Annotated in this window: 64 protein-coding genes and 5 tRNA genes (1 of these 69 cut by a window edge); 61 read left to right on the forward strand and 8 right to left on the reverse strand. The window is 51.7% G+C overall.

Features of this window, described 5'->3' with window-relative positions:
- The first annotated feature begins 169 nt into the window (after positions 1-169).
- From AC3DKE_RS06415 to rplQ, 49 genes are all read left to right on the forward strand, one after another.
- Positions 170-1132: a biotin--[acetyl-CoA-carboxylase] ligase gene (locus tag AC3DKE_RS06415; protein WP_487990246.1), complete on the forward strand. Its 963-nt coding sequence runs from the start codon at positions 170-172 to the stop codon at positions 1130-1132.
- The gene (locus AC3DKE_RS06420) at positions 1129-1851 is read left to right on the forward strand and encodes a type III pantothenate kinase (protein WP_487990247.1); all 723 of its coding nucleotides are present in this window, start codon (positions 1129-1131) and stop codon (positions 1849-1851) included. The genes AC3DKE_RS06415 and AC3DKE_RS06420 overlap by 4 nt, the downstream gene beginning before the upstream one ends.
- The gene (locus AC3DKE_RS06425; RefSeq protein WP_379072211.1) at positions 1848-2003 is read left to right on the forward strand and encodes a hypothetical protein; all 156 of its coding nucleotides are present in this window, start codon (positions 1848-1850) and stop codon (positions 2001-2003) included. The genes AC3DKE_RS06420 and AC3DKE_RS06425 overlap by 4 nt, the downstream gene beginning before the upstream one ends.
- A gap of 106 nt (positions 2004-2109) precedes the next feature.
- Positions 2110-2185: transfer RNA gene (locus tag AC3DKE_RS06430), tRNA-Thr, on the forward strand.
- A 58-nt stretch (positions 2186-2243) separates the two neighbouring features.
- Positions 2244-2327 (forward strand) — tRNA-Tyr (locus AC3DKE_RS06435).
- A 23-nt stretch (positions 2328-2350) separates the two neighbouring features.
- Positions 2351-2424: transfer RNA gene (locus tag AC3DKE_RS06440), tRNA-Gly, on the forward strand.
- Positions 2425-2450: 26 nt separating this feature from the next.
- Positions 2451-2526, forward strand: a tRNA-Thr gene (locus AC3DKE_RS06445).
- An 82-nt stretch (positions 2527-2608) separates the two neighbouring features.
- On the forward strand, positions 2609-3799 hold the full coding sequence (gene tuf / locus AC3DKE_RS06450) for an elongation factor Tu (protein WP_340675025.1): 1191 nt from the start codon (positions 2609-2611) through the stop codon (positions 3797-3799).
- Positions 3800-3848: 49 nt separating this feature from the next.
- Positions 3849-3924: transfer RNA gene (locus tag AC3DKE_RS06455), tRNA-Trp, on the forward strand.
- 49 nt (positions 3925-3973) lie between these two features.
- Positions 3974-4342: a preprotein translocase subunit SecE gene (gene secE, locus AC3DKE_RS06460; protein ID WP_379072217.1), complete on the forward strand. Its 369-nt coding sequence runs from the start codon at positions 3974-3976 to the stop codon at positions 4340-4342.
- Positions 4343-4355: 13 nt separating this feature from the next.
- Positions 4356-4889, forward strand: coding sequence for a transcription termination/antitermination protein NusG (nusG, locus tag AC3DKE_RS06465; RefSeq protein WP_379072219.1), 534 nt, complete (start codon positions 4356-4358; stop codon positions 4887-4889).
- Between the two features lie 94 nt (positions 4890-4983).
- A complete protein-coding gene (gene rplK, locus AC3DKE_RS06470) occupies positions 4984-5415 on the forward strand; it encodes a 50S ribosomal protein L11 (protein WP_379072222.1) in 432 nt (143 codons plus the stop codon).
- Between the two features lie 2 nt (positions 5416-5417).
- Positions 5418-6113 (forward strand): 50S ribosomal protein L1, encoded by a 696-nt coding sequence (gene rplA, locus AC3DKE_RS06475; RefSeq protein WP_487990248.1) that lies wholly within the window; start codon positions 5418-5420, stop codon positions 6111-6113.
- A gap of 241 nt (positions 6114-6354) precedes the next feature.
- Positions 6355-6861, forward strand: a complete 507-nt coding sequence (rplJ, locus tag AC3DKE_RS06480; protein ID WP_379072228.1) for a 50S ribosomal protein L10 — start codon at positions 6355-6357, stop codon at positions 6859-6861.
- 48 nt (positions 6862-6909) lie between these two features.
- A complete protein-coding gene (gene rplL / locus AC3DKE_RS06485; RefSeq protein ID WP_379072231.1) occupies positions 6910-7278 on the forward strand; it encodes a 50S ribosomal protein L7/L12 in 369 nt (122 codons plus the stop codon).
- A 219-nt stretch (positions 7279-7497) separates the two neighbouring features.
- On the forward strand, positions 7498-11568 hold the full coding sequence (rpoB, locus tag AC3DKE_RS06490) for a DNA-directed RNA polymerase subunit beta (protein WP_487990249.1): 4071 nt from the start codon (positions 7498-7500) through the stop codon (positions 11566-11568).
- A 63-nt stretch (positions 11569-11631) separates the two neighbouring features.
- Positions 11632-15840, forward strand: coding sequence for a DNA-directed RNA polymerase subunit beta' (gene rpoC, locus AC3DKE_RS06495; protein ID WP_379072237.1), 4209 nt, complete (start codon positions 11632-11634; stop codon positions 15838-15840).
- A 125-nt stretch (positions 15841-15965) separates the two neighbouring features.
- Positions 15966-16340 carry a 30S ribosomal protein S12 gene (gene rpsL, locus AC3DKE_RS06500; RefSeq protein WP_379072239.1) on the forward strand — a complete coding sequence of 125 codons (375 nt, stop codon included), beginning with the start codon at positions 15966-15968 and terminating at the stop codon, positions 16338-16340.
- Between the two features lie 76 nt (positions 16341-16416).
- Entirely contained in the window at positions 16417-16887 is a 471-nt protein-coding gene (gene rpsG / locus AC3DKE_RS06505; protein WP_379072242.1) for a 30S ribosomal protein S7, read from the forward strand.
- A 21-nt stretch (positions 16888-16908) separates the two neighbouring features.
- On the forward strand, positions 16909-19041 hold the full coding sequence (gene fusA / locus AC3DKE_RS06510) for an elongation factor G (RefSeq protein WP_487990250.1): 2133 nt from the start codon (positions 16909-16911) through the stop codon (positions 19039-19041).
- A 65-nt stretch (positions 19042-19106) separates the two neighbouring features.
- A complete protein-coding gene (gene tuf, locus AC3DKE_RS06515) occupies positions 19107-20297 on the forward strand; it encodes an elongation factor Tu (protein WP_340675025.1) in 1191 nt (396 codons plus the stop codon).
- Between the two features lie 248 nt (positions 20298-20545).
- Positions 20546-20857, forward strand: coding sequence for a 30S ribosomal protein S10 (gene rpsJ, locus AC3DKE_RS06520; protein ID WP_340675024.1), 312 nt, complete (start codon positions 20546-20548; stop codon positions 20855-20857).
- A gap of 52 nt (positions 20858-20909) precedes the next feature.
- Positions 20910-21548, forward strand: a complete 639-nt coding sequence (gene rplC / locus AC3DKE_RS06525; RefSeq protein ID WP_340675023.1) for a 50S ribosomal protein L3 — start codon at positions 20910-20912, stop codon at positions 21546-21548.
- Between the two features lie 10 nt (positions 21549-21558).
- A complete protein-coding gene (rplD, locus tag AC3DKE_RS06530) occupies positions 21559-22161 on the forward strand; it encodes a 50S ribosomal protein L4 (RefSeq protein WP_340675022.1) in 603 nt (200 codons plus the stop codon).
- Positions 22158-22463, forward strand: a complete 306-nt coding sequence (rplW, locus tag AC3DKE_RS06535; RefSeq protein ID WP_340675021.1) for a 50S ribosomal protein L23 — start codon at positions 22158-22160, stop codon at positions 22461-22463. The genes rplD and rplW overlap by 4 nt, the downstream gene beginning before the upstream one ends.
- Before the next feature lie 17 nt (positions 22464-22480).
- Complete coding sequence (gene rplB, locus AC3DKE_RS06540; RefSeq protein ID WP_340675020.1) at positions 22481-23305, forward strand: 50S ribosomal protein L2; 825 nt, start codon at positions 22481-22483, stop codon at positions 23303-23305.
- A gap of 19 nt (positions 23306-23324) precedes the next feature.
- Positions 23325-23600, forward strand: a complete 276-nt coding sequence (gene rpsS / locus AC3DKE_RS06545) for a 30S ribosomal protein S19 (RefSeq protein WP_340675019.1) — start codon at positions 23325-23327, stop codon at positions 23598-23600.
- A gap of 10 nt (positions 23601-23610) precedes the next feature.
- The gene (rplV, locus tag AC3DKE_RS06550) at positions 23611-23946 is read left to right on the forward strand and encodes a 50S ribosomal protein L22 (RefSeq protein ID WP_340675018.1); all 336 of its coding nucleotides are present in this window, start codon (positions 23611-23613) and stop codon (positions 23944-23946) included.
- 12 nt (positions 23947-23958) lie between these two features.
- A complete protein-coding gene (gene rpsC, locus AC3DKE_RS06555) occupies positions 23959-24660 on the forward strand; it encodes a 30S ribosomal protein S3 (protein ID WP_340675017.1) in 702 nt (233 codons plus the stop codon).
- Between the two features lie 11 nt (positions 24661-24671).
- The gene (rplP, locus tag AC3DKE_RS06560) at positions 24672-25085 is read left to right on the forward strand and encodes a 50S ribosomal protein L16 (RefSeq protein WP_340675016.1); all 414 of its coding nucleotides are present in this window, start codon (positions 24672-24674) and stop codon (positions 25083-25085) included.
- On the forward strand, positions 25085-25276 hold the full coding sequence (gene rpmC, locus AC3DKE_RS06565) for a 50S ribosomal protein L29 (protein ID WP_340675015.1): 192 nt from the start codon (positions 25085-25087) through the stop codon (positions 25274-25276). Before rplP ends, rpmC begins: the two co-directional genes overlap by 1 nt.
- Positions 25277-25278: 2 nt before the next feature.
- Positions 25279-25542: a 30S ribosomal protein S17 gene (gene rpsQ / locus AC3DKE_RS06570; protein ID WP_340675014.1), complete on the forward strand. Its 264-nt coding sequence runs from the start codon at positions 25279-25281 to the stop codon at positions 25540-25542.
- A gap of 89 nt (positions 25543-25631) precedes the next feature.
- Positions 25632-26000: a 50S ribosomal protein L14 gene (rplN, locus tag AC3DKE_RS06575; protein WP_340675013.1), complete on the forward strand. Its 369-nt coding sequence runs from the start codon at positions 25632-25634 to the stop codon at positions 25998-26000.
- A gap of 11 nt (positions 26001-26011) precedes the next feature.
- Positions 26012-26329 (forward strand): 50S ribosomal protein L24, encoded by a 318-nt coding sequence (gene rplX / locus AC3DKE_RS06580; protein ID WP_340675012.1) that lies wholly within the window; start codon positions 26012-26014, stop codon positions 26327-26329.
- A gap of 15 nt (positions 26330-26344) precedes the next feature.
- The gene (gene rplE, locus AC3DKE_RS06585) at positions 26345-26881 is read left to right on the forward strand and encodes a 50S ribosomal protein L5 (protein ID WP_340675011.1); all 537 of its coding nucleotides are present in this window, start codon (positions 26345-26347) and stop codon (positions 26879-26881) included.
- Positions 26882-26890: 9 nt separating this feature from the next.
- Positions 26891-27196 (forward strand): 30S ribosomal protein S14, encoded by a 306-nt coding sequence (gene rpsN, locus AC3DKE_RS06590; protein ID WP_340675010.1) that lies wholly within the window; start codon positions 26891-26893, stop codon positions 27194-27196.
- A 12-nt stretch (positions 27197-27208) separates the two neighbouring features.
- The gene (rpsH, locus tag AC3DKE_RS06595) at positions 27209-27601 is read left to right on the forward strand and encodes a 30S ribosomal protein S8 (RefSeq protein ID WP_340675009.1); all 393 of its coding nucleotides are present in this window, start codon (positions 27209-27211) and stop codon (positions 27599-27601) included.
- Between the two features lie 12 nt (positions 27602-27613).
- Positions 27614-28147, forward strand: coding sequence for a 50S ribosomal protein L6 (rplF, locus tag AC3DKE_RS06600; RefSeq protein ID WP_340675008.1), 534 nt, complete (start codon positions 27614-27616; stop codon positions 28145-28147).
- A 17-nt stretch (positions 28148-28164) separates the two neighbouring features.
- Positions 28165-28515 carry a 50S ribosomal protein L18 gene (gene rplR / locus AC3DKE_RS06605; protein WP_340675007.1) on the forward strand — a complete coding sequence of 117 codons (351 nt, stop codon included), beginning with the start codon at positions 28165-28167 and terminating at the stop codon, positions 28513-28515.
- 10 nt (positions 28516-28525) lie between these two features.
- On the forward strand, positions 28526-29023 hold the full coding sequence (gene rpsE, locus AC3DKE_RS06610; RefSeq protein ID WP_340675006.1) for a 30S ribosomal protein S5: 498 nt from the start codon (positions 28526-28528) through the stop codon (positions 29021-29023).
- A 4-nt stretch (positions 29024-29027) separates the two neighbouring features.
- A complete protein-coding gene (gene rpmD, locus AC3DKE_RS06615) occupies positions 29028-29204 on the forward strand; it encodes a 50S ribosomal protein L30 (protein ID WP_340675005.1) in 177 nt (58 codons plus the stop codon).
- A gap of 2 nt (positions 29205-29206) precedes the next feature.
- Positions 29207-29641 (forward strand): 50S ribosomal protein L15, encoded by a 435-nt coding sequence (gene rplO, locus AC3DKE_RS06620; protein WP_379072259.1) that lies wholly within the window; start codon positions 29207-29209, stop codon positions 29639-29641.
- A gap of 38 nt (positions 29642-29679) precedes the next feature.
- Positions 29680-31011 carry a preprotein translocase subunit SecY gene (secY, locus tag AC3DKE_RS06625; protein WP_340675026.1) on the forward strand — a complete coding sequence of 444 codons (1332 nt, stop codon included), beginning with the start codon at positions 29680-29682 and terminating at the stop codon, positions 31009-31011.
- 37 nt (positions 31012-31048) lie between these two features.
- Entirely contained in the window at positions 31049-31165 is a 117-nt protein-coding gene (gene rpmJ, locus AC3DKE_RS06630; RefSeq protein WP_082968850.1) for a 50S ribosomal protein L36, read from the forward strand.
- Positions 31166-31269: 104 nt separating this feature from the next.
- Positions 31270-31626, forward strand: coding sequence for a 30S ribosomal protein S13 (rpsM, locus tag AC3DKE_RS06635; protein ID WP_340675003.1), 357 nt, complete (start codon positions 31270-31272; stop codon positions 31624-31626).
- Positions 31627-31661: 35 nt separating this feature from the next.
- Positions 31662-32051, forward strand: a complete 390-nt coding sequence (gene rpsK / locus AC3DKE_RS06640; protein ID WP_340675002.1) for a 30S ribosomal protein S11 — start codon at positions 31662-31664, stop codon at positions 32049-32051.
- Positions 32052-32066: 15 nt separating this feature from the next.
- Complete coding sequence (gene rpsD / locus AC3DKE_RS06645; RefSeq protein ID WP_340675001.1) at positions 32067-32690, forward strand: 30S ribosomal protein S4; 624 nt, start codon at positions 32067-32069, stop codon at positions 32688-32690.
- Between the two features lie 24 nt (positions 32691-32714).
- The gene (locus AC3DKE_RS06650; RefSeq protein ID WP_340675000.1) at positions 32715-33719 is read left to right on the forward strand and encodes a DNA-directed RNA polymerase subunit alpha; all 1005 of its coding nucleotides are present in this window, start codon (positions 32715-32717) and stop codon (positions 33717-33719) included.
- A gap of 31 nt (positions 33720-33750) precedes the next feature.
- Positions 33751-34137, forward strand: a complete 387-nt coding sequence (gene rplQ / locus AC3DKE_RS06655) for a 50S ribosomal protein L17 (RefSeq protein ID WP_340674999.1) — start codon at positions 33751-33753, stop codon at positions 34135-34137.
- An 87-nt stretch (positions 34138-34224) separates the two neighbouring features.
- Here rplQ and uvrA read toward each other — a convergent pair whose 3' ends face one another.
- Entirely contained in the window at positions 34225-37050 is a 2826-nt protein-coding gene (gene uvrA, locus AC3DKE_RS06660) for an excinuclease ABC subunit UvrA (RefSeq protein WP_379072270.1), read from the reverse strand.
- A gap of 162 nt (positions 37051-37212) precedes the next feature.
- Between uvrA and AC3DKE_RS06665 the strand changes: the two genes are divergently transcribed.
- From AC3DKE_RS06665 to gspD, 5 genes are all read left to right on the forward strand, one after another.
- Positions 37213-38616 carry an MFS transporter gene (locus AC3DKE_RS06665; RefSeq protein ID WP_379072273.1) on the forward strand — a complete coding sequence of 468 codons (1404 nt, stop codon included), beginning with the start codon at positions 37213-37215 and terminating at the stop codon, positions 38614-38616.
- A gap of 63 nt (positions 38617-38679) precedes the next feature.
- Entirely contained in the window at positions 38680-39201 is a 522-nt protein-coding gene (gene ssb / locus AC3DKE_RS06670; RefSeq protein WP_340674996.1) for a single-stranded DNA-binding protein, read from the forward strand.
- A gap of 187 nt (positions 39202-39388) precedes the next feature.
- Entirely contained in the window at positions 39389-40096 is a 708-nt protein-coding gene (locus tag AC3DKE_RS06675) for a hypothetical protein (RefSeq protein ID WP_340674995.1), read from the forward strand.
- A 66-nt stretch (positions 40097-40162) separates the two neighbouring features.
- The gene (locus AC3DKE_RS06680) at positions 40163-40987 is read left to right on the forward strand and encodes a type II secretion system protein N (protein WP_340674994.1); all 825 of its coding nucleotides are present in this window, start codon (positions 40163-40165) and stop codon (positions 40985-40987) included.
- A 5-nt stretch (positions 40988-40992) separates the two neighbouring features.
- The gene (gene gspD / locus AC3DKE_RS06685) at positions 40993-43650 is read left to right on the forward strand and encodes a type II secretion system secretin GspD (RefSeq protein WP_487990251.1); all 2658 of its coding nucleotides are present in this window, start codon (positions 40993-40995) and stop codon (positions 43648-43650) included.
- Between the two features lie 59 nt (positions 43651-43709).
- Here gspD and AC3DKE_RS06690 read toward each other — a convergent pair whose 3' ends face one another.
- The 4 genes from AC3DKE_RS06690 to AC3DKE_RS06705 form a co-directional block, all read right to left on the reverse strand.
- Positions 43710-45047, reverse strand: coding sequence for an ABC1 kinase family protein (locus AC3DKE_RS06690; protein WP_379072287.1), 1338 nt, complete (start codon positions 45045-45047; stop codon positions 43710-43712).
- Between the two features lie 85 nt (positions 45048-45132).
- Positions 45133-46257 carry a 5-(carboxyamino)imidazole ribonucleotide synthase gene (locus AC3DKE_RS06695; protein WP_340674494.1) on the reverse strand — a complete coding sequence of 375 codons (1125 nt, stop codon included), beginning with the start codon at positions 46255-46257 and terminating at the stop codon, positions 45133-45135.
- Positions 46254-46772 carry a 5-(carboxyamino)imidazole ribonucleotide mutase gene (purE, locus tag AC3DKE_RS06700; RefSeq protein ID WP_379072290.1) on the reverse strand — a complete coding sequence of 173 codons (519 nt, stop codon included), beginning with the start codon at positions 46770-46772 and terminating at the stop codon, positions 46254-46256. Before purE ends, AC3DKE_RS06695 begins: the two co-directional genes overlap by 4 nt.
- Positions 46773-46805: 33 nt before the next feature.
- Positions 46806-46991 (reverse strand): hypothetical protein, encoded by a 186-nt coding sequence (locus AC3DKE_RS06705; protein ID WP_340674492.1) that lies wholly within the window; start codon positions 46989-46991, stop codon positions 46806-46808.
- Between the two features lie 130 nt (positions 46992-47121).
- Between AC3DKE_RS06705 and AC3DKE_RS06710 the strand changes: the two genes are divergently transcribed.
- Genes AC3DKE_RS06710 through crcB form a run of 3 tightly spaced genes read left to right on the forward strand, consistent with a single transcriptional unit; the run spans position 47122 to position 49496 of the window.
- The gene (locus tag AC3DKE_RS06710) at positions 47122-47694 is read left to right on the forward strand and encodes a hypothetical protein (RefSeq protein WP_340674491.1); all 573 of its coding nucleotides are present in this window, start codon (positions 47122-47124) and stop codon (positions 47692-47694) included.
- A 3-nt stretch (positions 47695-47697) separates the two neighbouring features.
- Positions 47698-49116, forward strand: coding sequence for a UDP-N-acetylmuramate:L-alanyl-gamma-D-glutamyl-meso-diaminopimelate ligase (mpl, locus tag AC3DKE_RS06715; protein ID WP_487990253.1), 1419 nt, complete (start codon positions 47698-47700; stop codon positions 49114-49116).
- Complete coding sequence (gene crcB, locus AC3DKE_RS06720) at positions 49113-49496, forward strand: fluoride efflux transporter CrcB (RefSeq protein WP_340674489.1); 384 nt, start codon at positions 49113-49115, stop codon at positions 49494-49496. The genes mpl and crcB overlap by 4 nt, the downstream gene beginning before the upstream one ends.
- Positions 49497-49499: 3 nt before the next feature.
- Here crcB and AC3DKE_RS06725 read toward each other — a convergent pair whose 3' ends face one another.
- Together AC3DKE_RS06725 and ppnP are read right to left on the reverse strand one after the other, a co-directional pair.
- On the reverse strand, positions 49500-50240 hold the full coding sequence (locus tag AC3DKE_RS06725; protein WP_379072302.1) for a TerC family protein: 741 nt from the start codon (positions 50238-50240) through the stop codon (positions 49500-49502).
- Between the two features lie 8 nt (positions 50241-50248).
- Positions 50249-50560 (reverse strand): pyrimidine/purine nucleoside phosphorylase, encoded by a 312-nt coding sequence (gene ppnP / locus AC3DKE_RS06730; protein WP_411729927.1) that lies wholly within the window; start codon positions 50558-50560, stop codon positions 50249-50251.
- A gap of 150 nt (positions 50561-50710) precedes the next feature.
- Here ppnP and AC3DKE_RS06735 point away from each other — a divergent pair, with 150 nt between their 5' ends.
- Positions 50711-51382, forward strand: a complete 672-nt coding sequence (locus tag AC3DKE_RS06735; RefSeq protein WP_340674486.1) for a C40 family peptidase — start codon at positions 50711-50713, stop codon at positions 51380-51382.
- A 255-nt stretch (positions 51383-51637) separates the two neighbouring features.
- Positions 51638-52810, forward strand: a complete 1173-nt coding sequence (locus tag AC3DKE_RS06740; RefSeq protein ID WP_340674485.1) for a type III PLP-dependent enzyme — start codon at positions 51638-51640, stop codon at positions 52808-52810.
- Here AC3DKE_RS06740 and AC3DKE_RS06745 read toward each other — a convergent pair.
- Positions 52803-54608, reverse strand: coding sequence for a monovalent cation:proton antiporter-2 (CPA2) family protein (locus AC3DKE_RS06745; RefSeq protein ID WP_487990254.1), 1806 nt, complete (start codon positions 54606-54608; stop codon positions 52803-52805). The two genes, AC3DKE_RS06740 and AC3DKE_RS06745, sit on opposite strands and share 8 nt — an antisense overlap.
- A 150-nt stretch (positions 54609-54758) precedes the next feature.
- Between AC3DKE_RS06745 and ppa the strand changes: the two genes are divergently transcribed.
- Both ppa and AC3DKE_RS06755 read left to right on the forward strand, forming a co-directional pair.
- The gene (gene ppa / locus AC3DKE_RS06750; protein ID WP_340674483.1) at positions 54759-55283 is read left to right on the forward strand and encodes an inorganic diphosphatase; all 525 of its coding nucleotides are present in this window, start codon (positions 54759-54761) and stop codon (positions 55281-55283) included.
- A 245-nt stretch (positions 55284-55528) separates the two neighbouring features.
- A protein-coding gene (locus AC3DKE_RS06755; protein ID WP_340674482.1) for a hypothetical protein crosses the window boundary here: on the forward strand, positions 55529-55558 show its 5' portion. 372 nt of this gene lie beyond the right edge of the window; the window shows 30 of its 402 coding nt (coding positions 1-30); its start codon is at positions 55529-55531; the stop codon falls past the right edge of the window.

Here is a 55558-nt window from a genome sequence, read left to right on the forward strand (position 1 = left end):
TAATGCAACAGCCCTCGTCAGAAATGACGGGGGCTTTTTGCTGCCTGAAATTTGAGAAAGGGCACGCAACTCACACCCGCTGGGACTCGTATACGACTGTAAGTTGCTTTTACGGGGCATGCTTTCAACGCTATGATCAGCCACCATTGTTTAGTTTTCTGGCGAACCCATGCCGTTATCGTTATTGCTTGCGCTATCTGCCGACGAACCCACATCTGGTGAGCGCCTTGCCGAACGGTTTGGCTGTACGCGCGCAGCGATTGCAAAGCGCATTAATACCCTTAGAGAGTCCGGAGTGCTGATCGAGGCATTGCCGCGAGTGGGCTACAAACTTGCTTATCGCTACGCATGGTGGGATGAATCGATATTAAAGGTTCACTTAAACGGCCTAACAGCCTTAACAAGTTGCCTTGTACTTAATCGTGTTGACTCAACAAATATTTGGATGCGCGAGCACATTTCTCAAGCAGCACTTGGAGAGATGCATATTGCAGTGACTGATTTTCAGCAGAAAGGTCAGGGGCGTCGTGGGCGGGAATGGATGAGCCTACCGGGTCGGCAAATTACGGCAAGCATCGGCCTTGTGTCTGCTCAGGGTCCAATTGCGTGGGTAGGTGTGGCTATTGCTGTAGGTCTAAGCCTGGCATCTAGCTTGCGTCAGCTGGGATGGCCCGTTGAGTTGAAGTGGCCAAATGACTTGTGGCTGCATGGAGAGAAGCTGGGTGGTATTTTGGTTGAAATGGATGCCATGGCGGAGGGCCCTAGCCGCTTAATTATTGGCTTCGGTATAAATGAGCTGCTGTTAGATTCTGAAAAGCAACTTCTGGCAAGGCCTGTAGCATCGTTACAAGACATGAGTATTGACTACGATCGCCATGCGTTATTAGCCGTACTTTGCAGCAACTTAATCCAGATGCTGACAGATTTTAGTCGTTTTGGGCTGGTATCGTGGCGCCAGCTCTGGCCCAGTTACGATGCACTTTTTGGGCTATTAGTTAGCTTCGAGCATCAAGGTGAATGGCGTGAGGGTATCGCTCATGGAATTGATGAGCAGGGCGCCTTACTAATTGAATGCAACTCTGAAATAGTGCGTTGCCATTCTGGCGAAGTAAGTGTGCGAATAAATACATGAAGCTATTAATAGATCTCGGCAATACGCGTTTAAAAGCATGTGCTCACGGCGAATCGCTGCAGTTGGTGGGTGAGGTCGTCGATAATCATACGCTTGCAGTGTGGTTAGAGCGTAATGCCACCTCTATTACAGTAGTGGCTATTGCCTCTGTTGCCGCTCGAGAAAGCTATCAGCTAGTTAGTTCGACGCTCAAAAGTTATTTGCCTTCTATTCAGGTTTTCCGGCTTCAATACGATGCAGGCCTACTGGCGACTTCATATGAGTTTCCCGAGCAGCTGGGGATTGATCGTTGGCTTGCGTTACTGCCTTTTGCCAAGCGCGGCGAAGCGGTCGTAATCGATGCTGGTACAGCCTGCACGATTGATGTGCTGAGAAATGGTAAGCATCAGGGGGGATATATCCTTCCTGGCTTGAGATTGCAGCGTGATGTTTTGGCGCAACAAACAGCCGCAGTGAGTTTTCCCCGATCTCAGCTCGGCGAAGTACGTCTTGGGCTGTCAACGGGTGAGTGCGTGAGTCATGGCAGTTTGCGTGCGCTAGTGGCGCTTGCCAATGATGTCGGTGAAGAGTTTGGCCAAACTGTTGAGCGCGCCTCGCAATATATAACGGGGGGAGATGCGCCTTATTTCGAAGGCCATCTCGAAGCTGAAAAACGCCCACTATTAGTGTTTGAAGGTATGCTCATCGCACTAGGCCACCTTATTGAGGGAAATAAATGAAGTCCACTGCTTTGGCGTTAAGTGCTGTTGCACTGCTCCTTGCTGCGATGATTTATTGGCAGGCAGGAGCTAGCGTACAAACAGCCGATCGTGTTACGCGCGATGCTCCTTTGTCACTTTGGAGCCCAGCTAAGTCCGCAACTGAGCGCTAGATATGTGCAACTGCTGAAATAAAGAGCGGTTGTACATACGAAAAGCGTAAAACGGTGTTGTTTACCGTCGCAGTATTCATTAAACTTCTGCGCCTCGTATGAAGAAGCCGGTATAGCTCAGCTGGTAGAGCAACTGACTTGTAATCAGTAGGTCCCGGGTTCGACTCCTGGTGCCGGCACCAAGCGAGAGCGTGTAAATGGAGTACTGCTTAGGCTGTATAGAGCTTAAGTACTTGTAAAGGTGGGATTCCCGAGCGGTCAAAGGGATCAGACTGTAAATCTGACGCGAAAGCTTCGAAGGTTCGAATCCTTCTCCCACCACCATTGCAGCAGCTCAGCAGAAATATGCGGGTATAGTTTAGTGGTAGAACCTTAGCCTTCCAAGCTAATGGTGCGGGTTCGATTCCCGCTACCCGCTCCAGCATTGCTGGAGAATTGGAATTAAAGGCTCATATAGCTCAGTAGGTAGAGCACTTCCTTGGTAAGGAAGAGGTCACCGGTTCGAATCCGGTTATGAGCTCCATTTAAAATAGGCAGTCGTCTAACGGGCGGTTGTCTTTTGTTGTTTTTTACTTGTGCGCACGAGCGCGTGTTCGGAGTAGGTCATGGCAAAGTCAAAGTTTGAACGTAATAAACCGCACGTCAACGTCGGCACTATTGGTCACGTCGACCATGGCAAAACCACGCTGACAGCTGCTATCGCTACATCGTGCGCTAAGCTTTATGGCGGCGACGCTAAAGGCTACGACCAAATCGATTCGAGCCCTGAAGAAAAGGCTCGTGGTATTACGATTAATACATCGCACGTTGAATACGACAGCCCGATTCGCCACTACGCGCACGTCGACTGCCCAGGTCACGCTGACTATGTGAAAAACATGATCACCGGTGCTGCTCAAATGGACGGCGCTATCCTCGTGATCGCGGCAACTGACGGCCCTATGGCGCAAACACGTGAGCACATCCTGCTATCACGTCAAGTTGGCGTTCCATACATCGTTGTGTTCTTGAACAAATGCGACCTCGTCGATGACGAAGAGCTGCTGGAATTGGTGGAAATGGAAGTTCGCGAACTTCTAACCATGTACAAATTCCCAGGCGATGACACGCCAGTCATCCGTGGTTCAGCGCTGCAAGCATTGAACGGCGAAACAACCGAGTTCGGCATGCCTGCGATTGCTAAACTAGTTGAAACACTGGATAGCTATATCCCAGAGCCACTACGTGCAATCGACAAGCCATTCCTGATGCCTATCGAAGACGTATTCTCCATCTCTGGTCGCGGTACTGTTGTGACTGGTCGTGTTGAGCGTGGCATCGTTAAAGTCGGCGAAGAAATCGAAATCGTTGGTTTGAAAGACACTGTTAAAACGACCTGTACTGGCGTTGAAATGTTCCGCAAATTGCTCGACGAAGGTCGTGCAGGCGAGAACTGCGGCGTGTTGCTGCGTGGTACTAAGCGTGAAGACGTGCAGCGTGGTCAGGTTCTGGCTAAGCCAGGCACGATCAAGCCACACACCCAGTTTGAATCGGAAATCTATGTGCTGAGCAAAGAAGAAGGTGGTCGTCACACGCCATTCTTCAAAGGCTACCGCCCACAGTTCTACTTCCGTACAACAGACGTGACAGGCGCTATTGAGTTGGCCGAAGGCGTAGAGATGGTTATGCCTGGCGACAACATCAACGTGAACGTCACGCTGATCGCACCAATTGCTATGGAAGAAGGCTTGCGCTTCGCCATCCGTGAAGGCGGTCGTACCGTCGGCGCTGGTGTTGTTGCTAAAATCTTCGCCTAAGCAGATGTAACTTGGCTCGCCGCTTTCGGGTAGCGAGCCTTTGTTTTACAGGCCAGTAGTTCAATTGGTAGAGCACCGGTCTCCAAAACCGGGTGTTGGGGGTTCGAGTCCCTCCTGGCCTGCCATTTTCAAGGCGCGGTAACGCGTTTTTGTCGTGTCTGAGAGTTTAGATATATGACGACACCGGTCGAAACCGTTCGTGATCCGCTCAACAAAGTAAAGTGGCTGTTGGCCATGGTGCTTCTAGCATCAGCTACTGTGTTGAGTCGCTACCTGCCAGAATTATCCTCCATCATGCGTCTTTTGATGATGTTGGGTCTCGGTGCTGTTGCGCTAGCTCTGGTTTTCACTACCAGCCAAGGTCGTAGCTTTATTGACTTGTTGCGCCAGGCGCAGGTGGAAGTTCGTAAGGTGGTTTGGCCTACTCGTTCCGAGACGACACAAACAACACTAATCGTTTTGGTCGTTGTTTTGATTATGTCGCTGCTGTTATGGGGCATGGACTCGTTGTTTGGCTTGGCCATTTCAGCGGTTATTGGCTAATTAGGAGGCATCGATGAGTAAGCGTTGGTTTGTAGTGCACGCCTATTCAGGCTTCGAAAAGCAAGTAATGCGCTCGCTCATTGAACGTGTGCGCTTGGCTGAAATGGAAGATTTGTTTGGCGATATTCTTGTTCCGACAGAAGAAGTCGTTGAAATGAAAAATGGCGTCAAGCGTAAGACTGAGCGGAAGTTCTTCCCCGGCTACGTTTTGGTGAATATGGAAATGAATGACGCCAGCTGGCACTTGGTTAAAGAGTGCCCGAAGGTCATGGGCTTTATCGGTGGCAAGGCAGATAAGCCGGCGCCGATTAGTGATCGCGAAGCGGATGTGATTTTGAATCGCATTAAAACAAACGTTGATGCGCCGCGTCCAAAAACATTGTTTGAGCCGGGTGAAGTGGTTCGTGTGGCCGATGGCCCATTCGCCGACTTCAACGGCACAGTTGAAGAAGTGAACTACGAGAAGAGCCGTTTGCGTGTGGCTGTGATGATCTTTGGTCGCGCTACGCCAGTTGAGCTTGAGTTCACCCAAGTAGAAAAAGTTTAATTTTTGCAGCGTTTAGGCGCTGCAACCTCGGGCAGATAGTCTGTTTGAGTAGATACGGGGAGCCGCAAGGCGCTTGCACCCACGGAGTAGTAGCATGGCAAAGAAGATTGATGCCTATATCAAACTGCAGGTTCCTGCAGGCAAGGCAAACCCATCGCCACCCATTGGTCCAGCTCTGGGTCAGAAAGGCGTAAACATCATGGAATTCTGTAAGGCATTTAACGCTGCCACACAGAAAATGGAAGTTGGTCAGCCGATCCCCGTCGTCATCACGGTGTATTCAGATCGCTCCTTCACATTTGTGATGAAAACACCTCCAGCAACTTACTTGCTGAAAAAAGCTGTTGGCCTGAAAAGTGGCTCACCGCGTCCAAATACTCAAAAAGTTGGCAAGGTTACTCGTGCTCAGCTGGAAGAGATTGCCACTATCAAGAAGCCAGATCTAACTGCTTCTAATATGGACGCCGCTGTGCGTACATTGGCTGGCTCTGCCCGTTCCATGGGCCTTGATGTTGAGGGAGTCTAATCATGGCTAAGTTAAGCAAGCGTCAAGCCGCTATCAAAGCTCAGTTGGTTCCAGGCAAGCTCTATAGCATCGAAGAGGCTGTAAGCCTTTTAGCTGCATTGCCAGCACCAAAGTTTAAAGAATCAATCGACGTGGCCGTGAACTTGGGTATTGACCCACGTAAATCCGACCAGGTCGTTCGTGGTGCTACCGTGCTGCCAGCCGGCACAGGTAAAACAGTGCGCGTTGCTGTTTTTGCGCAGGGTGCAAATGCCGAGGCCGCTAAGGCAGCTGGTGCTGACATTGTTGGTTTTGATGATCTGGCTGAATCAATTCAGGCCGGCAATCTAGACTTCGACGTAGTTATTGCCTCACCAGATGCTATGCGTGTCGTTGGTAAGCTCGGTACAGTTTTGGGTCCACGTGGCTTGATGCCTAACCCCAAAGTCGGCACCGTGACCCCAGATGTCGCAACAGCCGTTAAAAATGCCAAAGCTGGTCAAGCTCGCTACCGTGTAGACAAAGGTGGCATTATCCACGCAGCCGTTGGTCAAACTGGCTTCAGCAGCGATGCTATCCGCCAAAACGTAGAAGCTTTGGTTGCTGACTTGAAGAAAGCAAAGCCAGCTACTAGCAAGGGCATTTACCTGCAGAAAGTAACCTTGTCGACAACGATGGGTCCAGGCCTAACGATCGACCTGTCGAACTTAGCAGTTTAAGACTAAAAATTTTCGACTTTAGGCAGGTGCCTAGAGTTGTGAAGGTACTTTGAAAGTCGCCTGCTTGCAGGCGAGCGTCAAAGACCACAGGTGCCCTTGATGTTAAGGGGCTTAATCCAACAGCCTGGGTAGACGCGGTGTGGTTTCAAGCTGAAGAGCTCTGTAACCCCCCCGCGTGCAGCATTGCTGCAAATGGGGTCGGCGGATTCTCCGCCGATAGACTGAAGTTAAGGAGGTTACAGTGACTCTGCGACTAGAAGATAAGAAAGAAATCGTTGTTGCCGTCAATAAAGCGGCCAGCGAGGCCTTTGCTGCAGTCGTCGCCGACTATCGCGGCCTAACCGTTGGGCAGTTAACTCAGCTCCGCGCTCAAGCTCGTGATAAGTCAGTGTATTTACGTGTAGTGCGTAACACATTGGCTCGTCGTGCCATTGCTGGCACCGCTTTTGAGGTTTTAGATGCCTCGTTAGTGGGTCCGACGATCATTGCATTGTCTATGGATGAAAATGATATGGGCGCTGCCGCTCGTATTTTCCAAGACTTCCGCAAGGATTTCCCGAAGTCACCGCTAGCGGTTAAAGCCTTGTCAATTGACGGCAAACTCTACGGTGCAGAAGACATTGATGTTGTGGCTAAGCTGCCGAATCGCGAGCAAGCCCTCACTATGTTTGCTTCGGTACTGCAAGCGCCAATTTCGAAGTTCGCCCGACTGATGACGTCGGTCAAAGAACAGAAAGAAGCCGCTTAATCGCTGCTTGAAATACACACCTATATAAACCCTATTGGGAGATTGAACATGGCTCTGTCCAAAGACGATATTCTAAACGCCGTTGCTGAAATGACAGTGATGGAATTAGTTGAACTGATTTCAGCTGTTGAAGAAAAGTTCGGCGTTTCTGCTGCTGCTGTTGCCGTTGCTGCCGTTGCTGGTGGTGCTGCTGTTGAAGAAGAGCAAACAGAATTCAACGTTGTTATGACCAGCTTCGGTGCTAACAAAGTTGCTGTTATTAAAGCTGTTCGTGCGATCACCGGTCTGGGCTTGAAAGAAGCCAAAGATTTGGTTGAAGCAGCTCCAAAAGCAGTGAAAGAAGCTGTGTCGAAAGACGAAGCTGAAGATGTGAAAAAGCAACTGGAAGAAGCTGGCGCAACTGTCGAAGTCAAGTAATTTGGCAACAGACGGGGTGCGGGCTTAGCCCAGTACGCTGCACGGCTGGAGGCTCGCCGAGCCTCCGGCCTTTTTCCGTTTAAGTATGCTTTGGCATATTTATGCGGGCACAGGTCGCCGAGTGCCGGCCTGAGCGGTTGCCCAAGCAACCTTTCAGGCCGTCACTTTGCCGTATGAAAGTGACGCCTTTTCGAGGCTCAAGCATAGTTGAGGACCCAGATGGCATACTCTTACACCGAGAAGAAACGCATCCGAAAGAACTTCGGTAAGCTCCCGGCACTGATGGACGTGCCCTATCTTCTGGCTATTCAGGTCGACTCGTATCGAGCCTTCCTGCAGGATGGCAAGACTCCGAAATCGCGCGAAGACGTTGGTCTTCAAGCGGCCTTTCGGTCAGTTTTTCCTATCGCCAGCTATTCCGGTAATGCGGCACTAGAATTTGTCGAGTACGCTCTCGGCACGCCAATGTTTGACGTGCGCGAGTGCGTTAGCCGTGGCGTCACTTACGCAGCTCCATTGCGCGTAAAAATTCGCCTGATTATTTATGATCGCGAAGCTTCTGTTAAAACCATCAAAGATATCCGTGAGCAAGAAGTCTATATGGGCGAAATGCCTTTAATGACCGAAAACGGTACCTTCGTGATCAATGGTACTGAGCGCGTTATCGTGTCTCAGTTGCATCGTTCGCCAGGCGTATTCTTTGACCATGACAAAGGTAAAACGCACTCATCGGGCAAGCTGCTCTATAACGCGCGCATTATTCCTTACCGTGGCTCGTGGCTAGACTTCGAGTTCGATCCTAAAGATTTGGTATTCGCACGTATCGATCGTCGCCGCAAATTGCCAGCGACTATTTTGCTGCGCGCTTTAGGCTATAACTCCGAAGAAATGCTCGACATGTTCTTCGACTCGAGCAATGTTGCCGTCACCGCAGAGGGCTTCAAGTTAGACTTGATCGCCGAACGTCTGCGCGGTGAAACAGCACTGTTTGATATCGTTGTCAAAGGCAAAACCATTGTTGAGTCCGGCCGCCGCATCACTGCGCGTCACATTCGCGACATCGAGAAAGCCGGTCTGACTCAGCTCGACGTTCCTGCTGAATACTTATTCGGTAAAGTGCTGGCGAAAAATCTTGTCGACACAAAAACTGGCGAAGTTTTAGCGGACTGCAACAGCATCATCACCGATGAATCGTTGAAGAAAATCGTGCAAGGCGGCGTTAAAGCTTTCAGCATTATTTACACCAACGATCTAGACCACGGCCCATTCCTCGCGGATACCTTACGAGCAGATCCTGCACGCTCTGAGCTGGAAGCGCTGGTCGAAATTTATCGCATGATGCGCCCAGGCGAGCCGCCCACTAAAGAAGCGGCTGAGAACTTGTTTAAAAACCTGTTCTTCTCACCTGAGCGTTATGACCTATCAAACGTCGGTCGTATGAAATTCAACCGTCGCTTAAATCGTGATAGCGATTTCGGCGAAGGCGTCTTGTCGCGTGAAGATATTGTTGATGTCGTTCGCGGCATGATTGATATCCGTAACGGCAAAGGCGAAGTCGACGACATCGACCATTTGGGTAACCGTCGTATTCGCTCTGTTGGCGAGATGACCGAAAACCAATTCCGCGTTGGTTTGGTTCGTGTTGAGCGCGCTGTTAAAGAGCGCTTGTCGATGGCCGAATCCGACAACTTGATGCCGCAAGACTTAATTAATGCCAAGCCAGTTTCGGCTGCCATTAAAGAGTTCTTCGGCTCATCGCAGCTGTCGCAGTTCATGGACCAAAACAACCCGCTATCTGAAATTACGCACAAGCGTCGTGTTTCAGCGTTAGGCCCGGGCGGTTTAACTCGTGAGCGCGCAGGCTTCGAAGTCCGCGACGTTCACCCAACGCATTATGGTCGTGTTTGTCCAATCGAGACGCCAGAAGGTCCAAACATTGGTTTGATCAACTCGTTGGCGAGTTTTGCTCGTACCAACCACTACGGCTTCCTTGAATCACCTTACCGTAAAGTGATCGATGGTTTGGTTACTGATGACTATGTGTATTTGTCTGCCATTGAAGAAGCTGAGGAAGTTATTGCTCAGGCGGACTCGCAGGTAGACAAAAAAGGCTCATTAGTTGACGACCTAGTTGCTGTGCGTCACAAAAACGAATTTACCGTGATGGCGCCTGAGAAGGTCACCTACATGGACGTGTCGCCACGTCAGGTGGTTTCGGTTGCAGCTTCGTTGATTCCATTCTTGGAACACGATGACGCCAACCGCGCACTCATGGGTTCGAACATGCAACGTCAAGCCGTGCCAACATTGCGCGCTGACAAACCACTCGTGGGTACCGGCATGGAGCGCTATGTCGCCCGTGACTCTGGCGTCTGTGTGGTGGCGAAACGTGGTGGTGTTATCGATTATGTCGATGCCGCACGTATCGTTGTGCGTGTTCGTAACGAAGAAGTGGTGATGGGTGAGGCTGGTGCCGACATCTATAACCTGACCAAGTACACTCGCTCGAACCAAAATACCTGTATCAACCAGCGTGCATTAGTAAACGTCGGCGATGCGGTTGAAATTGGTGACATCCTAGCCGATGGTCCTTCTGTCGATATGGGTGAGTTGGCGCTTGGCCAAAATATGCGCGTCGCCTTTATGCCGTGGAATGGCTACAACTTCGAAGATTCGATCTTGTTGTCTGAGCGCGTTGTAAAAGATGATCGCTTCACTTCAATTCACATCCAAGAATTGTCGTGTATTGCGCGTGATACCAAGTTGGGCTCTGAAGAAATTTCAGCAGATATCCCCAATGTTGGCGAAGCCGCTCTGTCGAAACTCGATGAGTCCGGCATTGTCTACATCGGTGCAGAAGTGAATGCTGGTGATATTTTGGTTGGTAAAGTCACGCCTAAAGGCGAGACGCAACTATCACCAGAAGAGAAACTACTGCGCGCCATCTTTGGTGAAAAAGCCAGTGACGTAAAAGATTCATCTTTACGTGTTCCATCGGGCACCAAGGGCACCGTGATTGACGTTCAAGTCTTCACGCGCGACGGCATCGAGAAAGATGAGCGTGCGAAAGCCATTGAGAAAGAACAGCTCAATGACTACCGCAAAGACTTGAAAGAAGAATATCGAATCTTTGAAGAAGCGACCTCTGCACGTTTGCATGAAGTCCTGCTTGGTCAAAAAGTCAACGGTGGTGCTGGCCTGAAAAAAGGTTCGGCGATCACTGAAACTGACTTGGCTGAGCTAGATCTGGCGCAATGGTTTGAGATTCGCCCAGCCGATGAAAGTATTGCCGAGCAGCTTGAGCGTGCACAAACGTTCTTGGCTGAGCGTCAAGCCGACATCGAAGCGAAATTCGAAGACAAGAAACGCAAAATCATGACTGGCGATGACCTAGCTCATGGCGTGTTGAAAGTCGTCAAAGTTTACTTGGCTGTGAAGCGTCGCATTCAGCCTGGTGACAAAATGGCCGGCCGTCACGGTAACAAAGGTGTCGTCTCCATCATCATGCCTGTCGAAGACATGCCGCATGATGAGCATGGCGAACCAGTTGATATCGTGCTCAACCCGCTTGGCGTTCCATCACGTATGAACGTTGGCCAGATTCTTGAAACTCACTTAGGCTGGGCTGCTAAAGGCTTGGGTGAGCGCATCGGCGAAATGCTCGATGAGCAGCGCAAGATTGCTGATCTACGTAAGTACTTGGATCAAATCTACAACGGCGTCGGCGGTCAGCAAGAAGACTTGAACTCGATGACGGATGATGAAGTGTTCGCTATGTCGAAAAACTTGCGCGGTGGTGTGCCTATCGCTACGCCTGTATTCGACGGCGCTCATGAAAACGAAATCAAGTCACTGTTGAAGCTAGCAGGCCTGAACGAGAATGGTCAGCAATGGCTGTACGACGGTCGTACCGGCGAGCGTTTCGATCGCCAAGTCACGGTTGGTTACATGTACATGCTCAAGCTCAACCACTTGGTCGATGACAAGATGCACGCGCGTTCAACGGGTTCATACTCGCTGGTCACGCAGCAACCATTGGGCGGTAAAGCACAGTTCGGTGGTCAGCGTTTCGGGGAGATGGAGTGCTGGGCGTTGCAAGCCTACGGCGCCGCCTACACCCTGCAAGAAATGCTCACCGTGAAGTCCGACGATGTGAATGGTCGTACGCGCGTCTACAAAAATATTGTCGATGGCGATCACCGCATGGACCCAGGTATGCCGGAATCTTTCAACGTATTGGTGAAAGAGATTCGCTCGCTGGGTATCAATATGGAATTGGACAACGAATAAGCCTGACGTGTGGTGGCGGCCAGTTTGGTCGCCACCTTCACATGTTGCTTTGGGAGAATTGCCTTGAAAGATCTGCTCAGCCAACTACGCAACCAAGGTCAGGTGGTCGAAGAATTCGATCGCATCCGCATTGGTCTGGCGTCGCCAGAATTAATTCGTTCATGGTCTTTTGGTGAAGTTAAAAAGCCAGAAACCATTAACTACCGTACGTTCAAACCAGAGCGTGATGGCCTGTTCTGCGCCAAAATCTTTGGCCCAATCAAAGACTTCGAATGCTTGTGCGGTAAGTACAAACGCATGAAGTTCCGCGGTGTTATCTGCGAGAAGTGCGGCGTCGAAGTCACCATGGCGAAAGTGCGCCGCGAGCGCATGGGCCACATTGAACTAGCTTCACCAACTGCACACATTTGGTTCTTGAAATCACTGCCATCGCGTATCGGCCTGCTGCTTGATATGACGCTGCGTGATATCGAACGCGTGCTGTATTTCGAAAGCTTTATCGTTATTGATCCAGGTATGACCACGCTTGAAAAAGGTCAGCTGCTCAACGATGAAGAGTATTACACCGCTCTTGAAGAGCATGGTGATGAGTTCGACGCGCGCATGGGCGCTGAAGCAATTCAGCTGCTCTTAGCCGACATCGACTTAGAATCAGAAATTACGCGTCTGCGTGAAGAGATTCCTGCAACAAACTCTGAGACTAAGCTGAAGAAGCTGTCGAAGCGTTTGAAGCTAGTTGAGTCCTTCCAAAGCTCGGGCAACAAGCCTGAGTGGATGGTGCTGACGGTTCTGCCTGTGCTGCCACCGGACTTGCGTCCTTTGGTGCCACTCGATGGCGGCCGCTTTGCAACCTCAGACTTGAACGATCTCTATCGTCGTGTCATCAACCGTAACAACCGCCTCAAGCGCCTGCTCGATCTGAGCGCGCCTGACATCATCGTGCGCAACGAAAAGCGCATGTTGCAGGAAGCGGTTGATGCCTTGCTTGACAACGGTCGTCGCGGTCGCGCCATTACTGGCACCAACAAGCGTCCGCTGAAATCTTTGGCCGATATGATCAAGGGTAAGCAAGGTCGTTTCCGCCAGAATTTGCTCGGCAAGCGCGTTGACTACTCCGGTCGTTCGGTTATTACCGTTGGCCCTACTCTGCGTCTGCACCAGTGCGGCCTGCCGAAGAAAATGGCTTTGGAACTATTCAAGCCTTTCATTTTCGGCAAGCTCCAAGCCCAAGGCTTGGCGACAACGATTAAAGCCGCGAAGAAAATGGTTGAGCGTGAAACTCCAGAAGTTTGGGATATTCTCGCCGACGTGATTCGCGAACATCCCGTCATGCTTAACCGCGCACCGACACTTCACCGTCTCGGCCTGCAAGCGTTTGAGCCGGTCCTGATTGAAGGTAAAGCCATCCAGCTGCATCCGCTGGTATGTACGGCATTCAACGCCGACTTCGACGGTGACCAAATGGCTGTGCACGTGCCGCTGACTATTGAAGCTCAGCTTGAAGCGCGCGCACTGATGATGTCGACAAACAACATTCTGTCGCCTGCCAACGGTGAGCCGATCATTGTGCCGTCGCAAGACGTGGTGCTCGGTCTTTACTACATCACGCGTGATCGTGTGAATGGTAAAGGCGAAGGCATGATTTTCGCCGACTACAACGAAGTGACACGTGCTTTGGCTAACAAGGCAGTGGAGATCCACGCTCGCATTAAAGTGCGCGTGCTGGAAATCACTATCGATGAAGATGGCAACAAAATTGAGCGCAAATTCTTGGCTGATACCACGCCAGGTCGTTGCATGCTCTGGAACATCGTTCCGAAAGGTCTGCCGTTTGATCTGATCAACCAGCCGATGACGAAAAAGAACATTTCGCGCTTGCTCAACAGCTGCTACCGCGTGCTGGGCTTGAAAGACACTGTTATTTTTGCTGACCAACTGATGTACTTGGGCTTTGCTCAAGCCACATACTCAGGCGTTTCGGTCGGCATGGAAGACATGGTCATTCCAGCTGAGAAAGAAACCATCATCAATGGTGCTGAAGAAGAAGTGCGCGAAATTGAAGCGCAGTTTGGTTCAGGCTTGGTGACCAAAGGCGAACGCTATAACAAAGTTGTCGACATTTGGTCGCGTACCAATGAATTGGTCGCTAAAGCCATGATGGACAACTTGTCGACTGAAACCGTACAAGCCAAAGATGGCAGCATGGAAGAACAGAAATCGTTCAACTCCATCTACATCATGGCCGACTCTGGTGCTCGTGGTTCCGCCGCCCAGATTCGTCAGCTTGCCGGTATGCGTGGTCTGATGGCCAAGCCAGACGGCTCGATTATTGAAACACCAATTAAAGCCAACTTCCGTGAAGGTTTGACGGTTCTTCAGTACTTCATCTCGACTCACGGTGCTCGTAAAGGCCTCGCCGATACCGCGTTGAAAACCGCTAACTCCGGTTATCTAACGCGTCGTTTGGTCGACGTTGCGCAAGATTTGGTTGTTACTGAAATTGATTGCGGCACCAGCAATGGTGTGGTGATGACGCCGCTAATTGAAGGTGGTGACATCGTTGAGCCATTGCGCGAACGCGTATTGGGTCGTGTCACTGCTAGCGATGTCTTGCTGCCAGGCAGCGATGAAATTTTCGCACCAAAAGGCACGCTGCTCGATGAGCGTTGGGTTGACCGTTTAGAAGCCGCAGGCATCGATGAAGTCTATGCGCGCTCGGTTATTTCCTGTAACACGCGCTTCGGCGTTTGCTCGATGTGCTATGGCCGTGACTTGGCGCGTGGTCATCGCGTTAACATCGGTGAAGCTATCGGCGTTATGGCCGCTCAGTCGATCGGTGAGCCAGGCACGCAGTTGACCATGCGTACCTTCCACATCGGTGGTGCGGCAAGCCGTGCTTCTGCTGTGTCGAGCGTGCAAGTTCGCAACGACGGTAAAGTGCGCTTCCACAACATTAAGTTGGTGCAGCACGCTGGTGGTAACTTAGTGGCCGTATCGCGTTCCGGTGAAATCGGCATTGCCGACTCACGTGGTCGCGAGCGCGAGCGCTATAAACTGCCATACGGTGCAGTTATTACTGTAGCCGATGCCGAGGAAGTGAAGGGCGGACAGGTTGTTGCAACCTGGGATCCACACACCCACCCCATCGTGACTGAGCTTGCCGGTAATGTGAAATTCGTCGACATGGAAGACGGCTTGACCGTTCGCCATCAAACTGACGAACTCACAGGTCTGACTAACATCGAAATTATGGATCCGAAAGACCGTCCAGCCGCTGGTAAAGAGCTGCGTCCGGCGATTCGTTTGCTCGATGCCAAAGGCAACATTATTAATATCGAAGGCAGTGATCAGCCTGCGCAGTACTTCCTGCCATCAGAGTCGATCACAACCTTGCAAGATGGCGCGACAATCGGTATTGGCGATGTTATCGGCCGTATTCCACAAGAATCGTCGAAAACCCGTGACATCACCGGTGGTTTGCCACGTGTTGCTGACTTGTTCGAAGCGCGTAAGCCGAAAGAACCAGCAATCTTGGCGGAAATTAGCGGCATCGTCAGCTACGGCAAAGAGACCAAAGGTAAGCACCGTTTGGTTATCACGCCAGATGACGGCGCTGAAGTTTACGAAGAGCTGATTCCAAAATGGCGCCAGCTCAACGTTTTCGAAGGCGAACGTGTGTCACGTGGTGAGGTCGTTTCTGATGGCCCGCAAAATCCACACGACATTCTTCGCTTGAAAGGTGAGACTGCGTTGGCGACGTATATCGTTAATGAAGTCCAAGACGTTTACCGCTTACAAGGCGTTAAAATTAACGATAAGCACATCGAAGTTATTATTCGCCAGATGTTGCGTAAAGTTGAAATCACTGAAAACGGTGACAGCACCTTTATTCAAGGCGAGCAGGTCGAGTTGGCTCGTGTGCTAGACGAAAACGAAGTGCTTAACGGCATGGATAAGTTCGGCGCCAAGTTCCAACGTGTCCTGATGGGTATTACCAAGGCTTCGTTGTCGACAGAGTCGTTTATTTCGGCTGCGTCATTCCAGGAAACTACACGAGTCCTGACCGAAGCTGCTGTAACTGGTAAAGAAGATGACCTGCGCGGTCTGAAAGAAAACGTCGTTGTTGGTCGTTTGATTCCAGCTGGCACAGGCTTCGCTTATCACGCACAGCGTCGTCAGCAGCGCCTAGAGGCCAAGGTTGTAGACCAAGGCCCAAGCGCAGCAGATGTAGAACAAGCACTCTCGGAAGCGCTGAATTCGGCTGAAGAGTAAGCTAGATACGGGTAGGCGGCCGTCTTGACGGGCGGCCGAACTGCTCATAGAATGCGCAACCCTGAAAAGGAGCCTCTCGGCTCTTTTTTCGGTTGTGTAAAATTAACGGGAGAGAACAGGCTGCTATGGCAACTACTAACCAATTGATCCGCAAGGGTCGGCAAGCACTGGTCGAAAAGTCCGGTGTTCCAGCACTTAAAGGCAGCCCGCAACGTCGCGGTGTTTGCACACGTGTCTACACAACGACACCTAAAAAGCCAAACTCGGCTCTGCGTAAAGTTTGCCGTGTGCGCTTAACGTCAGGTTTCGAAGTTAGCTCTTACATCGGTGGTGAAGGCCACAACTTGCAAGAGCACAGCGTGGTTCTAATCCGTGGCGGTCGTGTTAAAGATTTGCCCGGTGTGCGTTATCACACTGTTCGTGGTTCGCTCGATTGCGCAGGCGTTAAAGGCCGCATGCAGTCGCGTTCCAAGTACGGTACCAAGCGTCCTAAGAAGTAAGACTTAGGCGCAGTAAGGCCGGGCAGATGTAATCGTCCCGGACACCCCTGAAGCTTCATAAAAGGTTTAATGAGTCATGCCAAGAAGAAGAGTTGTAGCAGTCCGCGAAATCCTACCAGATCCAAAATTTGGTAGCCAAACCCTCGCCAAGTTCATGAACCAGGTGATGGAATCCGGAAAGAAATCCACCGCAGAGTCGATTGTTTACGGCGCGCTTGCACGCGTTGCTGAGAAAAACAAAGGCAATCCCGTTGAGATTTTTGAATCGGTTCTAGAAAAACTGCGTCCAATGGTTGAGGTCAAGGCTCGTCGCGTCGGTGGCGCCACCTACCAGGTGCCAATGGAAGTACGCCCCTCCCGTCGTACTGCATTGGCTATGCGCTGGTTGGTTGATTCCGCACGTAAGCGTTCGGAAAAAACCATGGCTCTGCGTTTGGCTGGTGAGTTGCTCGATGCCAACGAAGGCAAAGGCGCTGCTATCAAGAAACGTGAAGACGTTCACCGTATGGCCGAAGCTAACAAAGCTTTCGCGCACTACCGCTTCTAATCTTGGTCTCAGGAGACTCACGTGGCTAGAGCTACCCCGTTAAACCTATACCGTAATATTGGTATTTCGGCGCACATTGACGCCGGTAAAACAACCACCACTGAGCGCGTGCTTTTTTACACAGGTAAAAATCACAAGCTCGGTGAAGTTCATGATGGCGCAGCCACTATGGACTGGATGGAGCAAGAACAAGAGCGCGGGATTACTATTACCTCCGCGGCAACGACATGCTTCTGGTCTGGCATGGCGAAACAGTTCGATCAGCATCAAATCAACATCATTGATACTCCTGGCCACGTTGACTTCACCATTGAAGTTGAGCGTTCCATGCGTGTGCTCGATGGTGCGTGCATGGTGTATTGCGCCGTTGGTGGTGTTCAGCCACAGTCTGAGACTGTGTGGCGCCAAGCCAATAAGTACAAAGTGCCTCGCTTGGCCTTTGTGAACAAAATGGACCGTACTGGCGCTAACTTCTTCCGCGTTGTTGAGCAGATGAGGACTCGTCTGGGTGCCCACCCTGTACCGCTCGTTGTGCCCATCGGTGCCGAAGAAAATTTCGAAGGCGTTGTTGATTTGGTCACGATGAAAGCAATTTATTGGGAAGAAGCGACTCAAGGTATGACCTTCGATACGCGCGACATCCCAGAGAGCTTGCAGGCTGAGTGCGAGAAATGGCGCGAAAACCTCATTGAGTCAGCTGCTGAAGCTTCTGAAGAGCTGATGAATGAGTACTTAGAAAACGGCGACCTTAGCGAAGAGCAGATTTACAAAGCGATTCGTATGCGCACATTGGCTGGCGAAATTCAGCCTATGCTGTGCGGTTCGGCATTCAAAAATAAAGGTGTTCAGCTTATGCTGGATTCCGTGATTCGTTATTTGCCTGCGCCCAACGACGTTGCCCCTGTTACCGGTGTGCTGGATGACAAAGACGAATCCGAAGGTCAGCGCAAGTCGTCAGACGATGAGCCTTTCTCCGCACTTGCTTTCAAAATTATGAATGACAAGTTCGTTGGTAACCTAACATTCGTACGCGTTTATTCGGGCGTTCTGAAATCGGGTGAGGCGGCTTGGAACCCTGTTAAGAGCAAGAAAGAGCGTATTGGTCGTATTCTGCAGATGCATGCAAACCAGCGTGAAGAAATTTCCGAGATTCGCGCAGGCGATATCGCAGCTCTTGTTGGCTTGAAAGACGTAACAACAGGCGACACGCTGTGTGACGAAAATAAAGTCATCACACTCGAGCGCATGGAGTTCCCAGAGCCAGTGATTTCGGTTGCCGTTGAGCCGAAAACAAAAGCTGACCAAGAAAAAATGTCGATTGCCTTGGGCCGTCTGGCTAAAGAAGATCCATCGTTCCGTGTTCGCACCGACGAAGAGTCTGGCCAAACCATCATCTCCGGCATGGGTGAGCTTCACTTAGACATTCTTGTTGATCGTATGCGTCGTGAGTTTGGTGTTGAGGCTAACATCGGCAAGCCACAAGTCGCCTACCGTGAAACCATCCGCAAAGCAGTCGACACTGAAGGCAAGTTTGTTCGTCAGTCCGGCGGCCGTGGTCAGTATGGTCACGTGTTACTTCGCCTCAAGCCTATTTATGGCGTTGAGGAAGGCGTTGACTACAAGTTCGTCGAAGAAGTTGTTGGTGGTACGGTTCCGAAAGAATACTTTGGCGCTGTCGACAAGGGTATCCAAGAGCAAATGGCCAATGGCGTGCTCGCGGGCTATCCAATCGTTGGTATTCAGGCCACGCTGTATGACGGCTCTTACCACGATGTAGACTCCAACGAAATGGCGTTTAAAATCGCCGCTAGCATGGGCTTCAAGCGCGGCTTCATGGATGCAGATCCAGTGTTGCTTGAGCCGGTCATGAAAGTCGAAGTGGAAACACCAGAAGACTACATGGGCGACATCATGGGTGACTTGAGTCGTCGCCGCGGCAACTTGCAAGGCATGGATGACCTGCCTGGCGGTGCTAAGTCGATTCGTGCTGAAGTTCCTTTGGCTGAAATGTTTGGCTATGCCACTGACATGCGCTCGATGTCACAAGGCCGCGCCACATTCACCATGGAGTTCGGCAAGTATGCCGAAACTCCGAAAAACGTGGCTGATGCGATCATCACAAAATACACCGCTAAGCGTAGCGCTGGCGAATAAGTAACCTGGGTGCTGCCTCCAGATTTGGGTGCAGCGCTTTACAGAACCCTTGAGGATTTTAAGAAATGGCAAAGTCAAAGTTTGAACGTAATAAACCGCACGTCAACGTCGGCACTATTGGTCACGTCGACCATGGCAAAACCACGCTGACAGCTGCTATCGCTACATCGTGCGCTAAGCTTTATGGCGGCGACGCTAAAGGCTACGACCAAATCGATTCGAGCCCTGAAGAAAAGGCTCGTGGTATTACGATTAATACATCGCACGTTGAATACGACAGCCCGATTCGCCACTACGCGCACGTCGACTGCCCAGGTCACGCTGACTATGTGAAAAACATGATCACCGGTGCTGCTCAAATGGACGGCGCTATCCTCGTGATCGCGGCAACTGACGGCCCTATGGCGCAAACACGTGAGCACATCCTGCTATCACGTCAAGTTGGCGTTCCATACATCGTTGTGTTCTTGAACAAATGCGACCTCGTCGATGACGAAGAGCTGCTGGAATTGGTGGAAATGGAAGTTCGCGAACTTCTAACCATGTACAAATTCCCAGGCGATGACACGCCAGTCATCCGTGGTTCAGCGCTGCAAGCATTGAACGGCGAAACAACCGAGTTCGGCATGCCTGCGATTGCTAAACTAGTTGAAACACTGGATAGCTATATCCCAGAGCCACTACGTGCAATCGACAAGCCATTCCTGATGCCTATCGAAGACGTATTCTCCATCTCTGGTCGCGGTACTGTTGTGACTGGTCGTGTTGAGCGTGGCATCGTTAAAGTCGGCGAAGAAATCGAAATCGTTGGTTTGAAAGACACTGTTAAAACGACCTGTACTGGCGTTGAAATGTTCCGCAAATTGCTCGACGAAGGTCGTGCAGGCGAGAACTGCGGCGTGTTGCTGCGTGGTACTAAGCGTGAAGACGTGCAGCGTGGTCAGGTTCTGGCTAAGCCAGGCACGATCAAGCCACACACCCAGTTTGAATCGGAAATCTATGTGCTGAGCAAAGAAGAAGGTGGTCGTCACACGCCATTCTTCAAAGGCTACCGCCCACAGTTCTACTTCCGTACAACAGACGTGACAGGCGCTATTGAGTTGGCCGAAGGCGTAGAGATGGTTATGCCTGGCGACAACATCAACGTGAACGTCACGCTGATCGCACCAATTGCTATGGAAGAAGGCTTGCGCTTCGCCATCCGTGAAGGCGGTCGTACCGTCGGCGCTGGTGTTGTTGCTAAAATCTTCGCCTAAGCGGTGATTCAAAGCCTCGAGCGGCATTTGCTCTCGAGGCTTTTAGGGCAGGCAGCAAATCGTTATTAGTATCTGTAGGAAATTCGCAAATAGTACTTGCGGCAGAACCCGTCAGCTATTAATATACGCCACCCCAGAAAGTTGGGGTGTACATCCGGAGCATAGTTTCCGGCCTGGTTTGTGAGAAGTCTTCTATTAGTTAGCAAGCTAGTAGTGGGCTAGTTCTTTTTTGCTTTGGAGTTGCTGGAATGGCTAACCAGAGAATCCGCATCCGCCTGAAGGCGTTCGATCATCGTCTGATCGACCAATCGGCGCTCGAGATTGTGGAAACCGCGAAACGTACAGGGGCGCAAGTTTGTGGCCCTATCCCGATGCCAACGCGCATCGAGCGTTTCAACGTACTGACCTCGCCGCACGTCAATAAAGACGCGCGCGATCAGTATGAAATTCGCACCCATAAGCGCTTGGTTGACATTGTTCAGCCAACAGACAAAACAGTCGATGCGCTAATGAAATTGGACCTCGCCGCTGGCGTAGATGTTCAAATCAGCTTGGGTTGATCGTTCAGCAGAAGGTCTCCTCTGAGACAGTGTGCCAAAGAGGTCTGAATAAATGGCTATTGGATTAGTCGGTCGTAAATGCGGGATGACGCGCGTATTCACAGAAGCAGGTGTTTCAATTCCTGTAACTGTGATCGAAGTCGATCCAAACCGTATTACGCAAATCAAATCGCTCGAAAGCGATGGTTACCAAGCAGTGCAAGTAACTACAGGCGAGCGTCGTGCTTCCCGTGTTACGAAGCCAATGGCTGGTCACTTCGCTAAAGCTAATGTGGCAGCTGGTCGTGGCGTGTGGGAATTCCGCATCGCTGGCGATGAAGCCGCTGAGTTGGCTGTTGGTGGTGAATTAGCCGTGACCATGTTTACTCCTGGTCAGGTGGTTGATGTCACTGGTACATCTAAGGGCAAGGGTTTCCAGGGCGGTGTTAAGCGCTGGAACTTCAGCATGCAAGATGCCACGCACGGTAACTCCGTGTCGCACCGTGCGCACGGCTCCACCGGTCAGAACCAAAGCCCAGGTAAGGTTTTCAAGGGCAAGAAGATGGCTGGTCATATGGGTGCCGAGCGCGTCACAGTTCAAGGTCTGGAAGTGGTATCGATTGATCTCGAGCGCAACGTGCTCGTTATTAAAGGTGCTGTGCCGGGCGCAACCGGTAATGACGTCATCGTACGTCCGACCGTGAAGGCCTGAGGAGAATAACGTGAACCTCAAGACTGTATCCGGGTCCGCCGTTGAGCTCTCCGAAGTTGCTTTCGGTAAAGAATTCAACGAAGCCCTAGTGCACCAGGTTGTTGTTGCATACATGGCTGGTGCTCGTCAGGGCACTAAGGCGCAGAAATCGCGTGCCGAAGTCAGTGGCGGCGGCAAAAAGCCATTTAAACAAAAAGGTTCGGGTCGCGCCCGTGCTGGTTCAATTCGCAGCCCCATTTGGCGTGGCGGCGGAAAGAGCTTTGCAGCACGTCCGCAAGACTGGGATCAAAAAGTAAACCGTAAGATGTATCGCGGTGCTATGCAGTGCATCTTGGCTGAACTCGTTCGCCAAGACCGCTTAGTGCTTGTGGATGACTTCACGGTTTCTGCACCGAAAACTAAAGAACTGATGACTAAGCTGCAAAGCTTAGGTCTGACGAACGCGCTGATCATCACTGATGCTGTTGACGAGAACTTGTATCTCGCGGCACGTAACATCCCGCATATCGATGTGATCGATACAACGGCTGTTGATCCGGTGAGCTTGATTGGCTACGAAAAGGTACTGATGTCTGTGCCTGCAGCCAAGAAACTTGAGGTGGAATTGGGATGAGCCAGGAACGTCTGTTGCAAGTATTGCTTGCGCCGCATGTGTCCGAGAAAGCCACGATGGTAGCTGATAAGCACCGTCAAGTGGTTTTTAAGGTGAGTCGCGACGCCAACAAGCTAGAAATCAAGAAGGCCGTTGAAGATCTGCTCAACGTTAAAGTTGATGCGGTTAACACTGTGCTGGTCAAGGGCAAAAGCAAACGCTTTGGTCGCTCCCAGGGCCGTCGCCAAGACTTCAAAAAGGCTTACGTCTCGTTGAAGGAAGGCTTTGACATCGACTTTAATGCCATTGGCACAGTCGAATAAGGGCCGGGAGAACTGACATGGCAATTGTAAAATGCAAACCGACCTCGCCAGGCCGTCGTTTCGTTGAGAAGGTGGTTCATAAGCACCTTCACAAAGGTCGCCCACACGCGCCTTTGGTCGAATCACAGTCGCGCACTGGTGGTCGTAACAATAATGGCCGCATCACCATGCGTCACATTGGTGGTGGTCACAAGCAGTTATATCGAGTGATCGATTTCAAGCGCGGCAAAGATGGCATTCCAGCCACCGTTGAGCGTATTGAATACGACCCTAACCGTACCGCTCACATCGCATTGTTGAAATATGCTGATGGCGACCGTCGTTACATGATCGCGCTGAAAAATCAGCAAGTTGGCGATCAAGTAATGTCGGGTGACGCAGCGCCGATCAAGGTGGGTAACGTGTTGCCATTGCGCAATATGCCACTAGGTTCGACGATTTGCTGCATCGAACTGAAGCCTGGTAAAGGTGCTCAGTTGGTTCGTTCGGCAGGTACTTCGGCTCAGTTGCTCGGTCGTGATGGTAGCTACGCTATCGTGCGCTTACGCTCAGGCGAAATGCGTAAAATTCACGTCGACTGCCGCGCTGCATTCGGTGAAATATCCAACAGCGAGCATAGCTTGCGTTCGTTGGGTAAAGCCGGTGCTAGCCGCTGGCGTGGTGTTCGTCCGACAGTTCGTGGTATGGCCATGAACCCGGTTGATCACCCGCATGGTGGTGGTGAAGGTCGTAACAAGGGCATGCAGCCGGTGTCGCCATGGGGCACGCCGTCCAAGGGTTATAAAACCCGTAATAATAAGCGTACTAGCGGCATGATTGTCCGCGACCGTCGCGTCAAGTAATGGGTAGAGGAGTCTTATTGTGCCTCGTTCACTGAAAAAGGGTCCGTTCGTTGATACCCATCTGTTTGTTAAGGTGGAAGCAGCGGCGGCAGCCAACTCGAAAAAGCCTATCAAGACCTGGTCGCGTCGCTCGATGATTCTGCCGGAAATGGTTGGCTTAACGATTGCTGTTCATAACGGCAAACAACACGTGCCTGTGTTCATCACTGAACACATGGTTGGTCATAAACTTGGCGAATTCGCGCCGACTCGTACCTATCGCGGTCACGTTGTCGACAAGAAATCGAAGCGTTAAGGAGAGCATGATGGAAGCTACCGCAAAATTGCGTGGCGCGCCGATCTCGGCTCAAAAGGCTCGCCTTGTCGCCGATCAAGTTCGCGGCTTGTCCGTTGAGCTGGCCCTCAATACGCTGAATTTCAGCGATAAGAAGGCCGCAGGCTTCGTTAAAAAAGTGCTCGAATCAGCAATAGCTAATGCCGAGCACAACCAGGGGGCGGATGTGGACGAACTACGCGTCGCCACTATCTTTGTAGATGAGGGTGTAACGCTTAAGCGTATCCTGCCACGCGCTAAAGGCCGTGCGGATCGTATTAGCAAGCGCACATGCCACATCTCCGTCATCGTGGCTGAAGGCAAGTAAGGGGCTGAAGAAATGGGTCAGAAAGTTCATCCAATCGGTATCCGCTTAGGTGTTATTAAAAAACATAACGCCAACTGGTATGCCAGCCCGAAGCAATACGCTGAGTTCTTACTCGCTGACTTGCAAGTGCGTGAGTTTTTAAATGTGCGTCTAAAAGCCGCTTCAGTGAGCAAGATTCTCATTGAGCGTCCTTCTGAAAACGCACGCATTACGATTTCGACAGCTCGCCCTGGCGTGCTGATTGGCAAGAAGGGTGAAGACGTCGAACGTCTACGCCGTGAAGTCGCCAAATTGATGAAGATGCCGGTACAGATCAACATCGACGAAATTCGTAAGCCAGACTTAGATGCCAAGCTCGTTGCTGAAGGTATTGCCTCGCAACTCGAGCGTCGTGTGATGTTCCGTCGTGCTATGAAGCGCGCGGTACAGAACTCCATGCGTGCTGGCGCTAAAGGGATCAAGGTTGAAGTGTCGGGCCGTTTAGGTGGAGCAGAAATTGCTCGTACCGAATGGTACCGCGAAGGCCGTGTGCCGCTTCACACTCTGCGCGCTGACATCGATTATTCGATCGTGCGTGCTGAAACCACCTACGGCTGTATCGGCGTTAAAGTGTGGATTTTCAAGGGTGAAATCCTGGGTGGTATGGATCAGGCCTATGCGCCAGCTCCTGCCGAGGAAGCCCGTCCCGCTAAAAAGCGCGGCCCGAAGAACTAAGGGGTTGAGAGATGTTACAGCCTAAAAGAACTAAGTTCCGCAAGATGCACAAAGGCCGCAACACTGGCCTGGCGCTTCGTGGCAGCACAGTTGCATTTGGTACGATTGCATTGAAATCTGTTGAGCGTGGTCGTATCACTGCTCGTCAAATTGAAGCGGCTCGTCGTGCTATTTCGCGTCGTGTGAAGCGTGGCGGCAAAATTTTCATCCGCGTTTTCCCGGACAAGCCCATCACCAAGAAGCCTTTGGAAGTTCGTATGGGTAAAGGTAAGGGTAGCGTGGAGTATTGGGTGGCTGAAATTCAGCCAGGTAAGATTCTTTATGAGATGGAAGGCGTCCCTGACGACTTGGCTCGTGAAGCGTTTACCCTGGCTGCCGCCAAGCTGCCTCTCAAGACCACCATTGTTACTCGGACGGTGATGTAATGAACGGCAAAGATTTACGTGAAAAGAGCGTTGAGGACTTGAACAAAGAGCTCAGCAATTTACAGCGTCAGCAGTTTACGCTGCGTATGGCTCAGGCGACCGGTCAGCTGGCTCAAAACCACAAGATCGATGTGGTTCGCAAGGACATCGCCCGTGTAAAGACCATCCTGACAGAAAAGGAAGGTAACTGACCATGACGGAACAGTCCAAAACTCAACGTATCGTCGTTGGCAAAGTAGTCAGCAACAAGATGGATAAGTCCATCACTGTGCTGATTGAGCGTAAGGTTAAGCACCCGCTGTATGGTAAATACATCACGCGCTCAACTAAAATGCATGCCCATGATGAACAAAACATTTGCCAAGAAGGTGATGTGGTCTCCATTCAGGAGTGCCGCCCACTGTCCAAGTTGAAAAACTGGGTCTTGGTGGAAGTACTAGAGAAAGCCAAAGCTTAAGCAGTTTGGCTTGCGACTTTGTGTCGCATCAGTTAGGATTTCGCGCCCCGCATAGAGGGGCTCCCTTTTTGTAGGGTTTGGAGAGAGTAATGATTCAGACCGAAACGATGCTCGAGGTCGCTGACAACAGCGGTGCTCGTCGTGTCATGTGTATCAAGGTTCTCGGTGGTTCACACCGCCGTTATGCCTCGGTCGGTGATGTCATCAAGGTTACTGTTAAGGAAGCAATTCCTCGCGGTAAGGTCAAGAAAGGCGACGTCATGAACGCCGTGGTTGTGCGTACCAAAAAAGGTATTCGCCGCCCAGACGGTTCCGTGATTCGCTTTGATGACAATGCTGCCGTGATCTTGAACAACAACAAGTCCCCGATCGGCACCCGTATCTTCGGGCCGGTGACCCGTGAATTGCGTAATGAGCAGTTCATGAAGATCATCTCGCTCGCCCCTGAAGTGCTGTGAGGTAGACAGAGATGGCAAAGATTAAGCGTGACGACGAAGTGGTCGTGATTGCAGGTAAAGATAAAGGCAAGCGCGGCAAGGTGCTAAACGTTGCCGAAGGTCGTGTATTGGTAGCCGGTGTAAACCTGGTGAAGAAACACGTTAAGCCGAATCCGAACCGTGGCGAACAAGGTGGTATTTTAGAGCGCGAAGCCGCTTTGAATATTTCCAACATTGCCCTTTTCAATCAGGCCACAAATAAAGCAGACCGCGTTGGTTATAAGATTTTAGAAGACGGCAAAAAAGTCCGTATTTTCAAATCGACCGGCGAAGTCGCTGACACTAAGTAAGGTAGGTTGGTTTAAATGGCCAGACTGAAAGCTGTATTTAAAAATGAGATTTCGCCCAAGCTGCAAGAAGAGCTGGGTCTCAAGAACGTGATGCAGATTCCACGCATCACAAAGATTACTCTGAATATGGGAGTGGGCGGTGCCAGCCAAGACAAGAAGCTTGTCGATGGCGCCGTGGCCGATATGCAGTTGATTTCTGGCCAAAAACCCGTTGTCACTCTCACTCGCAAATCCATCGCAGGCTTTAAAATCCGTGATGGCTGGCCAATTGGCTGCAAAGTAACTTTGCGCGGCGACATGATGTATGAATTTTTAGATCGTCTGATTGGCATCACGATTCCTCGTATTCGTGACTTCCGCGGGTTCAGCCCGAAATCATTCGATGGTCGTGGCAACTATAGCCTTGGCCTAAAAGAGCAAATCGTTTTCACAGAAATCGATTACGACAAAATCGATCGCCTGCGTGGCATGGACGTGGTTATCACGACTACTGCGCGTACCGACGAAGAAGGTCGCGCATTGCTGCGAGCTTTCCAGTTCCCGTTTAAGTGAGGCTGAGACATGGCTAAGAAGAGCATGAAGAATCGCGAATTAAAGCGCGAAAAACTAGTTGCCAAGTTCTCAACGCTTCGTCAGGAACTGAAGGCAACGATTTCGAGTGTTAGCGCCAGTGAAGAAGATCGTTGGTCTGCCATTCTGCGCCTACAAGGCTTGCCACGTGATTCGAGCCCAAGCCGTCTGCGTAATCGCTGCGGTTTAACGGGTCGTCCACACGGCTATTTCCGTAAGTTTGGCCTGTCGCGTATTAAATTACGTGAAGCCGTGATGCGTGGCGATGTGCCAGGCGTCGTTAAGGCTAGCTGGTAAGAGGGTTACAGAATGAGTATGCAAGATACCGTTGCGGATATGCTAACGCGCATTCGTAATGCCCAACGTGCCGGTAAGCCAACAGTTGGTATGCCGTCATCGAAGCTAAAAGTTTCGCTAGCCAACGTTTTGCAAAGCGAAGGTTATGTCGCTGGCTCAGAAGTAAGTGAAGGTCCAAAGCCTGTACTTACGTTGACTTTGAAGTATTTCGAAGGCAAGCCAGTAATCGAAGAAATTAAGCGTATTAGCCGTCCAGGCCTTCGTATTTACAAAGGTTCGAACCAGTTAACACGCGTCAAGCAGGGCTTAGGTGTTCTGCTTGTGTCGACTAACAAGGGCATCATGACTGATCGTGCCGCACGCGCCGCTGGCGTGGGTGGCGAAGTCATCGCGCTCGTGTCGTAAGAGGAAGCGAAGATGTCTCGTGTTGCCAAATCCCCGATTACTCTGCCAGCTGGCGTTGAAGTAATCATTAAGGGCCAAGACGTTCAAGTTAAGGGTGGCAAAGGCGTTTTGAGCATTATGCTCAATGACTTAGTCGCTGTTTCGCAAGAAGGTAGTGAGTTGAAGTTTTCGCCACGCGAAGACACACAAGCTGGCTGGATGCAAACAGGTACGGCTCGCGCTGTTCTTAACAACTATGTAATCGGTGTGTCCGCAGGCTTCGAGCGCAAATTGCAGCTCATTGGTGTGGGTTACAAAGCCGCTGCTAAAGGCAAAACGCTAAACTTAGCGCTTGGCTTCTCGCACCCGGTTGACTACGAATTGCCAGAAGGTGTTACCGCGGAAACGCCAACACCGACTGAGATTATTCTGAAGTCAGTCGACAAGCAGCTCCTCGGTCAGGTTGCCGCCAACGTGCGTGGCTACCGTCCGCCAGAGCCTTACAAGGGCAAAGGTGTTCGTTACTCAGACGAGAATGTTCTGCGTAAAGAAGCCAAGAAGAAGTAACGAGGTAGAGACTCACCATGAACGACAAGAAAGTTGCTCGTCAGCGTCGTGCTCGCAGCACACGCATCAAGATTCGCGAACAAGGTGCTGTTCGTCTCTGCGTGAATCGTACGCCACGTCATATGTATGCCCAGATTATTTCGGCAGACGGTGGTTCGATTCTGGCTCAGGCTTCCACCCTGGACGCATCACTGCGCGATGGCGGAACAGGCAATATCGATGCAGCCAAGAAAGTTGGCGCATTGGTTGCTGAACGTGCCAAAGCGGCAGGTGTCACCCGCGTAGCGTTTGATCGCTCCGGCTTTAAGTATCACGGTCGCGTGCAAGCATTAGCAGATGCTGCGCGTGAAGCCGGTCTGGAATTCTAAGGGTTGAATCATGGCTAAGCTTGAACAAAACGAAGGTTTCGTCGAGAAGCTGGTTGAGGTCAACCGGGTTTCTAAGACCGTCAAAGGCGGTAAAATTTTTGCTTTCACAGCACTAACTGTTGTTGGTGATGGTAATGGTCGTGTGGGCTTCGGTCGCGGTAAAGCGCGTGAAGTTCCTGCTGCCATTCAAAAAGCACTGGAAGCTGCTCGACGCAATATGATCCAAGTGGATTTGAATGGCACAACCATTCAGCACCCCATTAATGGTCGTCATGGTGCAACCCGCGTGTATATGCAGCCTGCCTCTGAAGGTACGGGTGTTATCGCTGGTGGCGCAATGCGTGCAGTTCTGGAAGTTGCTGGTGTGCAAAACGTGTTGGCAAAGTGCTACGGCTCTACGAATGCTAACAACGTGGTTCACGCCACTTTCAATGGCCTGTCTGAGATGACATCGCCGGATCAAGTTGCTGCAAAGCGCGGCTTGACGGTTGAAGAAATCCTGGGGTAATGCGATGAGCACCATTAAAGTCACACAAGTGCGCTCCGGCGCACACAAGCTCAAGAACCACAAGCTTTGCTTGCAGGGTCTTGGTCTTCGCCGCATAGGTCACACGGTGGAAGTTATTGATACGCCGTCAAACCGCGGCATGATCAACAAGGTTCATTACCTTGTGAAGATTGAGGGTTAATCATGCATTTAAATGATCTGAGTCCTGCTCCAGGCTCAACCCATGCTCCTAAGCGCCGTGGCCGTGGTATTGGCTCAGGCTTAGGTAAAACTGGTGGTGTTGGTGTTAAAGGCCAAAAATCACGCGGTAAAGGCAAGGTACGTGCAGGCTTCGAAGGCGGTCAAATGCCTTTGTATCGTCGTCTGCCAAAATTCGGTTTCACATCACTAAAGCAACAAGTAACTGCTGAAGTGCGTTTGTCTGAAATTGGCTTGGTTGATGGTGATGAAGTTACTTTGGCTAGCTTAATCACTGCCAACGTTGTGCGTAACGACATGACACGTGCTCGTGTAATTTTGTCTGGTGAAGTGGCTCGCGCCCTCACAGTCAAAGGCCTGAAAGTGACTAAAGGCGCTCGTGCTGCTATTGAAGCAGCCGGCGGCACAGTAGAGGAATAAGCCGAATGGCGAAGCAAGGCGGACAACAAGCACGTGAGATGTTACAAAGCCCAGGTATGCAAAAAGGCATGTCTGAGCTGTGGCGCCGTATCGGCTTTTTGTTGTTGGCCTTGCTGGTTTTTCGCCTCGGTGCTCACATTCCGGTTCCGGGTATTAACCCGAGCCGGTTAGCTGAGCTATTTGATCAAAATAAAGACACTATCCTGAGCTTGTTTAACATGTTCTCGGGTGGTGCTTTAGAGCGCATGTCTATCCTCGCACTCGGCATCATGCCGTATATTTCTGCGTCGATTATCATGCAGCTTGCCGCGACGATTATCCCGTCGTTGGAAGCGTTAAAGAAAGAGGGTGAGGCTGGTCGTAGGCAGATCACTCAGTACACTCGCTATGGCACGGTTTTTCTGGCGCTAATTCAATCGATTGGCATGTCAGCTGGTTTGGTTTCACAAGGCATAACATTGAATGATGGCATGGCATTTTTTGTGCCTGCAGTAGTTAGCTTGGTTGCCGGGTCTGTATTTTTGATGTGGCTTGGCGAACAGATTACTGAGCGCGGTGTTGGTAACGGTATTTCAATGCTGATTTTCGCCGGCATTGTGGCTGGTATGCCTGGCGCCGTAGGCATGGCTTTAGAGTCAGCTCGCCAAGGTGAGATTGGTATTCTGGCGTTGCTAGTGATTACTGTTCTAGCCATTGCTGTCGTTGCTGCTGTTGTGTTCATGGAGCGCGGCCAGCGTCGCATTACAGTGCAGTACGCGCAGCGCCAACAGGGTCGCAGAGTATTTGCAGCGCAGCAAAGTCACTTGCCATTAAAGATAAACATGGCTGGCGTTATTCCTGCGATTTTTGCTAGCTCGTTATTGTTGTTCCCGGCCAGTATCGGTCAATGGTTTGCACAGTCGCCTAACCCAACGACCTTCCAGCGTATCTTGCAGGAAATGTCTTTGCTGTTAGCGCCGGCACAGCCGCTGTACTTACTACTGTTTGCCGTACTAATTATTTTCTTCTGCTACTTCTACACGGCCTTAGTTTTCAACCCGCGTGATGTAGCAGATAACCTGAAGAAATCTGGTGCTTATATTCCAGGTATTCGTCCAGGTGAGCAAACCAGCCGTTATATCGACACCGTATTGGGTCGCTTAACACTGGTTGGGTCGCTTTACATGACAGCTGTATGTCTGTTGCCGATGATTTTACAGGTATCATTCAATGTGCCGTTTTATCTCGGTGGTACCTCGTTGTTGATTGTCGTGGTTGTGGTGATGGACTTTATGTCTCAAGTTCAATCCCATCTCATGTCGCAGCAGTATGAGTCATTGATGAAGAAGGCTAACTTGAAAGGCTTCGGTCCTGCTGGTCAAATTCGTTAATTCTCGCGTTTAGTAATTTTGTTGGAGTAGGTGGACCATGAAAGTTCAAGCCTCAGTAAAAAAGATTTGTGGCAACTGTAAAATTGTTCGTCGCAATGGAAGCCTTCGTGTGATCTGCAGCGCTGAACCGCGCCACAAACAACGTCAAGGTTAATCTCAGCAAACGGTTGCATTCGGCCAGTTGAGTCGTTAGACTCTCGCGCCTTGCGCTTGGTCCGAATCATCGGTCTGATACGAAAAGAAGTGGAGTAAAGGTCAATGGCTCGTATTGCCGGCGTCAACATTCCTGATAACAAGCATGCGGTCATTTCATTGACCTACATTTTTGGTATCGGTCGCACTACCTCGGTGAAGATTCTTTCTGCCGTAGGCATCGCACCGGAAACTAAGATCAAAGATCTTACCGATGCGCAGCTCGATTTAGTTCGGGCACAAGTAGCTACACACGCAACTGAGGGTGACCTCCGTCGCGAAGTGTCCATGAACATTAAGCGTCTCATGGATTTAGGTTGCTATCGTGGTATGCGTCATCGTCGTGGCCTTCCGGTCCGCGGTCAGCGTACTAAAACGAATGCTCGTACCCGTAAGGGCCCGCGCAAAGCACTTAAAAAGTAATTTTTATTCATTCTGCCGAACTCGGAAGCTAAAAGATGGCGAAAGATAACTCGCGCGCACGTAAGAAGGTGACCCGTCAGGTCTCTGACGGCATCGCGCACATTCATGCGTCTTTTAATAACACCATTGTGATGATTACCGATCGTCAAGGTAACGCACTGGCCTGGGCCACCTCTGGTGGTCAGGGCTTCCGCGGTTCCCGCAAGTCCACCCCATTTGCCGCACAGGTTGCCGCAGAAGTTGCTGGTAAAGCAGCTGCTGAATACGGTTTGAAAAATCTGGATGTGCAAGTGAAGGGTCCGGGCCCGGGCCGCGAATCCGCCGTGCGCGCTTTGAACGCAGCTGGTTATAAGATCAATAGCATTTCAGATGTGACACCCATCCCGCACAACGGATGCCGTCCTTCTAAAAAGCGTCGCGTGTAAGAGGAGACTGGGAATATGGCTCGTTATATTGGCCCAAAATGTAAGCTCTCCCGTCGCGAAGGAACCGATCTTCAACTGAAGAGCGGCGTTCGTGCACTGGACACCAAATGCAAAGCTGATCAAGCACCAGGCCAGCATGGCGCATCCCGCAAGGGTCGCATGTCGGAGTACGGTACTCAGCATCGTGAAAAAATGAAAGTTCGCCGTATTTACGGTGTGCTTGAGCGTCAATTCAGCAACTACTACAAAGAAGCTGCTCGTCTTCGTGGTTCAACTGGTGAAAACCTGTTGCTTTTGCTTGAGTCGCGTTTAGATAACGTTGTGTATCGCATGGGTTTCGGTGCTACTCGCTCCGAATCACGTCAGCTGGTTAGCCACCGCGCAATCTTGGTAAATGGCGTTCGCGTCAACGTTGCCTCGATTCAGGTAGCTCCTGGTGATGTCATCACTGTTCACGAGAAAGCGAAAGGCCAAGTGCGCGTTAAAAACGCTTTGGAATTAGCTGCTCAACGTGGTGTTCCAGTATGGCTTCAGGTGGATAACACCAAGCTCGAAGGTACATTTAAGACACGTCCGGAACGTTCCGACTTGTCCTCTGAAATCAACGAAAACTTGATCGTTGAACTGTACTCCAAGTAATCGCTTGATTTGAGGGTGTCATCCATGTCACAGGTTAATGAGTTTCTGACGCCGCGCAGCATCGCTGTGCAGGCAGTCAGCGCTACCCGCGCCAAGGTCACCCTGGAGCCGCTTGAACGCGGTTTCGGTCATACGCTGGGTAATGCTTTGCGTCGCATTTTGCTATCTTCCATGCCCGGTGCGGCAGTGGTCGATGTTGAAATCGAAGGCGTTGAGCATGAGTACAGCGCCATTGAAGGTGTTCAGGAAGATGTCATCGAAATCCTGCTCAACCTGAAAGGCTTGGCACTAAAATTGTTTGAACAGCAAGAAGCCATTTTAGCGATTGATGCTAAAGGTCCTTGCGTTGTAACTGCTGCCGATTTGTCGTTGCCACATAACTGCGAAGTGGTTAACCCTTCGCATGTTATTGCAACCTTGGGCGCTAACGCGCACTTGAAAATGAAGCTGCGTGTTGCACGCGGTCGCGGCTATGAGCCCGCAGACGGTCGTTACGAAGAAGATGAAACGCGTCCAATTGGCCGTTTACTTTTAGATGCTTCGTTTAGCCCGATTCTACGTGTTGCTTATGTCGTTGAAAGTGCGCGTGTTGAACAGCGTACTGACTTGGACAAGCTGGTTATTGACTTGGAAACAAACGGTACCATTGATGCTGAAGAAGCGATTCGTCGCGCAGCAACAGTGTTACAACAGCAAATCGCCGTCTTCGTTGATTTGGAAGCAGATAGCCCATCCGTGGCTCCGCTACCAGGCAACGATGTTGATCCGATCTTGTTGCGTCCAGTTGATGACCTAGAGTTAACCGTTCGTTCGGCTAACTGCTTGAAAGCTGAAAATATTTACTACATCGGTGATCTGGTTCAGCGCACTGAAGTAGAACTGTTGAAGACGCCGAACTTAGGCAAGAAATCATTGACTGAAATCAAAGATGTCTTGGCTTCCAAAGGCTTGTCTTTGGGGATGCGCTTGGAGAACTGGCCACCAGCTAGCCTGCGCAATGACGACCGTTTGAATTTTCGCGGCCGTTAATCGGCAACTGAATTAGTGTAGGAAGACTGCCATGCGTCATCGTAATAGTAATGTAAAACTCGGCCGTACCAGCGCACACCGTAATGCTATGTTCCAAAACATGGCTGTGTCGCTGTTTGAGCATGAGCTGATTCGCACAACCTTGCCTAAAGCAAAAGAACTGCGTCGCGTGGCAGAGCCTCTGATCACGCTGGCCAAAAATGACACAGTGGCTAATCGCCGCTTGGCATTTGCCCGCACTCGCTCGAAGCAAATGGTTGGCAAATTGTTCACCGTTCTTGGTCCACGTTATAAAGAGCGTAACGGTGGTTATTTGCGTGTATTGAAAGCTGGCAACCGTCCAGGCGACAACGCACCAATGGCCTATGTTGAGCTCGTTGATCGTGCTATCGCAGGTCCAGCGACTGATGCTGAATAAGCATTAAGTTTTGGATGTGTGATTCAAAAAAGCCAGCTAACGCTGGCTTTTTTGTGTCTGAGAATTGCCATTAAAACTACTGCTGGCTTATAAGCTCAGCAGTGGCTTCAAAAAGCGTCCTGTATGCGATGCGGAGTTATTGGCGACATCCTCTGGCGTGCCCTCGGCAATGATCATGCCACCACCGTCGCCACCCTCAGGGCCAAGATCTAAAACCCAGTCAGCAGTTTTAATGACATCTAGATTGTGCTCAATCACAACGACGGTGTTGCCGGCATCGCGCAGGCGATGCAAGACGCCAAGTAGCTGTTCTATATCGTAAAAATGCAGGCCGGTAGTGGGCTCATCAAGAATGTACAGTGTGCGTCCAGTGTCACGCTTAGATAACTCCCGCGCTAACTTCACCCGCTGAGCTTCGCCGCCAGATAGTGTGGTCGCGGCTTGGCCAAGCGTGATGTAAGAGAGTCCGACATCAATCAGTGTCTGTAGCTTTCGTGCTAGCGCTGGGATGGCGTCGAAGAACTCGCGCGCGACCTCTACCGTCATGCCTAAGACTTCGGTAATGGTTTTATTTTTGTAGCGGACATCTAGTGTTTCGCGGTTATACCGCAGGCCTTTGCAGGTATCGCAGGATACATAGACATCCGGTAGAAAATGCATTTCGACCTTAATGACACCATCACCTTGGCAGGCCTCGCAGCGCCCACCCTTGACGTTAAATGAGAATCGACCGGGGCCATAGCCGCGTGAGCGAGCTTCCTGTGTGCCGGCAAATAGCTCACGAATCGGCGTGAACAGGCCGGTATACGTCGCTGGATTAGAGCGCGGAGTTCTGCCAATAGGGCTTTGATCGATATCGACGACTTTGTCGAGCAGCTCTATGCCTTCAATCGCATCATGTTCCGCTGGGTTTCGTTCGCCAGCACCGTTGAGTTTGGTAGCAGCAATTGGAAATAGTGTGCCGTTGATCAACGTTGATTTGCCAGATCCGGACACGCCTGTGATGCAAGTCATAAGACCGAGTGGAATGGCGGCAGTTACGTTTTTTAGGTTATTGCCACGCGCACCTACGATGCGGAGCTGTGCTTGAGCATCCGGTGTGTGACGCTTAGCGGGTATTTCGATGCGACGGCGACCAGATAAGTAGTCGCCAGTCACCGACTCGGTGCAGTTGATGATGTCGTCGACGTTGCCGCTGGCGATGATTTGCCCGCCATGTGCACCTGCGCCTGGGCCAATATCAATTACAAAGTCGGCCGCACGAATGGCGTCTTCGTCATGCTCAACCACTAATACGCTATTACCGAGGTCACGAAGATGGATAAGCGTGCTAAGTAGGCGCTCGTTGTCTCGCTGATGCAGACCAATCGATGGCTCATCGAGCACATACATGACGCCGACTAAGCCTGCACCGATCTGTGACGCTAAGCGAATGCGCTGAGCTTCACCGCCAGACAGCGTATCGGCCGAGCGATTAAGGCTTAAGTAGTCTAGGCCGACATTGACCAAGAATTGCAGGCGGTCGCGAATTTCTTTAAGTATCTTCTCGGCGATTTGGCCTTTTGCACCCGGCAATTTCAGATCGTGAAAATAGGCATTGGCTTTGGCGATAGGCAGGCGCGAAACCATTGGCAAGTTAGTTTCGCCAACAAAGACATGCCGAGACTCTAGGCGCAGTCGTGAGCCTTCGCAGTCGCTACAGGATGCTGAATTAAGGAACTGGGACAGGTCTTCGCGGACGCTTGCAGAGTCGGTTTCGCGATAGCGTCGTTCAAGGTTAGTGAGAATGCCTTCAAAGGGGTGGGCGCGTTGTACTTGCCGACCACGATCGCCAAGGTATGTGAAGTTAATGTCTTCTTTGTCTGAGCCACTTAATAGTGATTTTTTAATCTTCGCGTTGAGCTCTTCCCACGGCGTATCGAGACTGAACTGATAATGCTCAGCAAGTGATTCGAGCATGGCGTAATAATAAAAATTGCGCCTATCCCAACCGCGAATAGCACCTTGCGATAGAGAAAGCTCAGGGTGCGCAATCAAGCGACGCTCATCGAAGTATTGCTTAACGCCAAGGCCATCGCAGCTTTGGCAGGCGCCGGCTGGGTTGTTGAATGAAAATAGGCGCGGCTCTAACTCGGCAATGGCGTAGCCACAATGAGCACAACTAAAGCGTGCAGAGAACACCATCTCAGCGCCGTCTTCGTTCATCGGCACAACCCAGGCGACACCATCAGCAATGCGCAGGGCGGTCTCGAACGATTCTGCCAGCCGTAACTGCAGATCGGCTCGCACTTTAAAGCGGTCAACCACGACTTCAATATTGTGCTTTTTCTGTTTATCTAGCGCTGGAGCTTCATCAAGATCGACAACGATGCCGTTGATGCGAGCGCGAACAAAACCTTCAGCACGGAGCTTATCAAAGACATGCAAGTGCTCGCCTTTACGCTCACGCACGATCGGCGCTAAGAGCATGAGCGCAGTGCCTTCAGGTATCTCAAGCACGTGATCAACCATTTGGCTGACCGTTTGTGCTGCTAGCTCAACATTATGCTCTGGGCAGCGTGGCGTGCCTGCGCGGGCAAATAATAGGCGCAGGTAGTCGTGAATCTCGGTAATGGTGCCGACCGTTGAGCGAGGATTGTGTGACGTTGATTTTTGCTCGATCGAAATGGCCGGCGATAAGCCTTCGATATGATCAACGTCGGGCTTCTCCATGAGCGATAAAAATTGCCGTGCATAGGCCGAAAGTGACTCGACATAGCGACGCTGGCCCTCAGCGTAAAGCGTATCGAAAGCGAGTGAAGATTTGCCTGAGCCAGACAGCCCTGTGATGACGACGAATTTATCGCGAGGGATGTCGACATCAATATTTTTCAGGTTGTGCGTACGTGCGCCACGTACCTTAATGCTATTCATGCTGAAGCCTAGAAAAAATCAATGTTCCAGTATACGCAAAAGCGGCGCCCATCCGCAGGCTAATGCGCTAGATCAAATGCTAGACAAGATAAAAATCCAGCACTGTGCCGCGAGCAAGTCAGTGCTAGAATCATGCCCCCAGATTTTCGTTGTCAGACCAATATGTCCGCAATGACCACCGGTGAGCGTCACGCCGTATTCTCACTAGCCACGATTTTCTCACTGCGCATGGTCGGTCTTTTCATGATCTTGCCGGTGTTTTCGGTATATGGCGCCTCGCTAGATGGCGCAACACCACTATTGATAGGTCTTGCTGTCGGTAGTTACGGGCTAGCACAGCTGATGCTGCAAATTCCCTTCGGTTTATGGGCTGACCGTTTCGACCGAAAAAAGCTCATCCTCATCGGCTTATTACTGTTTGTCATTGGCGGCGCTGTGGCGGCGCAAGCGACGAGTATTTGGTGGGTCATTATTGGCCGATTTTTGCAAGGCGCAGGCGCAATTTCAGCTGTAGTGATGGCGCTACTGTCGGACTTGGTGCGTGATGAGCATCGTACGCGCGCGATGGCGGTAGTGGGCATGAGTATTGGTATTTCCTTCGCCATTGCCTTTGTATTAGGGCCTTGGGTAGCCGATATTTTTGGCTTGTCTGGGCTGTTTTGGGTAACCACTATCATGGGTGTTGCCGCCATGCTGCTCTGTGTTTGGCGGGTGCCGCGTGCTCGTCAAGCCCAGCGCCAGCTGCCGCCACACTACATGACGCATTTGCGTGAAATGCTCGCAGTACCTGAGTTGCGTCGATTAAATATAGGTATTTTTACACTGCACTTGGTGATGACTGCTTGCTTTGTGTCGTTGCCACCATTACTAGTTGCGGCGGGATTGCCCGTGAGTCAGCACGGCTGGCTGTATTTGCCGGTGATGTTGATTGCTTTTATTGCGCTGATCCCTGCGGTGATTATTGCTGAGAAAAAGCACCGCATGCGGGAGGTTTATTTGAGTGCCGTGGTGCTGTTATTTGTCGCCATGATTGCCTTGGCATTTGCACATAAAGGACTGGTTGCTCTCATTATTTCGGTGGCGCTATTTTTCTTCGCATTTAATCTGCTTGAAGCACTACTTCCGTCGTTGGTGAGCAAAATCAGCCCCGCTGGCGGCAAAGGTACGGCGATGGGTATTTACAGTACATCGCAGTTTTTAGGTGCATTTTTGGGTGGCGTTACCGGCGGAGCGTTGCATCAATGGCAGCAGGGCGGCGGACTATTCTTAGTACTGGCAGTCGCGACGATGTTTTGGCTATGGCGTGCCTACTCCATGGCACAGCCAGCCTATTTGCATAGCGTAATACTGCAGCCAGAGGGTGAGGGTCGTGGCCAGGTTGGCGAGGCAAGTCCAGGTATAGGGCAGTTACTGAGCGAACAAGCATTGTCGGATATTCGTGCGCTTGCTGGCGTAGAGGAGCTTGTCGTGCTTCCCGATGATGCGCTGATTTATTTGAAAGTTGATAAGCTGCACTGGCAGCCAGAATCGCTGACGCCATGGCCAGTAAGAATAATTGCCACATAAGGTGGCGAAGCCTAGGTCACTGGTCTACATTAGTTTTAACAAAATAGCGTTTAGGAGAGAGCCATGCGTGGTGTAAATAAGGTCATTTTGGTGGGTAATTTAGGGCGCGATCCCGAGGTACGTTATTTGCCGTCAGGTGGTGCCGTGGCCAATATCACTGTCGCTACTAGTGAGGCTTGGAAAGATAAAAATACCGGCGCTATGCAAGAGCAAACTGAATGGCATCGTGTGGTTTTTTACGGGCGTTTAGCTGAAATTGCTGGCGAGTACTTGCGCAAGGGCTCTAAGGTTTATCTAGAAGGCAGTCTGCACACACGCAAGTGGCAGGACAAGGCGACAGGCCAAGACAAGTACGCAACCGAAATTAAAGCGATGGCTATGCAAATGCTAGATGGCAAGGGCGGCAATTCATCGAGCTCAGATGATGGTAATGCACCATCGTATGATGACTATGATGGTGGTGGTTCGTCGCAAGCCAAGGCTCCAGCAGCTCGGCCATCGTCGCCGCGCCCAAGCCCGTCTGCGCCGCCGCGAGCCGCCGCGCCGGCAGCAATGGAAGATTTCGATGACGACATCCCGTTCTAGCGCTTTCCCGCGCTTCGTAAGTGAATCGACGCCCCTTTGACGGGGCGTTCGTTTTTGTAACAGGGCATCGTAGAGTGCGGCAAAGTGGGAAATTTCACGCTATGATGTCGCCACTATAAGAGTTACGTCTTGTTTGTTATTTGCTCTGCTAGATGACAGCAAGACCGCGATGTCTGTTGAGGTCTCTTTGAAGCGTTTTGCCTTCGTTTGTCTATTGCTCTTGGTATTTGGCTTTTCAGTCCTATATCACGCGCCCGCTCGCCTGCTTGCGCCTCTAATGCAGCCCACTATTGGCGTCAGTAATTGGGGCGGCACGTTGTTTAACGGTCAAATGCTGGGTGCCTATAGCCAAAAGCCATTCTTCATTACTTGGCAATGGCGAGCCGCGGAAGTCTTACGCTTGCGCTTAAGCGCCAATGCCAGCGTTGCCGGACCTTTTGATGCGGTGCTAGCGGCATCGAAAAGCCCCTTAGGCTGGCAAATGGATTTGACTGATTTGCGCTTGCCTGCCGGTCAAAGTGTTTTCTTAGGTCCTGGTACAGCTATCCCTGCCTGGAAAAGTCCATCCTTAGTAATTGCTCGCTCTAGCGATGGTTATTGGACTCAGGCCGAAGGTTCGCTACTAACAGCTGGCGGCATGCTGCGTTTAAATTTGCAGGGCCAAGTGCAGGAAATTAACCTGCCGAGCTCGGCGCTTAATTGGACTATCAAAGACGGTAACTTGGTCGGCGATTTACGCCAACGCGAGGGCAATATGGCCTTGGCGACGCTGACACTGACTCATGACAATCGCATTCAATGGCAGATTCGTGATCGTTTGCTGCGCTTAAAGCCGACTTATAGCAGCACCAATAGTCCCGACCTGATTGTTTTGACTGTGGCTGAGCCATTATGACGGCGGCCTATTCACTGTGGCATGATGCCGACACTATTGAGCTAGCCATAAATGAGGGCCTAGAACATGCGTGATCGCTTTACGCAGCTCTGGGAGCAGCGCCGTACACAGCATCCAGCCACTGTGATTATCGTCATTGCTGCGGTATGGCTAGCGTGGTTGTTGGCGAAGTATGTATGGCTGATTTTTTCCGGCGTATCAGCGCCTTTGGTGGCGCCAGATTTGTCGCTGTCTTTGCGCGTGCCGCCAACGGTCGATGCTCGGCGCATTGGCACAATGTTCGGTGAGCAAGAAGCGGCACAATCAGCGGTGGCTGACACCACTTTACAGCTTCGCCTTGATGGCCTCTTAGAGAGCCAGAATGCAGAGTTGTCGCGCGCATTTATATCCGAGCGCGGTAAGGGTAGCCCTGAAATATATCGCCCCGGTGACGAAGTGCCTGGTGGCGCTAAAATTGATCGTATCGAAGATAGCACCGTGGTTTTGCTCCGCGCTGGTCGCGAAGAGATTTTGCGCTTCGATCTGCCTAGCCAAACTGGCGCTACCACGGCAGCAGTAGTGCCGAATGCAGCCGTGGCACGAGCCGCGCAAGCGCGCAACGTGTTGAGCAATTTGGCCGAGCGCTTAGCTAACTCACCAATGACGGCTTTGCGTCAGATGGGTATGCGCCGCACATCTCAGGGCTATATTGTTAGCATCACGGCGCCAAAAGAAATGCTGACTCGCTTTGGCTTAAAGCCTGGCGATCGTGTTGTCAGCATCAATGGCCAAACTGTTGGCAAAGATGTTGAGGCCGACCAGAAAGTCCTTGGCCAATTACAAGAATCCGGTAACGCGCGTGTCGAAGTACAGCGCGGCACTCAGACACTCACGTTAGAACAAAGGCTCTAAGCCCTATGAAAAAACCCGTCTTTAAAACACTCGCCTTGTGCATGATGTTGGTCACCAGCCATGCGGCCTTTGCCGAAAAAACTTGGAAGATCAACCTGAAGGATGCCGATATTTCTGCACTCGTTAGCGAGATGGCTGAGATTACCGGCAAAAACTTTGTGGTTGATCCGCGCCTTAAAGGCAATGTCACGGTGATCTCCACTCGCGAAATGTCGGCCAGCGAGCTCTACGAGTTATTTCAAAGTGTTTTGAGCATCAATGGTTTTGCTGCCGTGCCTAGCGGGCCGGTGGTGAAGATTTTGCCAGATACCAATGCTCGTCAATCAGGCATTCGTGTTGATAGCGGTAGCTATCGCGATGGCGAAGAGCTAGTCACTCGAGTGGTGATCTTGCAGCAGGCTAATGCCACCGAATTGCTGGCGGCCCTTCGTCCCATGATGCCGCAGTTTGCCCACATGGCCTCAGTGCCGGGCAATAACGCCTTGGTGATTTCCGATCGTGCTAGCAACGTCGAAGCCATGGTTGCGATTATTCGTGACTTAGATGATGGCGAAAAAGACGATGCAATTGAGATCATCCCCGTCAAAAATGGTAAGGCATCTGATCTGCTCAATATTCTTGAAACCATGGAGTCTGGCGCGCCGGCTGTTATGAAAAATGGCGGCCAGTCTGGCAAAGTACGCTTAGTGGTAGACGAGCGCACCAATCGCTTGCTGGTTCGTGGTGATCGCGCCCTGCGTGACCGCGTGCGTGCGGTTATTCAGAGTCTAGACTCCGCACCAGACATGAATGATGACCAAGTGAAGGTCTATCGCTTGAAGTTCGCTAGCGCGCGCCAAGTGGCTGAGGTGTTGAAAGGCGTACTGACTACCGATAGCAAAAAATCTTCATCTTCCTCGACCGTGTCAACAGCCTCTGGCAGCAGCGGCAGTGACAGCAGCAGTTCACCTCGCGGCGGTGCATCAACGACGACCATCACCGTAGAAGGCGCTAGTCTGATTGCCGATGAGACGCAAAATGCACTGATCGTTCGAGCCAAGCCGACACAGTTGCGCCAAATTGAGTCAGTGCTTGATGACCTAGATAAGCGTCGTGCGCAGGTGCTAATTCAGGCTGCTATTGTTGAAGTCTCTGGTAGTAACGCTGAGCAGCTTGGCGTGCAGTGGGCTGCAGGCAACCCGCAGGCTGGCGTTGGTTTGGTCAACTTTAATAATGCGGGTGCTAGCGTAACAAGCTTGGCAACCGCCTTTGCAACAAATGACTTCACTCAGGCCGGCCTAGGTAATGGCGCCGCGTTTGGTTTGGGTACGTCGAAAACCAATTCCAATGGCGATCGCTCATTTTATGGTGCGCTCATCCAAGCATTGAGCTCGGTAACGGATGCTAACTTGCTGTCGACACCAAGTATCATGACGCTGGATAACCAAGAAGCGAAAATCGTGGTTGGTCAAAACGTTCCGTTTATTACTGGCTCGACCGGCACCAGCGGCTCGGGCGTTAGCAACCCATTCACTACGATTGAGCGCCAAGACGTTGGTATCACACTGAAAGTGACGCCGACCATTACCGATGGCGGCACCATACGTTTAGATGTCCAGCAGGAGGTGTCATCGGTCGTGCCTTCGGTAGATGGTATTAATTCCTCAGATATTATTACCAATAAGCGCTCAATCGAGACGTCGATTCTAGCTGACGATGGCCAAACCATTGTGCTCGGTGGCTTGGTGCAGGATGACGTGACCAAGTCGGTTAGCAAAGTGCCATATTTGGGCGATATCCCAGGCATTGGCTTTCTGTTCCGCTCAACCAGCGACACTCGCACCAAGCGTAATCTATTAGTGTTCCTGCAGCCGACGATCGTTCGCAGCAGCATACAGGCCGCAACTATTTCGCAGCGTCAATACGGTGCCGTGCGTCGCGTTGACTTAGGCTTAGATGCCGATGGTCGCTTAACCAAGCTACCACCAAATATCCAAGATATTTATCAAGGTGGCACTCAGCGCGATGGCGATAAAAAGGATGCGGATGCGCCAACATTAGTGCCAATTCCTGCACCAGCAGCGAAGCCAGCGCCAGTTATTGCGCCAGTGGTGAAAGAGCCAGCAATTCGCACCATTCCCGCGTCGCCTCGTGCTGCGCTGGAAGAGCCTTCGGTATATAGCGCTGATCTTGCCGAGCCAATTGAGTCGACGCCGATGCCCAACAATGCAACGGTGATTCAGCGCGTACCGGCTCCCGTAAAGTCTGCTCCTGCAGCCTCGCAGACTCGGGCATATCAGCCGCCGATGGTGCCACCAGCAACGCAAGCACGTCCATTTGTATCAGATCGCGACCCTGTGCTTTCAGAACCCACAGAGCCGCGTTTTGAACGTGCACCAGCTGCTGCATCACCTGCGTCATCGAGCAATAGCTTTGAGCCGCCACGTGAAATTCGCACGAAAAGTGGCAATGTCTACAGGCCATTAGGTGATACCTCGCCGGCTCCAACAAATGCTCCTGCGGCGCCTGCGCCACGAGCTGAGTTTGTGCCAGCGCCGTCTGCTAAGCCTTACGTTGCCCCGGCATCTTCGGCGTCAGCTCCCGCCGCAGAGCCAGCTGAGAGCACAAGCGGCAAGCGTGAGATTCGCACTAAAAGCGGTAATGTTTATTACATCGATGAGTGAGGTTTAGCTCCCTAACAAAGCTAGGCACTGATGCAAAGCTGCCTAGCTTTGTGACGCTGTTATTGTTTCAAGACCGGCGCCTCACCAGCCAATGCTTCGGCCACTAATTTCTCCGCAAATGGCCGCATGGCAAGCTCAGCGCGAATCTCGCGCAAATTCCAGTAATGCCCACCGATAGCACGATTGATCATGACTTGCTCAGGCACCGGCTGAAATGCTCGCCATTGTGGCAGCGCTTCGCGGCTTAGCTTCATGGCAATTTCTGCGAGCGGAAACTCTGCATATTTCACCAGTTTATTGTCGATACTGGCTTGAGCTAAGCGTATCCATGGCGCGTAAAAATCACTGCCCAAGTGCGGTGTATGCTCGGTATTGCGCGCGCCCATAGCAATCAGGCCTTGTTCGAGTAGCTGCGCATCGCCAGCAAAAGCGGCTTGAGTGATGGCAGCATAGCGCTGCACACCAGCGTGACTCATGGTTTTCACTGAGCCGAAATCGTAAATCACCACACTGCCATCGGGGCGAGCGGCAAAGTTGCCAGGATGCGGGTCGCAATGCACAGTTTTCAGCACAAAAAGCTGGCGGGCGATGGTGCGAAATAGGCGCTCGCCCAAGATGTTTCGTATCGCTTGATCATAGCGCTCGTCGAGTTGAGCGAAATGGTCGCCAGGCTCGTAGATCAGCGTTAGTACTCGGCGTGTGCTGAGTTCCACTAGCACTTCGGGAACGATAACTTGAGCATCATCACTGTGAAACTCGCGGAAGCGCTGCAGCGTAGAAGCTTCGAGAAAATAATCGAGCTCGTCGTTTAGGCTTTGGCGAATTTCTTCAAATATAGCATCGAGTAGATCGCCTTTGACCGGTAGCACTCGGGCGATTTTAAAGGCCATGCGCAGCTGACCAAGATCGGCCTTGATGCTGGCATCAACATCGGGATACTGCACCTTCACCACGACCTCACGGCCATCTAGCGTGCGTGCGCGATGCACTTGAGCAATCGATGCGCTAGCTAAAGCAGTTTCATCGAAATGACTGAAGTGTTGGCGCCAGTCGCTACCAAAAGCCTCAATCAGCCGGGCCTCGATTTCATTGAAAGGCCGAGGCGGGGCTTGGTTTTGCAGGCTGCTTAAGGCCTCAATCAGTTCTGGCGGCAAGACATCGCGGTATTGCGAAATGATTTGCCCGACCTTCATCACCGCACCTTTCATCGAGCCGAGTGTGCCAGCGATTTCTTTGCCTATGCGCGTATAAAGCTCGGCGTCTGCAGCGCTGCGGTCGATGTCTTTTTGCCATAGGCGTTGCCAGCGATCACGAGCAACATCGCCACCGATGCGCGCGGTCATGCCAGCGAGGCTGAGTAAGCGTGAGCCTTTTTTAGCGGATGGAGTTTTGGCCATAATGGCCTCCTAAGCTCAGGCTGAGGGCTGAGCTTAGGCTATTGCGTTAGTTGCCGCGAGTGGGCAAGTGGGCGCTCGCCACGTGTTAGCGGGATAAGTGCAGGGACATGGGGTTTGGCAGCATATCGGCAAGTTTCAGCATGCGGCCCGAAAGCTCGGGATAGGAGTCGGCGAGCACGGTGATATGGCCGAGTTTGCGGTCGGCGCGCTCAGTTTTGCCATAAAGATGCAGGTGCGCGTCGGTCACGCTAAGGATGCCAGCACTGTCTGGATGCTCTCCAATAATATTGAGCATGGCGCAGGGCTTTTCGGCGCGCGTGCAACCAAGCGGCAAGCCTGCGACAGCGCGAACATGGTTTTCAAACTGTGAGCAATGCGCGCCTTCGATGCTCCAATGCCCAGAGTTGTGCACGCGCGGCGCAGTTTCATTCGCGACTAAGCCATGGCGCGTTTCAAACAATTCTAGCGTGAGCACGCCAACGTGATTAAGCGATTGCAAAATCGAGGAAATATAGCGCTCGGCGGTGAGCTGTGTGTTTTCATCTAAGTGCGGCGCGGGCACTATTGAGTGACTCAAAATGCCGCGATGATGGTGGTTTTCAGCGAGCGGATAAAATTGCGTTTGGCCATCCTGAGCACGCACGGCAATGATGGAAAGCTCACGGCGAAACTGTACAAATTCTTCGGCAATTAGCGGCACTGAGCCACCGAGTTGCTGCCAGCACAAGCTAATTTGCTCGGCTTCGCGCAAGAGGAATTGACCTTTGCCATCGTAGCCGTCAGTCACAGTTTTCACGACCAATGGCAAGCCTAATTCGGCAACCGCAGCACTAAGATCGGCTTCAGCTCGAATCTCGTGATAACGCGCGGAGGGAATTTTTAGCTCATTAAAAAGCTGTTTTTCATTGAGCCGATTTTGCGACACAGCCAAGGACTTTACGCCAGGGAAAACTGGCTTCTGCGCAGCAATAGCTTCGACCCATGCCGTCGGGATATTTTCAAACTCATAAGTGAAAACATCGGCGGAGTCGATAAAGGCTTGCAGGCTCTCGGCGCTATAGTCGTTGTCTCCAAAGCGCTGTCCAAGCACTGCCGATGGGCAGTTCTCAGCACGATCATAGAAGCTAAATGACAAGTTCAGTGGGTAGCCGGCGAGGGCCATCATGCGGCCAAGTTGGCCACCACCGAGCACGCCGATGCGCAAGCTCATGCTTTTACTCCGGGGATGGGGTTGGCCAGAACAGTGTCGGTTTGGCGCTCGCGGAAGGCTTCGATGGCCGTCAGCAGTTTTGCGTCATGTAGCGCTAAAATTTGTGTCGCTAACAGCGCGGCGTTAATAGCGCCGGCTTTGCCGATGGCCATGGTGCCGACGGGCACGCCGCCAGGCATTTGCACGATTGAAAGCAACGAGTCTAGGCCATTAAGCGCTTGCGATTGCACTGGCACACCGAGCACTGGCAGTACCGTTTTGGCGGCACACATGCCGGGCAAATGCGCTGCGCCACCGGCACCGGCAATGATGACTTGAATGCCGCGGCCAGCGGCAGCTTCGGCATAGCTGAAAAGCTTGTCGGGCGTGCGATGTGCAGAGACAACTTCGGCCTCAAAGGAGACGCCTAGATCGCGCAGCGTATTCGCGGCGTGCTCCATCGTCGACCAATCAGATTGTGAGCCCATAATGATGCCAACGAGTGGCGCGTGCGTGGTGGCGGTCATAATGGCCATCCTAAATATCGGAGATCGCGAATTGTCGAGGAATCAGTCAGACAGGGCAAGCCCGATGATCGCGGAAGCGCCGCCGATGCACAGTGTTAGTAAAAACAATAAGCCTAAAAATCGCCAGAATGGCTTGAAGCTAGTCGGCATAGGCTCACGCGCAGGCATCGATCGCTCAAGCGAGGCGTTTTGCGCTACGGTAGGCTCTGGGGCATCGGATCTAGTCACGGTAAAGCTCTCCAATAATCGTACTGATAGTCAACTTTACAGGGCTTCGTGCGAATAGACATGGAACAATAGATGACGTGCTCACGCCACTTTGCGAGAATCTAAGCGCTAACCATTTTTAAGGTGACTCATGAAAGCTGTTTTGTCGATGGGCTGGCCTTTGCTGACCTTCCGTGTCGGGCCAGAAGCGCTGCCGTATGCGCCACGATTAATTCTTCCGCTAGTGTTGCTAAACCTAGCACTTAGCTTTGGCATACAGGCCTTGGCCGGCAGCGAGATGGATAAGCCGGTATTGCAACTTTCTGCGATGGCACTCGCGGCTGAAGCGCTATGGCTGGCTTTTTGCTTGCAGCGCCGCGGTTGGCAAAATCGCTGGGTGCAGAGCTACTCAGCATTGGTACTGATAGATACATGGATATCTGCGCTGGCGGTGCCAATCGCGTTGATCGTCCTGCAAGGCGGCGATGTGCTGCTTGGCGTTGCGGCGATTTTGCAGATCGCGATGACTTTGTGGAGCTTGAATGTGCGTGGCCATGTTTATGCGCAAACATTGGCAGTCTCACGCCTACGCGGCATCTTGCAGGCCATGGTGCCGATTTTGCTGGTTATGGTCGTCGCCGTTGCGCTATTTCCCGACATGCTGCCAATGCCCGAAGCGCCTGTCGCTGAGCCCGCAACCCCTGCTATGACGCCGGAGCCGTAATCCATGCACATTCATATTTTAGGCATTTGCGGCACGTTTATGGGCTCGCTGGCGGTGTTGGCGAAAGCGCTGGGCCATGAAGTCAGCGGCAGTGATACTGCCGTGTATCCGCCAATGAGCACACAGCTGCAGGCTCAGGGCATCACGCTGATGGAAGGCTATAAAGCTGAGCATCTGCAGCCCGCGCCTGATCTAGTGATTATTGGTAACGCCTTGAAGCGCGGCATCGAGGCTGTGGAGTATGTGCTAGAGCAAGGTATTCCCTATACCTCGGGGCCAGCATGGTTGGCACAGCACGTACTGCAAGGCCGGCATGTAATCGGCATCGCGGGCACGCATGGCAAAACCACTACGACGACCATGGTGGCGTGGGTGTTGGAGCAAGCTGGTCTAGCTCCAGGCTTTTTGATTGGCGGTGTGCCGCAGGGCTTTGAGGCCAGCGCGCAGCTGGGTGGCGGGCGTTATTTTGTGGTGGAGGCTGACGAATACGATTCAGCCTTTTTCGATAAGCGCTCGAAGTTTGTTCATTACGCGCCACGCACGGCGGTGCTGAATAATCTTGAATTCGATCACGCCGATATTTTTGATGACCTCGCAGCCATTCAAAAGCAGTTTCACCATTTAGTTCGGACTATTCCTGGCGGCGGCCGCATTTTATTTCCACAGGATGAGCCGGCGCTGCATGAAGTCATTGCTATGGGCTGTTGGACGCCGACGCAAACCATGGCCATTGGTCATTCGAGTGAAAAAGGAGCGCCAATTTGGCAGGCCGAATTACTCGAAGCCGATGGTTCGGCATTCGCCATCTGGCACAACGGCCAACGCGCCGCCGAAGTGCGTTGGCCTCTGACTGGCCTGCACAATGTGCGCAATGGCATGGCGGCGATTGCTAGCGCTGAACATGTCGGCGTCAGTGTGGCTAAGGCTGCTGAGGCGCTATCGCAGTTCCCTGGCGTGAAGCGTCGCATGGAGCTGCTCGGCACGCCCGACGGCATTGCGCTTTATGATGACTTTGCGCATCACCCCACGGCCATCCGCAGCACGCTCGATGGTCTGCGTGAACGCCAAGGGGCGGCACGTATTTGGGCGATCATTGAGCCGCGTTCTAACACCATGCGTTTGGGCGCTCACAAGGTGCATTTAGCGCAGTCGTCAGCGCCTGCCGATCAGGTCATTTGGTATCAGCCACCGGGCATGGATTGGGATTTGGCCGACGTAGTAGCTGCCAGCAATGGGCGAGCCAGTTTGGCGACAGATCTGGATGCGATTATTGCGAGAGTGAGCCGTGAGGCAAAAGTGGGGGACGCCATTGTGGTGATGAGCAATGGTGGCTTTGGCGGCATTCATCAGCGCTTGCTAGCGGCGCTTCAGGCGCGAGCTGGCGGTGAGCACGGCCCTGGCAAGCATGGAGCCAGCGCATGACGCTATTGGCGGCACTTGCCGTAGCGGTAGGGGCGGCCATCGGTGCTTTATTGCGTTGGATGTTAGGCATGGGCTTTAACGCACTATGGCCAACCCTGCCCGCTGGCACATTACTAGCAAACTGGATTGGTGCTTATGCCATTGGCATTTTAGCGGCGTTATTTAGCGCGCACCCTGGCGTTTCAGACACCACACGCTTGCTCTTGATGACCGGCCTGTTAGGCGGCCTAACGACATTTTCTACGTTTTCGCTGGAGGCGGTGAGCTTATTGCAGCGTCAGCTCTGGTTGCCGGCACTGTCGCACATTAGCTTGCATGTTCTGGGCTCGATTGCACTAACGCTGGCGGGGATGGCCAGCGTTAGTGCCTTGCGAGCTTAGCGCTTAAGCCTCACTTTTAGGCGTGCGACGCTTACGCATGCGGATGTTGAGCATCTCAACCATTACCGAGAATGCCATTGCGCCGTAGATATAGCCTTTAGGCATGTGCTGGCCAAAGCCTTCGGCGATGAGCATGGTGCCAACCAAAACCAAGAATGCTAATGCCAACACCTTGATGGATGGGTGATGGTCAACAAACTCGCCAATAGGTTTAGCGGCAAACATCATCACAATTACCGACAAGACAATGGCGATCACCATGATGCTGACATCGTCTGCCAAGCCGACAGCCGTGATGACAGAGTCGAGCGAGAACACGATATCAATAATGGCAATTTGCACAATGATGGCGAAGAAGCTGGCGCCAGCTGCCGAGGCTGCGTTCGTCACTTGAACATGCGCTGACTCACCTTCAACGGTATCGAAAATCTCAGTTGCCGATTTCCAGAGTAGGAATAAGCCACCGCCAATTAAGATCAAGTCGCGCCCAGTGATCGCAATGCCAGCGAGTGTCACCAATGGCTCGGTAAGACGCATAACCCACGTGATTGACAGTAGCAGCGCAATACGCGAGACCATAGCCAAGCCTAAGCCAAAAACACGAGCTGCTTGGCGTTTTTCAGGCGCGACTTTATTGACCAAAATGGTCAGGAAAATAATATTGTCGATGCCCAGCACAATCTCTAAGAGACTGAGTGTGGCAAGGGTGATCCAAGCTTGCGGGTCAGCAATCCATTCAAACATAGCGGTTCTCAGGCAAAGTGGCAGATATAGTCTAGGGTTTCGAGAGTTTCGATTTCAAAACTGGAGTTCGCGGGCACATCAAACGAGCTGCCGCCGCGATAATCAGTCCAAGTATCTGAGCCAGCGAGTAGAACTCGGCAATGGCCGGCGGTGATTTCCATGATCTCAGCTGCTTGTGTGGTGAAGGTAAGCGTTGAGGGCAAAATCACACCTAAGGTTTTACGCGTGCCATCGGCCAAAATAATGGCATGACTGACACAGCGGCCATCAAAATAGACATTGGCTTTTTTCATTACAGTGACGTTGTCAAACTGACTCATGGGCTGCTCCGGCGCAGAACGATTAGTTGTGCGGATTCTAGGGCCTCGCAGAGAAGGCGCAAAGGCCTGTTACTAAATAGTCATAAAAACTTAATCTTGTTGTCGTTGGACTATCTAGTCACTGTCATGCTAGAGCAGCAGACTGTTCGCATGAAAAAAACCAAAGAGAAGCCTAATGCAGTAAATTTCTCATGGCAGGCCGCCACTCAAGACCCTGTCATGCTCCCCAACAAGCCCTATGTGCAGATGCGTGATCAGCTTAAAACAGGTGATTTAATATTGTTTTCTGGGCGAAGCTTTGCGGCACGTCTAGTGCGTGGTTTGACTGGTAGTAGATGGTCACACGTCGGTCTCGTTGTGCGTTTGCCGGAAATGCCGCAAACGCCTTTGCTGTGGGAGGCAACGTTGGCAAGCAAGGTGCATGACATTACCGAAGGAAAGCCTTTCGATGGCGTTCAATTAGTTGCATTAGATGATCGTATCGCAAGCTATCAAGGCTTAGTGGCGGTGCGCCGCCTTCAGCATGTGCAAACGGATGCGCAGGCTCGAGCGCATTTAGAGTCACTTATTGATGAGTGGAGAGCTAAGCCCTATCGCAACTTCATTCGCCAACACATCAGTGCTTGGGTGCGCGGAGAAGAGGCGCTGTCGTTCCGCCGAGGCGGGTTTTGTAGCGAGCTCGTCGCTGAGGTTTATCGCCGCTGGTCATTACTTCCGGAAGATCGCCCGGCTCACCACTACGTCCCTCGCGACTTTGGTTGTGAGAGAGGTGTGCCACTATTGCGCGGCGGCTTATCGCCCACCTGTCTATTAACAGTCTAGTTTGTTCAATAACGCGCCTATGTAAAACTATTGCCGAGCGCTCAACGTTAATGTTGACGGAGTCTGCTAAAGCAAATTTGTAAGGCTCTGCATTCTTGATTGTGTCATCTTTTGCCTTTAACCTTCGCGGCGTCAGTGCCAGGGCGAACCAGCCACGTGCCACGCAGCAACCTGACGCTTGGAGCAGCCTTTTAATCTAGCCAAAGCCGGCGTCTAAGGGCTTTTTTCTACTCTCAAACTGAAGGAAGGTTTGTTATGCGTTTATCTGACTATTGCACCGATGCTGAATGGGCAAAAATTAAAAAAGTAGCCGACGATAAAGAGACTCCGTTTCTGGTCGTCGACCTCGACATCATCAAACAGAAGTATGAAGAGCTGACCAACTGCTTCCCGAAAGCCAAAGTGCATTACGCACTGAAAGCTAACCCGGGCCAGCCAGTGATCGATCTGCTGCGCGACCTAGGTTCTAACTTTGACTGTGCCTCGATGTTTGAGCTCAGCAAAGTGTTGGACTCGGGCGTATCGCCTGACCGCGTTAGCTACGGCAACACCATCAAAAAAGCCGCACACGTAAAGTGGGCCTATGAGCAAGGCATTCGCTTATTTGCTACCGACTCGAAAGCCGATTTGCAGAACATTGCTGAGTACGCTCCGGGCTCGAAAATTTTTGTGCGCATCTTGGTAGAAGGTGGTGAGACCGCCGAATGGCCATTGTCGCGTAAGTTTGGTTGCCACCCTGATATGGCGATCGACTTGTTAGTGCAAGCGAAAAACCAAGGCTTGATCCCTTACGGCATTTCCTTCCATGTCGGCTCGCAGCAAAAAGACATCGCAGTCTGGGATGCCGCGTTGTCGAAAGTGAAGTATATGTTCGACTGGATGAAGTTCGAAGAAGGCCTCGAGTTGAAAATGATCAATATGGGCGGCGGCTTCCCTGCTAACTATATTTCCGAGGTCAACCCGATCAATATCTATGCGCAAGAAATCCTGCGCTATTTGCATGATGACTACGGCGATGAAGCTCCAGAAATCATCCTTGAACCAGGCCGTTCACTGGTCGGTGAGTCTGGTGTGCTGGTTTCGGAAGTGGTGCTGATCTCGCGTAAGTCGCGTACCGACTTAAAGCGCTGGGTGTATACCGATGTCGGTCTTTTCCAAGGTCTGATGGAAACCATGGGCGAGTCGATCAAATACCCCATCTACACTGAAAAAATGGATGAGAGCGACAACAAAGAAGGTAGCGTAGTGCTGGCGGGTCCAACTTGCGACTCCACCGACATCATGTACGAAAATGTTGGCTATCATCTGCCCATGAGCTTGGCTCCGCGTGATCGCCTGTATTGGCTGACCACGGGCGCTTACACCAACTCATACAGTTCGGTTGAGTTCAACGGCTTCCCACCTCTGCAGACTTACTACGTTAAGTAGCTTCGTCATTTTGCTCCGATGTGTTGCGCCGTTTGGCGGCGCGCGCATCGCTAGCAAAAAGCTCTTCTAGCTCCCGTATCGACTGTTTCGCACTGGCGACCAGCTCGGCTTCATTTTGGTAGATGGCTTGCTGGCGTAGCAGCAAATCCTCATCGTACTCACGAAAGCGCTTCACGCCAGCCTTGGCATCGCCCTCACTAAAGCCAATCTCTTGCAAGACATCACTAGCAAGCTCCAAGCTGCTGGCAAAAGTCTCTCGATGTATCAAGTTAACGCCAATATCCATCAGGCGGTAAGAGTGCATGCGGTCGCGTGCGCGAGCATAAATGGGCGTATTGGGGAAGTGGCGGCGTATCAGCTTGGCGGTATGCACAGACTCATCTACGTCATCAATGGCGAGCACAATAACTTTGGCTTTGGCTGCTCCCGCGGCAAGTAGTAGTGCGTGTGAATCTGGGCGGCCGTAATAGACTTTATTGCCAAATAGACGCACGAAGTCGACTTGCCGAGCGTTACTTTCTAAAGCAACAAATGGGATGTGATGCAGGCGCAGTACACGCGCAACAATTTGTCCAACGCGGCCAAAGCCAGCAATTAGGACTTCATGTTTATTGTCATTGGGCACTTCATCGTAGCTACGCTCTTGTTGCACTCCCCATCGGGGCTCAAGTACGTGCTCCAAAAGCAAGAAGCCGATTGGCGTCATGGCCATGGAGAGCGTGACCGCAAGCACTAGCATTTCACCCAGGTGTCGGTCGAGCAGACCGGCTGTTACGGCAGTAGTGAAAACAATAAAGGCAAACTCGCCGCCCTGCGGCAGTGTGACGGCAAGACGAACTGCGGCTTTGTTGTCGCTGCCATTGAGTCTAGCCAAGAGCCAAAGAATGGCACCCTTGAGCAGAACTAATGCTGCGGCACCGAGCACAATGACGGCCGCCTCTCGGCCCAGCAATGGCAGGTTGGCTGTCATGCCAACCGTCATGAAGAAGAGCCCAAGCAGCAGGCCTTTGAATGGCTGGATTTGAGCCTCTAATTCATGACGGTATTCGCTATCGGCGAGTAAAACGCCGGCAACAAATGCACCTAACGATGCCGATAAGTGGATTTCGGTCATCAGCCACGTCATGCCTACGATGATGAATAGGCCCATGCCGGTGAATAGCTCGGGCGTTTCGCTATTTGCAATGAAGCGAAAGATGGGCCGGACCAGAAATCGGCTGGCGAAAAACAGCGCAGAAAATACCGCGACAACAGGCACTAGCTGAGGGCTGTTAATCATCTCGGCAGCATCACCAGAAAGCATGGGAATGATAGCGAGCAGAGGGATTACTGCCATGTCTTGAAACAGCAAAATAGCAAAGGCTTGGCGGCCGTGTTGGGCGCTGAGTTGGTTTTTTTCAGCGAGTAACTGCAGGGCAAACGCCGTTGAAGACATGGCCAGGCCGGCACCAATGACTGCGCTAACTATCGGGCTTAGGCCCATCAGCCAGCAAACCAGCGCGATAGCGCTGCCGGTGAGCAGCACTTGTGCGCTGCCAAGGCCAAATACCGAGCGCCGTAAAACCCAGAGTCGACTGGGCTCAAGCTCAATGCCGATCAAAAACAGCAGCATGGCGATGCCGAAATCAGCAATTTCTATGACGCCGTTGGTGTCATGAATGATGCCGATAATATGCGGGCCGATGAGCATGCCAGCGATCATATAGCCGATAACCGAGGGCAGGCCTAGTCGGCGTGAAAGTGGCACGATGATAAGTGCGGCGGCGAGAAGCCAGATAATTGATGACGCTGCGTGCATGGCGACCCTAAGTTCAAAAAACTATTATCTTTTTACCATATTAGACCACTGTCACTGCGCAAATCGTCTGAGCGGTCGGCGAAGGCTGCACGAAAGTGCTGTAAGCGGGCTATAATACGCACGTTTTTCGCCCATTCGAGACCGCCTGCTATGAGCTACGCCCAAATCCCCGCTGGTAAAGACTTGCCCAATGATATCTACGTCGTCATTGAGATCCCTGCCAATTACGCGCCCATCAAATATGAGATCGATAAAGACGCAGATGCGCTATTTGTCGACCGCTTTATCGGCACCGCAATGTTTTACCCAGCGAACTACGGCTATATTCCTAACACGCTATCGGAAGATGGCGATCCGCTAGATGTATTGGTCGTGACTCCACATCCCGTCGTGCCAGGCGCTGTTATTCGTGCTCGCCCAGTAGGCATGCTGATGATGGAAGATGAGTCGGGCATCGATGCGAAATTGATCGCTGTGCCGCACGACAAGTTGTCACCACTTTATAAAGAAGTGAAAGAGCACAGTGATCTGCCTGAGCTTTTACTGCGCCAGATCGAGCATTTCTTTACCCATTACAAAGATTTAGAAGCTGGTAAGTGGGTGAAAATCATGGGCTGGGAAAATGCTGATGCCGCCCGTGCTGAGATCATGAAGTCGCTAGCTGCTGCTAAATAAGCTTCGCTTGCATGGCTGAGCGTTAAGCGCTTGGTCAACAAAAGCCCGTCACATGGTGTTTGGCCAGTGACGGGCTTTTTTGTGAACAATGAGTCACAAATTATTCGCTATAGTGGTAAGATTGTCCGACAATATTTGCGTTCATTTTCTAGGCACTTCCCTATGATGGCTACCAAGGAGATCGGCCGGCGCAAGCAAGGCATAGATCTCCACTACCAACCATCGTGTGAAATAGGAGATTTATCATGGGCGAACTCAAAAATATCGTTACCGAA

This window comes from Paraperlucidibaca sp., from assembly GCF_982810325.1.

Bases quoted from the DNA above. Each gene is read 5' to 3' on its own strand.
- rplK (WP_379072222.1), top strand. From the start codon at position 4,984: ATGGCAAAGAAGATTGATGCCTATATCAAACTGCAGGTTCCTGCAGGC.
- uvrA (WP_379072270.1), bottom strand. From the start codon at position 37,050: ATGAATAGCATTAAGGTACGTGGCGCACGTACGCACAACCTGAAAAAT.
- rpmD (WP_340675005.1), top strand. From the start codon at position 29,028: ATGAGCACCATTAAAGTCACACAAGTGCGCTCCGGCGCACACAAGCTC.
- rplA (WP_487990248.1), top strand. From the start codon at position 5,418: ATGGCTAAGTTAAGCAAGCGTCAAGCCGCTATCAAAGCTCAGTTGGTT.
- secY (WP_340675026.1), top strand. From the start codon at position 29,680: ATGTTACAAAGCCCAGGTATGCAAAAAGGCATGTCTGAGCTGTGGCGC.
- rpsM (WP_340675003.1), top strand. From the start codon at position 31,270: ATGGCTCGTATTGCCGGCGTCAACATTCCTGATAACAAGCATGCGGTC.
- rpsL (WP_379072239.1), top strand. From the start codon at position 15,966: ATGGCAACTACTAACCAATTGATCCGCAAGGGTCGGCAAGCACTGGTC.
- mpl (WP_487990253.1), top strand. From the start codon at position 47,698: ATGCACATTCATATTTTAGGCATTTGCGGCACGTTTATGGGCTCGCTG.
- rplR (WP_340675007.1), top strand. From the start codon at position 28,165: ATGAACGACAAGAAAGTTGCTCGTCAGCGTCGTGCTCGCAGCACACGC.
- AC3DKE_RS06695 (WP_340674494.1), bottom strand. From the start codon at position 46,257: ATGAGCTTGCGCATCGGCGTGCTCGGTGGTGGCCAACTTGGCCGCATG.
- rplN (WP_340675013.1), top strand. From the start codon at position 25,632: ATGATTCAGACCGAAACGATGCTCGAGGTCGCTGACAACAGCGGTGCT.
- rpsJ (WP_340675024.1), top strand. From the start codon at position 20,546: ATGGCTAACCAGAGAATCCGCATCCGCCTGAAGGCGTTCGATCATCGT.
- rpsQ (WP_340675014.1), top strand. From the start codon at position 25,279: ATGACGGAACAGTCCAAAACTCAACGTATCGTCGTTGGCAAAGTAGTC.
- rplB (WP_340675020.1), top strand. From the start codon at position 22,481: ATGGCAATTGTAAAATGCAAACCGACCTCGCCAGGCCGTCGTTTCGTT.
- AC3DKE_RS06415 (WP_487990246.1), top strand. From the start codon at position 170: ATGCCGTTATCGTTATTGCTTGCGCTATCTGCCGACGAACCCACATCT.
- rpsE (WP_340675006.1), top strand. From the start codon at position 28,526: ATGGCTAAGCTTGAACAAAACGAAGGTTTCGTCGAGAAGCTGGTTGAG.
- AC3DKE_RS06745 (WP_487990254.1), bottom strand. From the start codon at position 54,608: ATGCACGCAGCGTCATCAATTATCTGGCTTCTCGCCGCCGCACTTATC.
- rplL (WP_379072231.1), top strand. From the start codon at position 6,910: ATGGCTCTGTCCAAAGACGATATTCTAAACGCCGTTGCTGAAATGACA.
- AC3DKE_RS06650 (WP_340675000.1), top strand. From the start codon at position 32,715: ATGTCACAGGTTAATGAGTTTCTGACGCCGCGCAGCATCGCTGTGCAG.
- rpsG (WP_379072242.1), top strand. From the start codon at position 16,417: ATGCCAAGAAGAAGAGTTGTAGCAGTCCGCGAAATCCTACCAGATCCA.
- ppa (WP_340674483.1), top strand. From the start codon at position 54,759: ATGAGCTACGCCCAAATCCCCGCTGGTAAAGACTTGCCCAATGATATC.
- secE (WP_379072217.1), top strand. From the start codon at position 3,974: ATGACGACACCGGTCGAAACCGTTCGTGATCCGCTCAACAAAGTAAAG.
- AC3DKE_RS06690 (WP_379072287.1), bottom strand. From the start codon at position 45,047: ATGGCCAAAACTCCATCCGCTAAAAAAGGCTCACGCTTACTCAGCCTC.
- rpsN (WP_340675010.1), top strand. From the start codon at position 26,891: ATGGCTAAGAAGAGCATGAAGAATCGCGAATTAAAGCGCGAAAAACTA.
- AC3DKE_RS06665 (WP_379072273.1), top strand. From the start codon at position 37,213: ATGTCCGCAATGACCACCGGTGAGCGTCACGCCGTATTCTCACTAGCC.
- rplF (WP_340675008.1), top strand. From the start codon at position 27,614: ATGTCTCGTGTTGCCAAATCCCCGATTACTCTGCCAGCTGGCGTTGAA.
- ppnP (WP_411729927.1), bottom strand. From the start codon at position 50,560: ATGAGTCAGTTTGACAACGTCACTGTAATGAAAAAAGCCAATGTCTAT.
- AC3DKE_RS06680 (WP_340674994.1), top strand. From the start codon at position 40,163: ATGCGTGATCGCTTTACGCAGCTCTGGGAGCAGCGCCGTACACAGCAT.
- rpsC (WP_340675017.1), top strand. From the start codon at position 23,959: ATGGGTCAGAAAGTTCATCCAATCGGTATCCGCTTAGGTGTTATTAAA.
- rpsH (WP_340675009.1), top strand. From the start codon at position 27,209: ATGAGTATGCAAGATACCGTTGCGGATATGCTAACGCGCATTCGTAAT.
- rplV (WP_340675018.1), top strand. From the start codon at position 23,611: ATGGAAGCTACCGCAAAATTGCGTGGCGCGCCGATCTCGGCTCAAAAG.
- rpsD (WP_340675001.1), top strand. From the start codon at position 32,067: ATGGCTCGTTATATTGGCCCAAAATGTAAGCTCTCCCGTCGCGAAGGA.
- rpsK (WP_340675002.1), top strand. From the start codon at position 31,662: ATGGCGAAAGATAACTCGCGCGCACGTAAGAAGGTGACCCGTCAGGTC.
- AC3DKE_RS06735 (WP_340674486.1), top strand. From the start codon at position 50,711: ATGAAAAAAACCAAAGAGAAGCCTAATGCAGTAAATTTCTCATGGCAG.
- ssb (WP_340674996.1), top strand. From the start codon at position 38,680: ATGCGTGGTGTAAATAAGGTCATTTTGGTGGGTAATTTAGGGCGCGAT.
- AC3DKE_RS06725 (WP_379072302.1), bottom strand. From the start codon at position 50,240: ATGTTTGAATGGATTGCTGACCCGCAAGCTTGGATCACCCTTGCCACA.
- rplX (WP_340675012.1), top strand. From the start codon at position 26,012: ATGGCAAAGATTAAGCGTGACGACGAAGTGGTCGTGATTGCAGGTAAA.
- rpoB (WP_487990249.1), top strand. From the start codon at position 7,498: ATGGCATACTCTTACACCGAGAAGAAACGCATCCGAAAGAACTTCGGT.
- AC3DKE_RS06420 (WP_487990247.1), top strand. From the start codon at position 1,129: ATGAAGCTATTAATAGATCTCGGCAATACGCGTTTAAAAGCATGTGCT.
- rpmJ (WP_082968850.1), top strand. From the start codon at position 31,049: ATGAAAGTTCAAGCCTCAGTAAAAAAGATTTGTGGCAACTGTAAAATT.
- tuf (WP_340675025.1), top strand. From the start codon at position 2,609: ATGGCAAAGTCAAAGTTTGAACGTAATAAACCGCACGTCAACGTCGGC.
- AC3DKE_RS06710 (WP_340674491.1), top strand. From the start codon at position 47,122: ATGAAAGCTGTTTTGTCGATGGGCTGGCCTTTGCTGACCTTCCGTGTC.
- AC3DKE_RS06740 (WP_340674485.1), top strand. From the start codon at position 51,638: ATGCGTTTATCTGACTATTGCACCGATGCTGAATGGGCAAAAATTAAA.
- gspD (WP_487990251.1), top strand. From the start codon at position 40,993: ATGAAAAAACCCGTCTTTAAAACACTCGCCTTGTGCATGATGTTGGTC.
- rplQ (WP_340674999.1), top strand. From the start codon at position 33,751: ATGCGTCATCGTAATAGTAATGTAAAACTCGGCCGTACCAGCGCACAC.
- rplW (WP_340675021.1), top strand. From the start codon at position 22,158: ATGAGCCAGGAACGTCTGTTGCAAGTATTGCTTGCGCCGCATGTGTCC.
- rplP (WP_340675016.1), top strand. From the start codon at position 24,672: ATGTTACAGCCTAAAAGAACTAAGTTCCGCAAGATGCACAAAGGCCGC.
- AC3DKE_RS06425 (WP_379072211.1), top strand. From the start codon at position 1,848: ATGAAGTCCACTGCTTTGGCGTTAAGTGCTGTTGCACTGCTCCTTGCT.
- rplC (WP_340675023.1), top strand. From the start codon at position 20,910: ATGGCTATTGGATTAGTCGGTCGTAAATGCGGGATGACGCGCGTATTC.
- rpmC (WP_340675015.1), top strand. From the start codon at position 25,085: ATGAACGGCAAAGATTTACGTGAAAAGAGCGTTGAGGACTTGAACAAA.
- tuf (WP_340675025.1), top strand. From the start codon at position 19,107: ATGGCAAAGTCAAAGTTTGAACGTAATAAACCGCACGTCAACGTCGGC.
- crcB (WP_340674489.1), top strand. From the start codon at position 49,113: ATGACGCTATTGGCGGCACTTGCCGTAGCGGTAGGGGCGGCCATCGGT.
- rplO (WP_379072259.1), top strand. From the start codon at position 29,207: ATGCATTTAAATGATCTGAGTCCTGCTCCAGGCTCAACCCATGCTCCT.
- rplE (WP_340675011.1), top strand. From the start codon at position 26,345: ATGGCCAGACTGAAAGCTGTATTTAAAAATGAGATTTCGCCCAAGCTG.
- purE (WP_379072290.1), bottom strand. From the start codon at position 46,772: ATGGCCATTATGACCGCCACCACGCACGCGCCACTCGTTGGCATCATT.
- nusG (WP_379072219.1), top strand. From the start codon at position 4,356: ATGAGTAAGCGTTGGTTTGTAGTGCACGCCTATTCAGGCTTCGAAAAG.